Below are 57,319 nucleotides of genomic sequence, written 5' to 3' on the forward strand. Positions count from 1 at the left end.
TGACGGTGCCGGATTCGAGGAGTCCGGCCGTGAAGTCCTGGTCGTCGCGGTGCAGGTCGAACACGACCGGATGTGCCTCGGCGATGCGCGCGAGCGCGGGGAGGAACCAGGTCGCGAGCGAGTCGGCGTTGACGGCGAGCGGCACGGTCGTGGGGCGGGCGGATGCCGCGTCGTCGCCGCCGAAGGCGACCAGCGCGTCGTGCTCGAGCAGCGAGAGCTGCCGCGCGAGGCGTACCACTGCGGCGCCCGCCTCGGTGGGGCGCACGGGCTTCGAGCGCACGACGAGCACGCGGCCGAGGCGCTGCTCGAGCTGCTTGACGCGCTGCGAGACCGCCGACGGCGTGACGCGGAGCTCGGCGGCAGCGGCCTCGAAGGTGCCGCCGTCGATCACGGCGGCGAGCGTGCGCGCGAGGTCGAGCGGAATCTGCATGAAGAGATGCTAATGCTGATGAAGAATCCTGAGCTGGTTTTCATCATGGTGGCGACGTACCGTCGGGCCGTGGATCTCTCCGTGCTCGCCGCCGGCCTCGGCCTCGGCTTCTCCCTCATCGTCGCGATCGGCGCGCAGAACGTGTTCGTCCTGCGCCAAGGCATCCGTCGCGAGCACGTGTTCGTCGTCGCGGCGATCTGCACGGTCTCCGATGCACTGCTCATCGTCGCCGGCGTCGGCGGCATGGGTGCGATGCTGCAGGCGATGCCGTGGCTCGTGGGCGTCGCGCGGTGGGCGGGCGCGATCTTCCTCGTCGGGTACGCGGTGCTCGCGGCGCGACGGGCATGGCGCGGCTCGGAGTCGGGGCTCGTCGTGGATCCCGACGAGCAGACCTCGGGTGGTCGAGTCGCACGAAGCACGCACCAAGACCCGGGCGAGGGTCTCGATACGGGCGCTGGCGCGCCCTACTCGACCACCGGCCTGGCGACGCGAACCGGGGCGCGACTGCTGCCGGTCGTGCTCACGGTGCTCGCGCTCACGTGGCTGAACCCGCACGTGTACCTCGACACGGTCGTGCTGCTCGGCTCGGTCGGGGCGACGCACGGCGACGCCCGTTGGACCTTCGCCCTCGGCGCCGCGATCGCGAGCGCCGTCTGGTTCTTCGGCCTCGCCTACGGTGCCCGGCTCCTCGGCGGGGTGCTCGCAAGCCCGCGCGCGTGGCGCGTGCTCGACGGCATCATCGCCGTCGTCATGCTCGCGATCGCCGTCTCGCTCGTGCTCCCGGCCTGAGGATCCGCGTCGGCGTCGCCGACCGACGCCAGCGCTCGGTCCGGGGCGAGTTCGCAGGACGAGACGCCCGAAGGGCGCCCCCTGGGCGGCCTCGGCCCGCTCATCCTGCGAATGCGAGGGCGCCCCGACCGAACGGGGGATTGCGGAGCACCGCTCGACCCGTGCTAGCGTGTCCGCCATCGTGAGTACTGACACCTGTCGCTGCTGTCGCCGCTAGGCGATCGTCCTCCCCGACGATCCCAGGGCGCGATTCCTACGCGCCGCCGACCGCAGCCCAGCTCACGCCGCATCCGACGCGTCCGCGTCAGCCCCGCAGCATCCGTCTCGACGTCCTTCCCCCACGAGAAGACCCGAACCGGATGCCACGGGCAGACGTCCCAGGATGCCGGGGCCGCATCGTCGGCGCACCACCCTCCGGCACCTCGAAAGGACCACGCACATGTCCGGCATCCCCGTCCTCGACCTCTCCCTCCTCAACGGCACGCCCGAGCAGCAGGCGGCATTCCGCGACGACCTGCGTCGCGCGACGCACGAGGTCGGCTTCTTCTCGCTCGTCGGCCACGGCGTGCCGGGCGAGCTCATCGACCGCGCCTACGAGGTCGCCCGCGCGTTCTTCGCACTGCCCGAGTCGCACAAGCTCGCGATCGAGAACGTGAAGAGCCCGCACTTCCGCGGCTACACGCGCATGGGCGGCGAGCGCACACAGGGTCGCGTCGACATCCGCGAGCAGATCGACATCGGCGCCGAGCGCCCCGCGGTGCCGGTCGGCCCCGACACCCCCGACTACCTGGTCCTGCAGGGGCCGAACCTCTGGCCCGAGGCGCTGCCCGAGCTGCGCGAGGTCGCCGAGGAGTGGATCGCCCGGCTCGACGAGGTCGGCACGCGGCTGCTCCGCGCCTGGGCCGAGGCGCTCGGCGCGCCATCCGACACCTTCGACGCCGCGTTCGCGACGCCCTCGCCGTACATGAAGATCGTGCGCTACCCGGGCGTCGAGGCCGAGCAGCCCGCGCAGGGCGTGGGCGCGCACAAGGACCTCGGCGTGCTCACGCTCCTCTCGGTCGAGGAGGGCAAGGCGGGTCTGCAGGTCGAGGAGGACGGCGAGTGGATCGACGTCACGCCGCCCGCGGGCTCGTTCGTGGTGAACATCGGCGAGCTGCTCGAGATCGCGACCGGCGGCTACCTCAAGGCGACGCTGCACCGCGTGGTCTCGCCCGAGCCGGGCACCGAGCGCATCTCGATCCCCTACTTCCACGGGCCGGCGCTGGATGCCACAATCCCGACGATCGAACTGCCGCCGGCCCTCGCGGCCGAGGCGCGCGGCGTCACACAGGACCCGGCGAACCCGCTGCACGCCGTGTTCGGCGAGAACTGGCTGAAGAGCCGACTGCGCGCGCACCCCAACGTGGTGGAGGCGCAGCACCCGCGGCTGCTCGTCGGCGCCTGAGTCCGCGAGCTGTCGAAAACGGGTTCCGCCGTTCGTCGTACGTGCGTAGCGTGACCGAGAGAAGGGATTCCGTCATGGAGTACGCACTGTTCTACGCCGAGGGCGCCGACGCGCTCCCCTACGCGCCGGCCGACGACAACGTCGGCGAGTGGGTGGACGAGGTCGAGGCGCGCGGCGTCTCCGAGTACGGCGAGCGACTGCGGCCCGAGCAGGATGCCACGACCGTCCGCGTGCGCGGCGGCGAGATCCTCGTGGTCGACGGGCCGTTCACCGAGTCGAAGGAGACGATCGGCGGGTTCGACGTGATCGACGCCCGCGACCTCGACGAGGCGATCGAGATCGCGTCGAAGCACCCGGTGGCCTCATTCGGCCGCGTCGAGATCCGGCCGTTCGTGCGCTGGCCCGACGCCGACCCCGACGCGCGGATCGTGCCGGACGGCTTCGCCGACGAGGCGCCGCGAGGGCGGCGCTACCTCATGCTCGTGGTCGTCGAGCCCGGCGGCGAGCGCGGCGAAGACGGGGCCGAGGGCGAGGACGGAAGCGTCGACCCGTGGGTGCGCGAGATGGACGGCCGTGGCGTGCGGCGCTTCGGCGAAGTGCTGCGACCGCCAGCGGATGCCACGTTCGTGCGCCGTCGCCACGGCGAGGTGCTCGTGACCGACGGCGGCTTCGCCGAGGCGAAGGAGTGGGTCGCGGGCTTCGACCTCATCGAGGTGCAGGGCGGGCTCGCCGAGGCCATCGAGGTCGCCTCGAAGCACCCGATGGCGCGCGGCGGCGCGATCGAGCTTCGACCGCTGTGGCCGTTCGACGTGCACGAGGACCACGTGGCCCGCACCGAGCGCGAGGCGGGCGATCGCGGTCTCCGACTCGAACCGCCGGCTGCCGAGGCCCTCGCGGGGGTCGCACGCTGACGCGGTCGCACCGCGCGGCGGCGGGTGCGGGCGGCGCAGACCCGCTCGCACCCGATGTCGCTGCCGCGTTGCGCCACGCGTACGTCTCCGAGTGGGCGCGGGTCGTCGCGACGCTGATCCGGGTCACGGGCGACTGGGATGTCGCGGAGGAGGCGGCATCCGCGGCCTTCGAGCGTGCGGCGACGACGTGGCCGCGCGACGGGGTGCCGCGGAACCCGGGCGCGTGGCTCACGACCGCGGCCCGCAACCTCGCGATGGACCGGCTGCGGCGACGTGGCGTCGAGGCTGAGAAGGTCGGGGAGTGGATGGCGATGGAACAGGTCTCCGGCCGTGCCGGCGGCCCGCCCGACCCGGCCGACGTCGTCGCCGACGAGTCGCCGCAGTGGGACGACCGGCTGCGGCTGATCTTCACGTGCGCGCATCCGGCGCTGCCGATGGAGTCGCGCGTCGCGTTGACGCTGCGCACCGTCGGCGGACTGGAGACCGGTGAGATCGCCCGCGCGTTCCTCGTGACCGAGGCGACCATGGGGCAGCGCATCTCACGGGCCAAGCGCAAGATCCGGCACGCCGGCATCCCGTACCGCGTGCCATCCGCCGACCTGCTGCCCGAGCGGCTCGACGGCGTGCTCGCCGTGCTCTACCTGATCGCGAACGAAGGCTACCTCGCGTCGCACGGCGATGCCCTGCAGCGCCTCGACCTCGCCGCCGAGGCGATCCGGTTGACGCGGCTGGTGGTGGCGCTGCTGCCCGGCGCCGACGAGGCGACGGCGCTGCTCGCGATGCTGCTCCTCCAGCACGCCCGCTCGGCGGCACGGGTCGACGGCGACGGCGACCTCGTGCCGCTGCCCGACCAGGACCGCTCGCAGTGGGACGCGGCCGAGCTCGCCGAGGGGCTCGCCCTGCTCGGCGACGTCGGTACCGGCGGCCCGGCCGGTTCCGGCGGCCCCGGCGGCGACGCCGGTGCCGGCGACCCGCCCGGCCCGTACCGGCTGCAGGCCGAGATCCAGGCGGCGCACGCCCGCGCCCGCACCGCCGACGACACCGACTGGCCGGCGATCGCCGCCCGCTACGACGCCCTCGCGATGCTCGCCGACTCGCCCTTCGTCGCCCTGAACCGGGCGATCGCCCGCGGCATGGCGTTCGGCCCGCAGGCGGGTCTCGACGACCTCGCGCTGCTCGAGGCATCCGGTCGGCTCGACGGCTACCACCTGCTGCCCGCCGCACAGGCCGACCTGCTGCGCCGTCTGGGTGAAACGGATGCCGCGGCATCCCGCTACCGCGAGGCGATCGCGCTCGCCCGCACCACGCCCGAGCGGCGGTTCCTCGAGCGCCGTCTCGCCGAGCTCGCGTCCTCCTGAGGCTCAGCCGTCCCGATCCGCGGATATATGATCCGGCACCCGGGCGATCGGGCCGGAAGCCCGGCGCGCCCGATCGTATATCCGCAGAAGTGAGCGGTGGCGGGGCGGGGGCGGCATCCACCGATCGGTGGAGGGCGGAATCGACCGCTCCACGGCTTCCGGTCGGGCCGGTCGAGGAGGAGGCTCGAGGCATGGACACCACCCCAGCAGTCCGGATCCGCGGACTCCGCAAGCAGTACGGCGACGTCGCCGCGGTCGACGGGGTCGACCTCGACATCGCGCGCGGCGAGACGTTCGCCCTCCTCGGCCCGAACGGCGCCGGCAAGTCGACCACGATCGAGATCCTCGAGGGCTACCGCCTGCGCACGGGCGGCGACGCGAGCGTGCTCGGCGTCGACCCCGCTCACGGCGGCCTCGAGTGGAAGTCGCGCATCGGCATCGTGCTCCAGTCGGGCACCGAGAGCGGCGCGATGACCGTGCGCGAGCAGCTCGCACACTTCGCCGGGCTCTATCCGCACCCGCGCGACGTCGACGAGGTGATCGCCGCCGTGGGCCTCGACGCGAAGGCGCGAACGCGCATCGCGAAGCTCTCCGGCGGCCAGCGTCGGCGGCTCGACGTCGCGCTGGGCATCATCGGCCGGCCCGAACTGCTGTTCCTCGACGAGCCCACGACGGGCTTCGACCCCGAGGCCCGACGAGAGTTCTGGGACCTCATCCGCGTGCTGAAGGGAGAGGGAACGACCATCCTGCTCACGACGCACTACCTCGACGAGGCCGCACAGCTCGGCGATCGGGCCGGCATCATCATCGGCGGCAGGCTCGTCGACGTGGGACCCGTGCACGAACTCGGCGGCGCCGAGGCGCGCGTGCCGATCGTCCGCTGGCGCGACCGCGACGGCGCCACGCGCGAGATCCGCACCGAACGGCCAGCGGAGATCGTGGCATCCGTCGCCCGCGACCTCGGCACCGAGCCCGCCGAGCTCGAGGTCATCCGTCCGAGCCTCGAGGACATCTACCTGGGACTGGTCCGCGCCTCCGGCGCGGAGGCCCGCGAGACCGAGGAGGCCCGCGCATGAGCGCCACCGACCTGACCACCACCGGCCCGAGCCCGGAGGGCGGCACCGCCGGCATCCGTCGCCCCGGGCGCCTCCCGCTCGGCGTCTCCCGCATCGGGTACGAGGTGAAGAGCTACTTCCGCTCGCCCGACGCCGTGTTCTTCACGTTCCTGTTCCCGTTCATCATGCTCGGCATCTTCACGGCCGCGTTCAGTTCGGCGGGCGACATCCAGCCCGGCCCGGGTACGGAGGGGATCTCGGTCGGTGCCTACTACCTGCCCGGCCTGCTCGCCGCCGGCATGCTGCTCTCGGGCGTGCAGAACCTCGCGATCGACATCGCGATCGAGAAGGGCGACGGCACGCTGAAGCGGCTCGGCGGCACACCGCTCTCGCCCGTGTCGTACTTCATCGGCAAGTTCGGGCAGGTCTTCGTGACCGGCGTGCTGCAGGCCGCGCTGCTGCTCCTCGCCGCGGCCACGATCTTCGGTATCGCGCTGCCCACCGAGCCCGCGAAGTGGGCGACCTTCGCCTGGGTGTTCGTGCTCGGTGTCGCCACGTCGGCGTTCCTCGGCATCGCGCTCTCGTCGGTGCCGCGCTCGGGCAAGTCGGCGGCCGCGGTCGTGATCCCGATCCTGCTCGTGCTGCAGTTCATCTCGGGCGTCTACCTGCAGTTCTACGCGCTGCCCGAGTGGATGCAGAATGTGGCGAGCCTCTTCCCGCTGAAGTGGATGGCGCAGGGGATGCGCGCCGTGTTCCTGCCCGAGGACTTCGCGGTGCTCGAGCAGAACGGCGAGTGGGACCTCGGCTGGGTCGCGGTCGCGCTGCTCGCCTGGCTGGTGATCGGCCTCATCCTCAGCCGCCTGACCTTCCGGTGGATCCGGCGCGACGCGTGAGCGCTGCGCGGCACGAGACCCCTGTGGGAGCCTGAGTCCATGCAGAACGTGCGGTGGTGGGATGCCGCGGCGGTCGCGGTCGCGGTCGTGATCGCCGCGATCTCGCTGCTCGACCCGCCGTTCGGCGCCGACGACGTCGGGGTATGGGTGACTGCGGGGGTCTTCGTCGTCGTCCACTTCGCCTGGGGGCGCCGGTGCGTCCCGGTCACCGGCGTCCGCACGCACCTCGCGATCTCGCTCGCCTACGCCGTGCTCCTCGCGGTCGGCACCACGATCGAGCCGTCGTTCGCGATCCTGCAGGCGTTCCTGTACCCGTTCGTCTGGTCGACGTCGCCGAACACGCGCAGCGCGATCATCGCGAACCTCGCCATCGCGGTCGCGATCGTGGTCGGCTACGCGGTGCGGGAGTGGCCGGCCGGCCTCGTGGTCGGCGCCGTGGTCGCCGCCCTCTCGGTCGGATTCAGCATCGCCCTCGGGCTGTGGATCACGCGGATCGCGCAGTTCGGCGAGGAGCGGGCCCGCCTGCTCGCCGAGCTTCAGGCCGCGCAGGGCCAGCTCGCCGCGATGCACCGCGACGCGGGCGTCGCCGATGAGCGGGCCCGACTGGCCCGCGAGATCCACGACACCATTGCGCAGAGCCTCACCGGACTCGTGATGGTCGCACAGCGCACCGGGCGACGGCTCGTGGGCGTCGAGGGTGCGGACGCGGCATCCGCTCGAGCAGATCTCGAACTCATGGAGCAGATGGCCCGCGAGGCGCTCACCGAGGCGCGCGGGCTCGTCGCGTCGCTCGCGCCCGTCGACCCCGAGGCGGGGCTCGGTGAGGCGCTGCGACGGCTCGCGAGCTCGTTCGAACGCGAGACCGGCGTGCGGGTGACGGTGACGACGGATGCCTCGAGGCTCGACCGCGAACTCGAGGTCGTGCTGCTCCGCAGCGCGCAGGAGGCGCTCGCGAACGTCCGCAAGCACGCGAACGCGAGCGCGGCCGAGATCGTCGTCACGTCCGCCGGGACGCCGCCCGAGGTCGTGCTCGCGGTGCGCGACGACGGCGTCGGACCCGGTGACGCGGCGCCCGGCGAGAACGGCTTCGGGCTCGCCGGCATGCGCGACCGCGTCGCCCTCGTCGGGGGCCGCCTCGAGTTCGGCCCCGGTCACGGCGGCGGGACCGTGCTGCGCGTGGTCGTGCCGGAGGTGCGGGACGCCGTTCGACGGGATGAGCCGACGGGAGCGGAGACGTGAGCGGAGACGTACGCGCAGACGTGCGCGAGCCGATCCGCGTCGTCGTCGCCGACGACCACCCGATCGTCCGGTCGGGCATCGTCGGGCTGCTCGAGTCCGAGCCGGGGATCGAGGTCGTCGGCGAAGCCGTCGACGGCGCGGAGGCGGTCGCACTCGCGGCCGAGCTGCGGCCCGACCTCGTGCTCATGGACCTCCGGATGCCCGTGCTCGACGGCGCCGCCGCGACCGAGCGGATCCTGGCATCCGCCGGCGCCGCCGGCACGCGCGTGCTCGTGCTCACGACGTACGAGACCGACGACCACATCCTCGCCGCGATCGAGGCGGGCGCCAGCGGCTACCTGCTGAAGGCCGCGCCGCAGGAGGAGATCCTGGCCGGCATCCGCTCGGTCGCCGCGGGCGAGACGGTGCTCGCGCCGTCGATCGCGGCGAAGCTCGTCGCGCGCGTGCGCTCGGGGGCCGCGGCCGGCGCCGCCGCGACGGCCACCCCGTCGCTCTCGCCGCGCGAACTGGAGGTGCTCCGGCTCGTCGCCGACGGTCGGTCCAACCCCGAGATCGGCCGGATGCTGCACATCGGCGAGGCGACGGTGAAGACGCACCTCATCCACGTGTTCGAGAAGCTCGAGGTCGGCGACCGCACGCGCGCGGTGACCCGGGCGATGGAGCTCGGGCTGCTCTGAGCGCGTCTCCTCGCCCGGGGCCGCGGTCGCGCTACGGGAGCGTGATCCCTCCCCCGGTCAACGGGACGGCCTCGAAGCTCAGCGACCCGGGTACGGACCGCTTCGCGCTCGTGATCGACTGACCGTACGAGTCGGTCGGCCCGTCGACCGCGAGGACGCGGAACGTGAAGCCGCCGACTCCGTCGACATCTGCCTTGCCGGCGAACTCGATCGTGCGCGACCCGCCGGACCCCGAGACCGCGAACGCGGTGATCGAGGTCGACACCAGCGTGCGGACCACGGTCCCGTCAGGGGCCCGCTCGACGTACCGCCATGATCCGTCCGTGCCCTTGCGGCCGCTCGCGGCGATCGCGAAGGAGAACTCTCCCGTCCCCCCGCCGGGGAGCGCGATCGTGCCCGAGCCGGAGTTCGATCCGGTCGCGGCCGAGCCTCCCGACACGGTGAGCACCGCGGTCGAGCTGCCCTCGAACCATCCGCCGATCGAGACCTCGAGGTCGTACACGCCGACCGGAAGCCCTGCCGGGAGCGCGCAGGCGAGCTCCAGGGTTCCGGGGGCATTCCCGCGGGCCGCGGTCGTCTTCACGACCTGCGGGGCGCAGTTCGCCTCGACGCCGGTCGCGGCCGACCTCAGGCTCGCCGTGAGGTCGGCGGGCTCGACGAGGCCCAGGTCACCCCAACTGCGGTCGCCATCCTCGGTGATCTTCGCCGAGAACGCGATCTGCGGGGCCGATCCCGTGCCGTCGACCGGAACGACCCACGGAGTGGAGGACGCGATCTTCACGATGGCGATCTCCGGGTCGACGACGACCTCGACGGTGACGTCGGTGCACGCCCCGTGCGCGTCGCACGCGTGCAGGTCGACCGGGTAGATCCCCGGCTCTGCGGTGATCACGCCGCTGATGGTCGTCCGGCCGGCGTCACCGTTCGCCGTGAGCCCGGCAGGCAGGCCGTCCACCTCGAGCGTGACGCCGTCACTGCCGTCCTCGGGGTCGGTCGCGGAGACCACGAAGGACAGCGTGTCCGAGTAGGTCCCCGACACCGTCTCGGGTGCCGTCACGACCGGCGGGAAGTCGATCGTGATGACGAAGTCGAACGACGCGCTCGTGTCGTCGTCCGGTGCGACCCCGGGTCCGCTGTCGACCGCGACCGCGGTCACGTGCGCCACGCCGCCGTTCACCGGAGTGAACGTGAGCGTGCCGTCGGGCGCGACCGCCGGCTGACCGTCGACGGCGAACAACGACGGGTCGTCGACCTCGAGCTGGAACTCGATGGTCTGCGCCGCCTCGTCCGCCGGACCCGGTGACAGCTCCGTCGCCCAGTTCGGGATCGAGACCTCGAGCCCGTCCGGGATCGCCTCGACGTCGTCGCCGCCCGTGAAGGTCGGCTCGTCGTTCACCGGGACGACGGTCAGTCCGATCCGCCTGGTCGCGCTGAGCGGCGCAGCGCAGTCCGGCCCGGGCTCGCCGCATCCGTCCGGTTCTCCGCGATCGGTCACGCGATACCCGAACCCGTCCTCGCCGTTGACGTCGGGGGCGGGCGTGTAGGTGACGACCGAACCGTCGAGTTCGACCGAGCCGCTCGTCGGCGTGTCTCCCTCGCCGTCGAGCAGTTCGAAGAGCAGGTCCGCGTCGGCGGTCTGCGCGTCGTCGACGAACTCGGCGAGATCGATCTCGACCGGGGTGTCCTCACGCGTCTCCGCCGAGCCATCCGCCGCCGATGGCGCGTCGTTCACGTACGCCACGCTGGCGAGCGCGGTCTGCTCCGTGATTCCACCGTCGCCGTCGTCGACGACGACCGTGACCGTGCGATCTCCACCCGAGGCGTACACGTGGGTCGCCGCGAAGTACCCGCAGGATGGCACCGCGATGACGTTGGACGGACAGGTGAAGCCCTGCTGCGACGGAGTCGGGCACGTCGAGTCCGTCGCGCACTCGAGCCCGAGGACCGTGTCCTCGGAGCCGTCGCCCCAGTCGATCGTGATGGTGCCGACCTCGAGGCCCGGATCGATCACCTTGCCGCCGATGCGGAACGTGTCGCCCGGCTCACCGGTCAGGACGGAGAAGTTGCCGAGGCAGATGGAGCCCTGCGGCGCGCTGCAGTTCGAGGCGAGCGCGAGGGTCGGATCGGCGTTCGTCACCCGCGCGCTGGTCGATGCAGCACCGTTCGTGCCGTCGCCCTCGGTGATCGTCATCGAGACCGGGAAGTAGTCGCCGGCTCCGTCCGGATCGTCGCGATAGGTGTGCTCGAACTCGAAGTACAGCGGGCCGAGTCCGCAGTCGGTGCCGACGCACAGCCAGTCGGTCCATGTGGGTTCGAGCGTGAACGCGCAGTCCTCCCCCTCGCACGGGTACGAGCCGGTCGTCTGCGTGCCGTCGCCCCAGTCGACGACGAAGGTGCCGCTGTCGAACTCGACGTCGGTGACCGTGCCGCGGAGCTGCGCGGTCTCGCCCTCGACGAGGTCGCGATCGTCGTAGTCGCCCAGGCAGATGATGAGCGGGACGGACGAGTCGCAGTACGGCCGCAGGTAGAGCACCGGCGCGTCGTTGACCTCGGCCACGTCGATCGTCACGACGCCCTGGTCGCCGCCGGCCTCGTAAGTGAACGTGTCGGTCCCGGAGAAATCGGACTCGGGCTCGTAGCTGAACGAGCCGTCAGCGGCGAGGTGCACGGTTCCGTGTTCCGGCTCGACCGTGACGAGCGGGGTCCCGGTCGCGGCGGGCGGGTCGTCGTTCTCGAGTACGCCGGGGGCCGCGACCGCGAGCGTCTGGTCCTCGACGGCGGCGAACTCGTCGTCGACCGCGTCGTCGGACTCGACGGTCACCGTGATGCTCGCCTGCCCCGTCTGACCGAGGGCGTCAGCGATCTCATAATGGAACCGCGCCTCGCCGACGAACTCCGCGTCCGGCGTGTAGGTGACCGTGCCGTCGCCATTCACCGCCCAGTCGCCGTGCAGCGCCTGCTCGACCGCGACCGGATCGCACGGCGTCTGGCACGGAGCCTTCTCGAGCGATGCCGCGACGAGGTCGCCGTCGCCGTCGTAGTCGTTCGCCGCCGCGTCGATCGTGATGACGGTGTCCTCGGGGATGGTCGCACTGTCGTCGTTCGGCACCGGCGCGTCGGGCACCGGAGCGACGACGAGGAAGACCTCGACCGGCGTGGCCGGTCCGTCGATGGGGTTGTTGGCGACGTAGTAGATGAACCGGTCGATGCCGGCGAAGTCGGGATCAGGCACGTACGTGATGCTGTTCGTGATGTAGTTGAACGGCACGCCGGGAATGAATCCCGTCCACGGGATCTGGAGCTCGCCGTGCCGGGTGCGGACGACGTATTGGCCGTCGTAGAGTGCGCCGCCGACGTACGTGATGTAGGTGCCGTTGGGATCGTTGGCCAACAGGTCGCTCGCGGCGATCGTGATCGGCGTGTCCTCGATGACGTCGACGCTGTCCGGCGCGCCCTTCGGAACGTCGGGGGCGGGTGGGTCGACCACGTTGAGGGTCACCCTGGCGTAGTTGTCCGATTCCGGTCCGAGCGAGAGTTGAAGCCCGGTCGGCGAGAATCCCTGCGCTCGATAGGCGAAGCTGTCGGTGCCGCGGAAGCCAGCGGGGGGCGTGTACACGAACGAGCCGTTCGAGCTCACCTGGGTCAGCGTTCCGCCCTTGTCGGTGGGATACGAGGTGAAGCTGCCCACCTCTCGCTGGTAGAAGACGACCGGGAACCTCGTCGAGACGGTCTTCACGACCGAGTTGCGGTCGGCGAGCACATCGTTGTCCAGCACACCGCACGTGAAGCCGCACACGAACTTGCCAACCTCGAGAGGCGTGTCGACGTAGGCGGTGTAGGTGTCGTTCTGGGCACGGATCTGGTCGACCGCAGGGATGTGCACGGTCGCGACGTTCGAGCACGGGCTACCTTCCGTCGCCCACGCGTACACGTACTGGAAGCTGTCCGCACCGAAGTAGCCGTCCTGCGGGACGTATCGGAACGTCCCGTCCGACCTGAGTTCGAAGGTCTTGGCGTGGTCCGGAGCGGACCACAGGATCGCGCGGTAATTCGAGGACGAGAGGGGGGTCCGCTTGTCGAAGAACTCGGTGTAGTCGTTCCCGAGGACGCCGCGGTCGAAGAAGGTGAAATCGATCGAGGTGTAGAGCGGACCCGGGACGAGACCGCCGCGGGCGAGCGCGTCGCGGTCGTAGACGTCGTCGGTCGCCCCGATGTCGGTGTTGAGAAGCCATCCGTCGACCCCTCCGAGGTAGCACTCGACCGATGGATTCGGCAGGTGCGTCGCGGATGCCGGTGGCGGCGGAGCGGCGAGCGCGGCCACGACGAGCGAGGTCGCGGCGAGCACCGTCGAGACGGCGAGCGCGAGCAGACGGCGGTGGAGCGGGAACATCGTCGACCCCTATCTCCGGGTGATCCGCGACGGCCCTCGCGCACCCGCTGTCTGGAATATAGTGACGGTTCCTCCGCTTCCGGTACTCCCCCGTTCGGGGACTTCGTGCGACGATCGGCCGGTGCGCCGCGGCGCGCATCCGTACGATTCGCGCGCACGTACGCTGGGCCGGTGGGATCTTCCGGACGAACGCCGCGCGCACTCCGCGGTGCGCCCGGGAGCGCACCGCCTCCGCCCGGCGCCGACCGCACGCTTCCCGCCTCACCCGACGGCGAGGGCGTGTTCGTCGCCGTCAACCGCTCGTCGGGCACGAGCGTGGTGCGCGCCGACCCGGTGACCGTGCTGCGCGCTCGGTTGCCGCGCGCCGAAGTCCACCTGCTCGAGCCGGGCGAGGATCCGGCCGCGGCCGTCGCCGACGCGCTCCAACGGCCCGAACCGCCGCGCATCGTCGGCATCTGTGGCGGCGACGGCTCGGTGGCCGCGGTCGCGCACGTGGCCCGCGGAGCGGGCGTGCCGCTCCTCGTCGTGCCGGGCGGCACGTTCAACCACTTCGCTCGCACCGCGGGCGTCGCTTCCGTCGACGACGCGGTCGACGCCCTGCAGGCCGGCGAGGGCGTCCGGGCGGATGTCGCCGAGCTCGCCTTCGGCGACGCCGCCCCGATCACCGTCATGAACTCCGCGTCCGTCGGCGTCTACCCCGACGTCATCGCGCTGCGCGAGCGGGTGCGTCCGAAGCTCGGGAAGTGGCTCGCGGGCGTCTTCGCGGCGGAGCGGGTCCTTCGACGATCCGACCCGGTCGCGGTCGTCGTCGGCGGGCGCCGCGCGGAGGTATGGGCGCTCTTCGTCGGCGTCGGCCGCAATGACCGAGGCATCCACGCGCCGCTGCAGCGTCGGGAGCTCGACGACGGCGTGCTCGACGTGCGGATCCTGCACCGCGGCTCGCGCACCGGCGCGATCGCCGCGCTCGCCTTCGGCCAGCGCACGGCGGCCGTGCTGCGCGCCCTGAGACTCGTCCCCGAGCGCGTCGAGGCCTTCACCGCGACCGACATCGTGATCGACGTCCGGCCGAGGAACGGGCAGCCGCCCGGGTTCGTGCACGACGGCGAGGTCGCGTTCGACGCGCCGGTCGCGGCATCCGCCGACCTCTCGGCCCCCGGCTACCGCACGCGCATCCGGGTCGTGCCCGGTGCGCTCGACGTCTACCGACCGGCGGTGCGGCCGGGCGCACCCCGCTGAGCGTCGCTCAGAGTTCGACGCCCACCAGCACGGGCTCGGGGTGGAGCATGATCCCGAACTCGGCCTGCACGCGGCCCTGCACGAAGCGCGCCAGTTGCGCGAGTTCCTCGCCGCTCGCCCCGCCCCGGTTCGTCAGTGCGAGCGTGTGCTTCGACGAGATCGCCGCGCGCGAACCCGGCAGGGCGAAGCCGCGACGGATGCCGCTGTGCTCGATGAGCCACGCGGCGGACAGCTTGACCAACGGCTCGGACGGCTCCGCGTGCGCGCGCGTCTCGGCCGCTTCGACCTCGGCCTGGTGTGCGAGGAACGCGTCGAGCGGCGAGGCCGCCTCGAGCTCGGCGAGCGGCACGACCTCGTCGGGCTCCTCGGGCTCGACGTACCAGCGCGGGGCGTCGCCGGGCAGCGTCCGCGCGACGTGCTCCGAGACGATCGGGTTCGTGAAGAACGACCCGGCGCTCACCGAGTCGGGGTCGTCGGGGTCGAGCACCATGCCCTTGCCCGAGCGGAGCGCGAGGACCGCCTCGCGTACGTCGGCGATCGGCACGCGGTCGCCGAGCTGCACACCGAGCGCGCCCGCGAGTTGCGCGTACGCGACGGGCGTGCCGAGCGCCTGGCCGAGCACCTCGCGCTCGGCCGTCGTGTCGTGGAGCGCGAGCTCGATGGAGAGGACGACGCCGGCCAGCCCCTGCTTGAGCACCGAGGTGCGGTAGCCGAGCTCGAGCTCGTCGGCCGAGATTCGGCGCGGCCGATCGGCGCCCTCGTCGAGGAACTCGATCGCGACGAGCACGTCGGAGAGCTCCTGGCCGTAGGCGCCGATGTTCTGCACCGGCGCAGCGCCGACCGAGCCGGGGATGCCGCTCAGGGCCTCGAGCCCCGAGAAGCCGCGCTCGACCGCGAAGGCCACCAGCTCGTCCCAGACCTCGCCGGCCTGCACGCGCAGGTGCACGCTGCCGGCCGCCGCGCCGGGCAGCACCTCGATGCCCTTCGTGGCGATCCGGATCACGGTGCCGTCGAACCCGTCGTCGCCGACGAGCAGGTTGGAGCCGCCGCCGAGGACCATCCATCGCCCACCCGACGCGTCGGCGTCGCGCACGAGATCGACGAGTTCCTGCTGCATCGTTGCCGTGACGAGCCGGTCGATCGGCCCGCCGACGCGCAGCGTCGTGAGCTCGGCGAAGGAGACGTCGTGCCGCTCGCTCATGTCAGGCGAGCACCACCCGCACCTGGGCCTTGCCGAGCACGGTCGCGCCCTCGAAGCTCACGGTGAGGTCGACGCGCACGGCGCGCGCCTCGGCGTCGAGCTGGCCGACCTTGGCCGACACCGAGACATCCGCCCCCGCCTCGGGGTCGACGACGACCGGTCGCGTGAAGCGCACCTGGTAGTCGGCGACGCGCCCCGGGTCGCCCGCCCAGTCGACCACCGGCTGCACCGCGAGGCCCATGGTGAGCATGCCGTGCGCGAGCACGCCGGGCAGGCCCACCGAGGCGGCGACGTCGTCGCGGTAGTGGATCGGGTTGAAGTCGCCCGACGCGCCCGCGTAGCGGACGAGCGAGTCGCGGGTCAGGTGGAAGGTCCGCTCGGCGACCACGTCGCCGACGGCGAGCGCGTCGAAGTCGGGGGTCGCGGGGGCGGCGAAGGTGTCGGGCATCAGTCGTCTCCTCGCACGACGAGGGTGGAGGTCGCGGTGACGACGTGCGCGCCGTCGGCGTCGGTGATCACGGATTCGGCGGTGACCATCGAGTGCGCGCCGAGGGTCTTCACGCTCGACACCGTGAGCTGCGCGGTGAGCTCGTCGCCCGCCACGATCGGCCGGGTCGACGTGAACCGCTGGTCGCCGTGCACGACCCGCGAGAAGTCGATGCCCGCGTCGGGCTCGGCGAGCAGCTGCGCGAGCGTGTGCTCCTGCACGACGACCGCGAACGTCGGCGGCGCGACGATGTCGGCGTGGCCCGCGGCGCGCGCGGCCTCGACGTCGTGGTTGATCGGGTTCGTCGCGAACACGGCGCGCGCGAACTCGCGCACCTTCTCGCGTCCGACGAGGTACGGCGCGGTCGGCGCGAACTCGCGCCCCTGCAGCTCGGGGTTCACTGGCACCGTGACAGTCTACGCAGCGCGTCCGGCGCTGCCTTCGGCGCCTGCTCCGCTCGCGCCCGTCCGCCGCTCGACGTGCGGGCTCGCCCTGCCCTCGCCCCCTCGCCCTGCGCCCTTCGCCCCTCGGCCCTCGGCGTCGGCCACGCCCCTCGGGCCTCGCCCCTCACCTCGGCCCTCGGCCCTCGCCCCTCACCTCGGCCCTCGACCCTCGACCCTCGACCCTCGAGGAGATGCCATGTGCACCGTTCAGGGGCCGCAACGGTGCAGATGGCATCTCCTCGATGTGGCACCGAGGCGACGGCGAGCCGGTCCGGGCGAACGCGAGCCGGTCCGGGCGACCGGATGCCGCGGGGCGGGCGCCGCGCGCGGCGCTCAGCGCTTGCCGCCGCCGAGCAGCCCGCCGAGCAGGTCGCCGAGCCCGCCGAGGCCGCCGGGCGAGCCGCCCGAGGAAGCCCCGCCGCCGAGGAGTCCGCCGAGCAGGTCGCCGATGCCGCCGCCGCCGCCCGTCGACGTGTCCGGCGACGCCCCCTGCTGGCGCTTGGTGAACTGCGACGCGAGGAAGCTCAGCACGATCGGCGCGAGGATCGGCAGCAGCTTCTGGATGAGCCCCGGCTCGGCCTTCCCTTCGGTCGCGCCGAGCTGCTGCACGACCTGGTCGGTGTTCGCGCCGAAGACGTTGTGCACGATCTTCTCGCCGTCGCCCTCGTCGACCTCGTCGAGATCCACTCCGCCCTCGAACAGCTGGGGCGGATGGTGCTGCACGGCGCGCTCGAGCGAGGCCGCGCCCGCGGCATCCTGCGCATTCGCCCCCATGCCGCCGAGCAGCGCCGGCAGCGCCTGGTCGACGGCCGCCCGCGCGGTGGCCTCGTCGACGCCGAGCCGCGAGGCGAGGTCGGCGATCGGGATGTTGGCGATGATGTCGTCGTACGAGGCCACGGCCCGTCCTTCCCCCTGTCGCCCGCCGTCGGGCGCCCACGCTCACGCTATCCGCCGCCGCCCGCACGCGGAACCCCGGCCCGCGCGAGCGCGCGCGTCCGTCGCACGTCGAGGGGACATCGACCGAGCCGTCGCGTGAGGCGCCTGTGCGGCCTTGCGGCGCCCGCTGGCCACCGCGTCGCGGCGCCGCGCCCGCGGCACCCACGAAATTCGCAGGAGAATCCGCCCGATGGGCGCCCCACAGGGCGTCACGAGCGGATTCTCCTGCGAATTGATTCGCGCACGCCCGAACGACCGAACCGCCCCGCCGGGTGTCGCCGGCGGGGCGGTTCGCGTTCACGTGCAGGGCCGGCACGGTGAGGACACCGGCCCTGCACGGGCTCAGTCGGCGGACGCCCGCGAGAGGATCTCGCCGCGGAAGAACGCCGGACGCTTGATCGCCTGCCAGATCATGATGACGACGCCCGTGAGCAGCACCACCATGCCGAGGATGAACACGAGGCCGACGCCGCCGATGTTCGAGCCGCTGCCGTAGTCGGGGTCCATGCTGTCGACGAGGGTCGTCACGAACAGCACCGACAGGATGACGCCGCCCACGAGCGGGAACAGCAGCGTGAAGAAGAACTCGCGCACCGAACGGAACCAGGTCTTCCGGAAGAACCACACCGCGGCGAACGCGGTGATGCCGTAGTAGAAGCAGATCATCATGCCGAGCGCGGTGATCGTGTCCCACAGCACGTTCTCGCTCACGAAGCGCATGACCGCGTAGAAGACGGATGCCACGACCGCCGAGACGATCGTCGCGTACCCGGGCGTGAAGAAGCGCGGGCTGACCTGCGCGAACTTCGGCGGGAGGGCGCCGTAGTGACCCATCGCGAGGAGCGTGCGCGCGGGCGACACGAAGGTCGACTGCAGCGACGACGCCGACGACGTGAGCACCGCGAGCGACACGAGCACCGCGAGCGGGCCGAGCACCGGGCCGGCGAGCGCGAAGAACACGTTGTCCTGGATGTCCGGGTTGCCGAGGCCGAACTCGCCCGTGCCGACGCCCGCGAACGAGATGAGCGAGACCGAGATGAGCAGGTACAGGGTGACGATGATGAGCACCGACAGGGTCGCCGCGCGACCCGGGGTCTTCTCGGCGCCCTTGGTCTCCTCGTTCATCGTGAGGGTGACGTCCCAACCCCAGAAGATGAAGATCGACAGCGACAGGCCCGCCGCGAGCGCGCTGAAGTCGCTCACCGCGAACGGGTTGAACCAGCTCAGCTCGATCGGCGTCGCGTCGAACGCGTTGCCGTTCGCCACCTCGACGAGCGCGGCGACCGAGAACAGCACGAGCACGGCCACCTGGAAGCCGACGAGCCAGTACTGCAGCTTCTGCGTGGTGCGCATGTCGCGGTACGAGATCATCGTCGCGCCGAGCATGAACAGCAGGCAGACGACGACGTTCACGAACGGGTTCGCCGCGATGTCGGCGATCTCGGGGTTGCCGACGACCTGCGAGATGAGCAGGAAGAGGAAGTCCACCGCGATGCCGGCGAGGTTCGAGAGCACGAGGATCGTCGCCGCGACGAGGCCCCAGCCCGCCATCCAGCCGATCCACGGGCCGAAGGCCCGCGTCGCCCAGGTGAACGACGTGCCCGAGTCGGGCATGCGGCGGTTGAGCTCGCGGTAGCCGAACGCGACGAGCAGCATCGGGATGAACCCGAGCAGGATGATCGCCGGCACCTGCGTGCCGACCTCGGAGACGGTCGGCCCGAGCGCGGCCGTCAGCGTGTACGCGGGCGCGATGCACGAGATGCCGATGACGATCGCGCCGATGAGGCCGACGGATCCGGCCGAGAGGCCCTTCTTGGTGATGCCGTGCTCGGACGAGTCGACCGCGCGGGTCGCCTCGGTGAGCGGGGCCTGGTCAGAGGAGTGGTGCGACATTGCAGCGTCTTTCAGGAGCGGGTGGTGCGCGGCACCACGATCATCGGTGCCGGGAGCTCGCGCAGCATCTTCGCCGCGGTCGAACCCAGGAACAGGTGGCGCGGCGCCGCGAGGCGGCTCGAGCCGACGAGCACGAGCTCGCCCTGGTGCCAGTCGAGCGCGCGGACCGCGTGCTCGATGGTCTCGCCCGTCGCGGTCTCGACGGTCGCCTCGATGCCGTCGGGAAGCGCCTGTCGGGCCTCGTCGAGCACCTCCTCGGCGTGCACCGAGCTCGTGAGCGCGGCGAGGTCGGCGTCGAGGCCGGCGGGAAGGTCGATGGGTACGAGCGAGAGCAGGCGCAGCGGCGCGTGCGTCGCGCGTGCGAGGCGGATGGCCGCCTCGAGGAGGGCGTCGGCGCCCGGTCGGGTGCCGACCGCGGCCGTCACCCGCGTGATGCCCTGCGACGTGGGCACCTCGCGCGACCCCGACGGGGCGAGGAGGACCGGCACGTCGGAGGAGTGCAGCAGCTCGTTCGCGACCGAGCCGATGCGCGACCGGCCGAGGAGGCCGCCGCGCGCGGTGCCGATCACGATGAGCCGCGCGTCGAACTCGTGCGCGGCCTCGATGAGGCCCTCGGCGAACGACTCGGCGTAGCGGAGGTGGAGCTTCGACGCGACATCCGCCCCGAGGTGCCTGGACGCCTCTTCGAGCCACTCGCGCGACTGCGCGCGCAGGTGCCGCTCGTAGCCGGCGTCGGCGGGCACGCTGGAGTTGCCGACCTCGGACGGCAGGATCATGACGACCTCGAGGGGCGCATCGGCTGCGGCCGCGAGACGGCTCGCGACGGCGAGCGCGTCGGCGCCGGCGGCGTTCGCGGTGTACCCGACGAGGATGGCGGTGGCGGTCACGCGAGGGCCTCGCGGACCTCGTGCGCCCCGAGCGCCTCGAGCGCCTGCGCGGCGACGAGCCGGCCCATCCGGATGGCGCCGTCGACGTGCTGGTAGCCCTTGCCGGCCATGTCGGAGCAGGCGAAGCGGATCGGGCCGACGGGCGTGCGCAGGTCGGCGCCGTAGCGCGCGAGGCCGCCCATGTCGAAGCTCGCGGCGTACGCGCCGCGCGTCCACTCCTCCGAGCCCCAGTCGGACTCGTAGTACACGACCGGGTGCTTCGCCTGCTCGCCGTAGTAGTGCGAGAGCGACTCGAGGATGCGCTCCTTGCGCTCCTCCGCGCTGAGCCGGAAGACCTCGTCGGCCGCCTCGTCGGACACGAAGCCGACGAGCGTGCCGCGGGTGTCGCCGTGGTTGGTGTTGTCGTACGCCTCGTGCGAGAGCTCGTAGGGGCTGAACGCGGTGCCCGACAGGCCCTGCTCGCGCCAGAACGGGGTCTCGTAGACGGCGTGCACCTTGATGACGAAGCCCATCGAGACGTGCTGGTGCATCTGGTGCTGGAGGCGCGGCAGCGGCGGCTCGTACGAGATGCGGTCGTAGAGGATCGGTGCGAGCGCGAGCACGACCTGCTTCGCGTGCACCTCGAACCCGTCGCTGATCACCGTGACGCCGGCATCCGGCGCGTCGGGGTTCCAGCGGATGGTGCGCACCGGCTGGTTCAGCTTCACGGCGTCGCCGAGACGCTCGGCGAGGCGCAGCGGCACCTGCTGGAGGCCGCCGACCACGCGCTTGTCGAGGATGAAGTCGGCGTCGACGAGGTTCGAGAACGAGCCCGCGGATGCCGCCATGAGGAGCGCCTGCAGCGCCGAGAACGCGTGGGTGGGCTTGGTGAGCATCGCACCGGCGATGAACATGCCGATGTTGAGCTTCGCCTCCTCGTCGTCGGTCTGCGTGCCGAGCCACTCGGCGAACGAGATCTCGTCGAGCTCCTTCGCACGCGGGTGCGCCCACGGCGCCTCGGGGTCGATCTCGGCGACGAGCTGGTCGAGCTTCTCGATGAGGCCGACGATCTCGCCCTCGGTCTGCGCCGGCACCGGGAAGATCTCGCCCTCGAAGAGGCGGCGCTCGCCGTCCTCCGCGATGTAGACGTTCCTGCCCTCGCGGTAGCGCTCGTAGGTCTCGAGCCCGAGCTCGTCGAGCGTCTCGATGAGCGCGTCCTGGTCGGGCGAGACCCACTGGCCGCCGATCTCGAGCATCGCGCCGTCGATGTCGCCGGTCCAGAGTCGGCCGCCGACGCGGTCGCGGGCCTCGAGGACGACGACGTCGCGCCCGGCCTTCACGAGTTCGGTCGCGGCCGTGAGGCCGGAGGCGCCTGCGCCGACGATGACGACGTCGGTCTCGATGCGTTCCATGGGTTCGTGCTTTCTGTGCTGCGTGCGTTGCGTATGTGCTGCTTTTCTCAGGAGTTTTTCGGCGTGTCACCGAGAAGCGCGGCGTTTCTTCCTGAGAAACGGCCCGATCGGGCCGGTGTTCCTGAGAAAAGCAAACCCAGAGCGGATGCCGCGGGGCGCGGCGCGTGCGTGCGGCGCGAGCCGCGGCATCCGATCGACCCGGTCGAACCGGGCCGGTCCCGGTCAGGCCGGGATCAGGGTGTACTTCGTGTCGAGGAACTCGTGGATGCCCTCGAAGCCGCCCTCGCGGCCGATGCCCGACTGCTTGACGCCGCCGAAGGGCGCCGCCGCGTTCGAGACGAGGCCCGTGTTCAGGCCCATCATGCCGGTGTCGAGGCGGTCGATCATGCGGTGGCCGCGGGCGAGGTCCTGCGTGAACACGTAGGAGATGAGGCCGTACTCCGTCGAGTTGGCGAGGCGCACGGCCTCGTCCTCGTCGGCGAACGTGGTGATGCCGAGCACCGGTCCGAAGATCTCCTCCCGGAGCAGGCGCGCGTCGGCCGACACGTCGCCGAGCACGGTCGGCGCGTAGAACGAGCCGGTGCCGTCGATCGCCGAACCGCCGGCGAGCACCGTCGCGCCCTTCGAGACGGCGTCGGTGACGAGCTCGTGCGTCGACGCGACCGCGTCGTCGTCGATGAGCGGCCCGATGTGCACGTCGTCCTCGGTGCCGCGCCCCACGTTCATGCCCGAGACGCGCTCGGTCACGCGGCGCGCGAACTCGGCCGCGACCGACTCGTGCACGATGAAGCGGTTCGCCGCGGTGCACGCCTGGCCGATGTTGCGGAACTTCGCGACCATCGCGCCCTCGACCGCCTTGTCCAGGTCGGCGTCCTCGAAGACGACGAACGGCGCGTTGCCGCCGAGCTCCATCGAGGTGCGGAGGATGCCCTGCGCAGACTGCTCGATGAGCTTGCGGCCGACCTCGGTCGAGCCGGTGAACGAGAGCTTGCGCAGGCGCGGGTCGGCGATGATCGGGGCCGAGACCTTCGACGAGCTCGTGGTGGTGACCACGTTCACGACGCCCTTCGGCAGCCCGACCTCCTCGAGCAGCTGCACGAACGCGATGGTCGTCAGCGGCGTGAGGGCGGCGGGCTTCACGACCACGGTGCAGCCCGCGGCGAGTGCCGGCGCGATCTTGCGGGTCGCCATCGCGAGCGGGAAGTTCCACGGCGTGATGAAGTACGACGGGCCGACGGGGCGCTGCGCGACCACGATGCGGCCGGTGCCCTCGGGGTTCCAGCCGTAGCGGCCGGTGATGCGCACGGCCTCCTCGCTGAACCAGCGGAGGAACTCGCCGCCGTACTTGACCTCGCCGCGCGCCTCGGCGAGCGGCTTGCCCATCTCGAGCGTCATGAGCAGTGCGAAGTCGTCGGCCCGCTCCATGAGCGTGTCGAAGGCGCGGCGGAGGATCTCGCCGCGCTCGCGCGGCGCCGTCGCGGCCCACGCGTCCTGCGCGGCGACGGCCGCGTCGAGGGCGCGGATGCCGTCGTCGGCCGACGCGTCGGCGATGGTCTTGATCACGTCGCCCGTGGCGGGGTCGCGGACCTCGAAGGTCTTCCCGCCCTCGGCGGCGACCCACTCCCCGCCGATGAAGAGGCCGTCGGCGACCTGGTCGAGGAGTGCGGATTCCTGCGTTGCAGTGGTCATGCTCGGGATGTCCGTTTCGTTCGGTGTGCGGTGGTTCCGCGCGATCACGGGTAGAGGCCGCGGAGGCGGTGCGCCTCGGCGACGCGCTCGACGGCCAGCGCCGTGGCGGCGGTGCGGAGCGAGAGGTCGCGGGCCTCGGCGTAGCCGAGGACGTGACGCCAGGCGTTCAGCATCCGCTCCTCCAGTCTGCTCTCGACTTCGTCGACCCGCCACCAGTACGCCTGGTTGGCCTGGACCCACTCGAAGTACGAGACGATGACACCGCCCGCGTTGGCGAGGATGTCGGGGACGACGAGCACGCCGCGCTCCCGGAGGATGGCGTCGGCGGCGGGGGTCGTGGGGCCGTTGGCGCCCTCGACGACGACCTTCGCGAGCACGTCTGCGGCGTTGCCGCCGTGCAGCACGCCCTCGACGGCGGCCGGCACGAGCAGGTCGACGTCCTGCGTCAGCACCGCGTCGCGGTCGAGCTCGTCGGCGCCGGCGAAGCCGACGACCGAGCCGGTGGCGCGCACGTGGTCGGAGAGCGCCTCGATGTCGAGGCCCGCGTCGTTGCGCACCGCGCCGTACTGGTCGCTGACCGCGGTGACTCGCACGCCGCCCTCGGCGAGGAACCGCGCGGCATCCGCACCGACCTTGCCGAAGCCCTGCACGGCCGCGGTCGCGCGACCGGGCTCGATGCCGGCGTGCCGCAGCGCGGCGAGCGCGATGTGCGTCACGCCACGCGACGTCGCCGATGCGCGGCCGAGCGACCCGCCGAGCGCGATGGGCTTGCCCGTCACGATGCCGGGCACCGTGTACCCGGAGTTCACCGAGTAGGTGTCCATCATCCAGGCCATGGTGCGCTCGTCGGTCCCGATGTCGGGCGCGGGGATGTCGCGTTCCGGGCCGATGATCGGGAGGATCTCGCTCGTGTACCGGCGCGTGACGCGCTCGAGCTCGGCGACGGAGTGGTCGCGCGGGTCGATCGCGATGCCGCCCTTCGCGCCGCCGTACGGCACGTCGAGCAGGGCGCACTTCCAGGTCATCCACATCGCGAGCGCGCGCACCTCGTCGAGGTTCACGTTGGGCGCGTAGCGGAGGCCGCCCTTGGCGGGGCCGCGGCTGAAGTTGTGCTGCACGCGGTAGCCGAGGTACACCTCGGTCTCGCCGGAGTCGCGGCGCAGCGGCACGGCGACGGCCATCTCGCGACGCGGGGTCGCCAGCATGCGGTGGAGGCCCTCGCCGTAGCCGAGCAGCTCGATCGCCTCGGCCAGCTGGGCGCGGGCGTCGACGAGCGGGGTGGGCTCGGCATCGGCGACGGATGCCGCGTGCGCGACGGATGCCGCGTCCGCGACGATCAGGGGCGACGTCGTCGTCGCCGTCACGGGGTTCATGCGCTGCGCAGCCCTTCCGCGACGACCTCGAGGCCCTCGACGAGCAGCTCGTCCGAGATGGTGAGCGGCGGGAGGAAGCGGATGACGTTGCCGTAGGTGCCGCACGTGAGCACCAGCACGCCATTGGCGTGGGCGTACGCGGCGACCTTCGCGGTGAGCGCCGCGTCGGGTGCGCCGGTGGCGGGGTCGACGAGCTCGACGGCGACCATGCCGCCGCGGCCGCGGACGTCGCCGATGCGCGGGTCGGCGGTGCGGAGCGCATTCAGGCGGCCGATGAGCACCGAGCCGATCTGCTTGGCGCGCTCGATGAGGGCGTCCTCCTCGTAGGACTCGAGCGCGGCGAGCGCGGCGGCGCACGCGAGCGGGCTGCCCGCGTAGGTGCCGCCGAGGCCGCCGGCCATGGCGGAGTCCATGATGTCGGCGCGGCCCGTCACGGCCGAGAGCGGCAGGCCGCCGGCGATGCCCTTCGCGGTGACGATGACGTCGGGCACGATGCCCTCGTGCTCGCTGGCGAACCAGGCGCCGGTGCGGGCGAAGCCGGTCTGCACCTCGTCGGCGATGAAGACGACGTCGTTCGCGTTCGCCCACTCGACGAGCGCCGGCAGGAAGCCGGGTGCGGGAACGATGAAGCCGCCCTCGCCCTGGATGGGTTCGATGATGATCGCGGCGAGGTTCTCGGCGCCGATCTGCTTCTCGATCTGCGTGATGGCGCGGGCCGCGGCCTCGGCGCCGGACAGGCCGCCGTCGCGGAAGGGGTAGCTGAGCGGGGCGCGGTACACCTCGGGCGCGAACGGGCCGAAGCCGTTCTTGTAGGGGATGTTCTTCGCCGTGAGCCCCATCGTGAGGTTCGTGCGGCCGTGGTAGGCGTGGTCGAACGCGACGACGGCCATCTTTTTCGTGTGGTGGCGGGCGACCTTGATCGCGTTCTCGACGGCTTCGGCGCCGGAGTTGAAGAGCGCCGTGCGCTTCTCGTGGTCGCCGGGGGTGAGCTCGTTGAGCTTCTCGGCGACGGCGACGTACCCCTCGTACGGCGCGACGGTGAAGCACGTGTGGGTGAACGCGTCGAGCTGGGCCTTCACCGCGTCGACGACGCGCGGGTTCGAGTTGCCGACGCCCGTCACGGCGATGCCGGAGCCGAGGTCGATGATCGAGTTGCCGTCGGCGTCGACGATGACGCCGCCGCCGGCCGCGACGACCGACACGGGGATGGTGTGCCCGACGCCCTTCGCGACGGCCTGCGCCTTGCGGGCGATGAGCTCCTGCGAGCGCGGGCCCGGGATGCTGGTGACGAGGCGGCGCTCCTGCGGGAGGGCGGGGCCGCCGACGGTGGTGGCCGTGGGTTCGACGATGGTCATGGGGTGCTCCGATGCGGTGACGACGGTGGCGATGTCGGGCAATGGTAGGCAGCCCGAAACGGATGCCACCCCCTCCCGGATGTACATCGGGAGGGGGTGGACGTGCCATGCCGTACAAATCGGCCCTGGCGGCGGGTTCAGCGGCGCGACAACTCCCGCAGCTCCTGCACCGCAACGGAACGCGTGTCCGGGGCATCCGTCGGCTCGACGACCGTCGTGGCGCCGAGCGCATCGGACGGCACCTCGACGACGCGCACCCGGCGCGACGCGCGCCCGATGGCGCGGAGCGACACGAGCCACTGCAGTCCGTAGCCGATCGCGAACACCAGGACCGTGAAGATGAGGGCCATGGCCGCGCCCTGGTCGGGCGCGTAGAGCTGTGCCGAGCGCGGGTTGATCATCGCGTACATGTAGACGGAGAGCGGACGGGACTCGGGCGTGGCGAGGAACGCCGGGAGCGTGAACTCGTTCGTGCCGAGGATGAACATCTGGATCCACACCGCGAAGACGGTGGGGGCGAGCAGTGGCGCGACGATGCGCCGGAACCCCTCGAGCCGGCTCGCGCCGCTGATCACCGCCGCCTCCTCGAGCTCCTTCCGGATCTGCAGGGTCGCGCTGAACCCGGCGCGGTAGGCGATCGACACGCGGTACGAGTAGGCGATCACGAGGGCCGCGATCGTGCCGGCGAGCGGGATCACCGGGTTGATCACCATGAACGTCAGGAACATCGCGAAGCCGGCGATGACCGCGGGGATGGCGACGCTCGAGGAGGCGAAGAGGTCCATGCTCCTCGTCCAGCCGTTGGCCCGGCTCCGCGCGATCCCGTAGGCGAGCACGGTCGCCGCGCCGCACGCGATCGTGGCGCTGCCGCCGGCGATGACGAGCGTGCGACCGAGCGACGCCCAGAACTCGCCGTCGGCGAGCACCTCGCCGAACGCGCCGAACTGCGTCTGCGTGCGGAGCGCGTCGAGCGAGAACGCCAGCGGGTACGGCGTGATGGCCGACCAGAACAGGGCGAAGAGCGGGAGGACGGCCGTCAGCATCGTGAAGACGAGGATGGCGAGCAGCACGGGGATGCGCCATCCGCCCAGCTTCATCGTGGTGGGCCGGAAGCCCTTCCCGGAGATCGACGCCCGCCGCTCCGCGTCGCGCGTCGCGCGGAGGTAGATCACGAAGGCGATGGTCGTGATCACCAGGAACACGCAGCCCCACGCGGCGGCCAGGCCGTACTGCGGCAGTTCGCCCGCGCCGGCGCTGATCAGCGTCCAGAGCTTCAGGGCGAAGATCGACTTGCCGGACTCCTGCCCGAACAACAGGGGCACCTCGAGGCTGCCGAGGCCGAGGATGAACGTCAGCACGGTCACGCCGAGCAGGCCCGGCCAGAGCATCGGCAGCGTGACCCGGCGCAGGGTCTGCCCCCAGCTCGCGCCGGACACCCGCGCGGACTCCTCGAGCGACCCGTCCATGCCCGTGAGGATCGGCACGATCATCAGGTACGGGAACGTGACGTTCGTGAGCGACTGGATGACGATCATCGTCGAGAACGAGTACGGGTCGATCGTGACGTCGGCCATGCCGGGCACGAGGTGGATCAGCTGGTTCAGCACGCCCGATTCGGGCGAGAGCATCAGCAGGTAGGCCTGCGCCTTGACGATCGGCGGCACGATGAACGGCACGATGACCAGCAGCGAGATCACCCGTCGGAACGGCGCGTCGGTCCGCACGGTCACCCACGCCAGCCCGAACGCCATGAGCAGCGACAGCACGGTCGAGCCGCCCACGAAGGCCGCGGTCGCACCGAGCACCGCCCAGAAGTCCTCGCGCAGTCCCCACAGCGTCGCGAAGTTGTCGACCGACCAGCGTGCCGACGAGACGCCGAACGGGAGGAACGGACCACGGAAGGCCGTGATGACCTGCACCGCCAGCGGGATGGCGAGCAGCAGGAAGATCACCGTTCCGGCGACGACCGTCGCCACCGTCATCGTGGTCGGCCTGGTCCGCCCGGCCCTCGTGGCCCGTTCCTCCGTGGACATGGTTATCCGTTCAGTGCCGCGTCGGCGGCGTTCGTGAGGGCGATCCACTCGTCGCGGGTCGCCTCGGTCTCGGTCTCGGCGCCGTTCTCGATGCTCTGCAGCAGCGCGTCGGCGTTGGTCTTCATGAGGCCGGTCGCCTGCTCGAACAGCGACGACGGCAGGCCCGGGTAGGGCACCTGGGTCGTGGCGAACCGCTCGTCGGTCATGCGCAGCTCGAGCCACGTCGGGTCGTACGCGTTCCAGAGGGCCCAGAGCATGGCACCCGGCTTGTTGGCGGCGTCGACGTTCACGCCGGAGAACTGGGCGAAGACGCCGGAGTGATCGAACGGCTGGGCCGCGAGGCTCGGGTTCGGGTTGAAGAGCGTCTGGTTCAGGGCGATCGGCACGTCGCCGCTCGAGAGGGGCGAGTTCTGGTCCTCGAGCACCTGGAGCGTGCCCGACGACTTCAGCTCGCCGATGAGCTCGACCATGGCGTCCTCGCCCTCGGCCATGCCGTACCCGGAGAACACGATGGGGTTGTAGTTCGCGATCGAGACCTTGCCCTCGAACTCGGGGGCGAGCAGGTCCTCGAGTGAGGCCGGCGCGTCGATCCGGTCGGTGTTGACCTGCATGAGCGAGCCGTTCATGCTGTCGGGCAGCATCTCGGGGGCGCCGAGCTGGAGGAACTCCTCCGGGACGCCGAACTGCGTCCAGTCGACCTCGTCCCAGTACCCCTCGTCGGTCATCGCGGCGGCGGAGAGCAGCGAGCCGGAGAGCACGTCGGTGTTGCGGCCTCCGGTGGCCTCGGCGGAGATGACGGCGGAGGGCAGGTTGTAGGTCAGGCCGCGCGTCTCGATCTCGAGGTCGGGATAGCGGGCGTTGAACTCGGCGATCACCTCGGGCGCGAGCTCGTACCAGTCCCAGACCACGAGGCGACCGCCGTCGGTCTCCTTCGCCTGCTCGTAGAGCGCGTCCATCTGCCGGTCGATCTCCGGCCAGAAGTCCTCGTAGAAGTTCTCGCAGCGGATGAAGGCACCGACCTCGACGGCGTCGCAGGTCGCGCCGGTGGCGGCGTCGCCGGCCGGTTCGAGCGCCTCGGGCGCCTCCGCCCGACTCGAGCTGCATGAGCTGAGCAGCAGCATGCCCGCTGCGGCGAGGGCGACGGTGCCGCCCCGGAAGGTACGTACGTTCATGGTCCCTGGTGCCTCTCTGTCGATGGAACGGGTGGTGGTGCGGTGGTGCGTCCTCGGATCACGCCGCGAGCACGCGGCACGCCTGCGGCGCGAGCTCGAGGAAGACCGAGCTCCCCTCGGCGGGCGCGTCCATGGGTGCGCCGCGCGCGACGATGCGGCCGACGGTGGTCTGCTCGTGCACGATCTCGGCCTCGTACTCGACGATCTCGCCGAGGAACTCGACGCGGGCGACGCGCGCGGCGAGCAGGTTGGGTCGGTCGACGGATGCCTCGTGCCACCGCACGCTCTCGGGACGGATCGTCACGGTGACCTCGGCACCGGTTCCGCTCCCGGCGGGGCACGGCGTGACGAGGCGGGTGCCGAACGCCTCGACCAGGGCGTCGCCGTTCGCGTCGCGATCGCGCACGACCGCGGGGATGAGGTTGACGCGACCGACGAAGTCGGCGACGAACCGGTCGGCGGGCGCGAAGTACAGCTCCTTGGGGGCGGCCTCCTGGACGATCCGACCGCCGTTCATGACGGCGACGCGGTCCGACATCGACAGTGCCTCCGACTGGTCGTGCGTGACGTAGAGCGCCGTGATGCCGAGGCGCTGCTGGAGGCCGCGCAGCTCGTTGCGCATCGTGTCGCGCAGCTTCGCGTCGAGGTTGCTCAGGGGCTCGTCGAGCAACAGCAGTCGCGGTCGGTGCGCGAGCGCCCGCGCGAGCGCGAGACGCTGCTGCTGGCCGCCCGAGAGCGCGGTCGCCGGCCGATGCGCGTACGCGTCGAGCTGCACGAGCTCGAGCGCCTCCATCGCGCGCTGTCTTGCCTGCTTCTTGGGCAGCTTCCCGGCTGAGACCTGCAGCGGGAAGACCGCGTTGGCGAAGACGCTCATGTGGGGCCAGATCGCGTAGTTCTGGAACACCATGCCGACGTCCCGCTTGTCGGGCGAGACGTGCTCGCTCCCGGTCGACAGCACCCGCCCGTCGAGCGAGATCACGCCGCCGTCGCTCGTCTCGAGGCCGGCGACGCACCGGAGGGTGGTCGTCTTGCCGCAGCCGGACGGCCCGAGGAGCGAGGTGAAGGTGCCGGGCTCGATGGTGAAGCTCACGCCCTTCACCACGGGGACCTCGGCCCCGTCGAGTCGGTAGTGCTTCTCGAGGCCGTCGACGACGAGCCGCCCGCCTCCGCGTGGTTCGGTCATGTCGGCGGTCGTGGTCACGGCCGGCCTCCTTCGGCGATCTTTGTATTCTGGATCCAAGGGTCGTTCGGCGAGCGCCCCGGCGGAACGTGCGGCGGCCATCAGCGTTCGGCCCCCGAGGTCGAGACTTCGGCCCGGACGGATGCTTCGCCGCGGGCGGATCGCTCGGCGTGGGCGGATGCCTCGGGCTCGGCCGATGCTCCGTCGAGCGCGGTGCTCGAGGCATCCGGCCCCTCACCCCACCCGACCGTGACCGTCGGCTTCGCGAAGCACAGCACCACGACCGCGCAGAGCGCGAAGGCGGCGACCGCGAGCAGGAGCGACTGGCCCATGGCGACCGAGAAGCCGTCCACGAGCGCGGCCGGAAGCCCGCCGCCCGCGCCGGGCGTCGCCTCCTCGGCGTCGAACCCGGGCAACTGCGCCGACAGGAGGACGCTCATCAGCGCGGCGATCGCCGCGGAGCCGAGCACCGACCCGACCTGCCGGGTCAGCGTGTAGACCCCCGACCCGGCACCGGCGTGCTCGCGTGCGAGGTTCCGGGTCGCGGTCGACGCGAGCGGCGCGAAGACGCCCGAGATGCCGATTCCGAGCAGCGCCGACGGCAGGAGCAACAGCCAGAGCGGGGCATCCGGTCGCAGGACGACGGCGTACCAGCCCAGCGCGACGGCCGACGTCGACAACCCGGCGAAGGCCACCCACTTCGGGTCGACGCGGTCGCTGGCGCGCCCGACGAACGGCGCGAGCACCCCCGACACGACCGCCATCGGCGCGAGCATGAGCGCCGCCTGGGTCGGCGTGAGCCCGCGCGCGACCTGGAGGAAGAACGCGAGCGGGAGCGGCATCGCGGTCATCGCGATCCCGACCAGCGAGATCGCGACGTTCGACAGCGCGAAGTTCCGGTCGCGGAACAGGCCGAGCGGCAGCAGCGGCTCAGCCCGATTGAGCGCCTGCCACGCGATGAAGCCCGCCATCACGATCACGCCGGCAACGATGACGCCCCACACCGTGACCGGGCCGACGATCGTGCCCCAGCCGTAGGTCGGCCCCTCCTGGACGCCGAACACGATGAGGAACATGCCCACCGCACTCAGGACGACTCCGAGCCAGTCGAACCGGTGCACGCGCGTCTCGAGGCTCGGCACGAGCCGCCAGGCGGCGACGACGGCGATGACGCCGACCGGCACGTTGACGAAGAACACCCACTGCCACCCGAGCGAGTCGACGAGCAACCCGCCGAGGATCGGACCGAGCAGGGTCGCGACGCCGGCGACCGAGCCCCACAACCCCATCGCCGCCCCGCGCTGGTTCGGCGGGAAGACGCGCGTGATCACGGCCATCGTCTGCGGGGTCATCAGTGCGGCGCCGAGGCCCTGCGCCGCGCGGGCCGCGATGAGCATCGCGATCTCGCCCGACAGCCCGCACCAGAGCGACGCGAGCGTGAAGACCACGAGTCCCACGAGGTAGACCCGCTTCGGACCGAAGCGGTCGCCGAGCCGGCCCGTGATCAGCAACGGCACGGCGTAGGCGAGCAGGTAGGCGCTCGTCACCCAGATCACCGTCGTGAGGTCGGTGTCGAGGTCGGCGAGGATCGCGGGGTACGCGATCGACACGATCGTCGTGTCCACGAGGATCATGAAGAACCCGATGACGAGCGCCCAGAGGGCGGGCCAGGGTCTGGTGCTCCGGTTCATGGTCGGCATTCGCAGGCGGATGACTCGGCGGCTCAGGTCGCGTCGGGCCGGTCGGCGCCCGGCAGGCCCACGACCGGTTCGCCGAGCAACGGCGTCGAGACCGCGTAGATGCCGTGGTTCGCGAACAGCCAGATGAGGTTGCGGTCCCACTCGACGAAGATGCCGTGGACGGGCGCGGCGAGGTCGTCGTCGTCCTTCAGGCCCATGGGCGGCACGAAGTAGGCGCCCACCTTCGGGTCCTCGGGGTCGCGGACGTCGAATATCTGCAGCCCCGCGGCGTAGAACGCGTAGGGGATCACGCCGCCGTGCGGGGTGCCGGTGTTCGTGAAGTAGCCCGACCGCTTCGGGCCGAACGAGCCGCGGCGCTGCGCCCAGTCGGTGAACTTCGCCTCCGCGGGCGGCAGCGGGCGGGGCAGGGTGCGCACGACGCGGGGGCTCGTCGGATCGCTCACGTCGACCTGGTAGATCTCCTTCGCCGGCTCGTAGCAGTCGGTGTTCATCGGGTAGCCCGACACGTAGACGTAGCCGGTCTCCTCGACCTGGGTCGTGTCGACGTTGTCGCCCTCGGTGCCCGCGACGCTGGTCGGGAGCCGGCACCATCCGATGTGGTGGATGTTCGACGGGTCGGAGACATCCAGGACGAAGAACCCCTGACCGCCCTGGGCGGCGTACGCGTACTTCCCGCCCGACTCGACCGAGCGGGGCATGAACACGCCCATGCGCGAACCGAACCAGGAGGTCCGGTTGTTCCAGCGGTCGTTGCCCGCGAGGTACTCGGAGTCGGCCTCCTCGCCGGCGCGGGTGCCGGGCACCCACCAGGTCGAGAGCAGTTCGGGCTTGGCCGGGTCGGAGACGTCGTAGGCGGCGTGGCCGGCGGCCCACAGCGTGGTCTTGTAGGGCTGGTTGGTGAAGGTGTTGTCGGGGGCGGTGGCCACGAAGAGGTACCGGTCGCCGTAGTAGACGGGCAGGTCGAGCACTCCGTTGCCCTCCTGGATCTCGTCGGGCCCGTGGTTCGGGTCGGTCGAGGTCTCGTTGATGAGGGTCCAGTCGCGGGGGCTCGGGCCGTTCATCTCGAACGTGCGGAAGCCGCGGAGTCCCTCCCACTCGAGGAGCTGGCCCTCGACGGTGTCGTCGGTCCACTTGTTCGCGACGCGGCCCTTCAGGAAGTAGCGGGGCGTCTCGCTCGCCTGGATCGCGATGTGCCTGCCGAGCTTCTCGTTCCACTGCACCGTGGTCGCGCCGAACTGGGGGCGCGGGTCGGTCCAGCCCCACTGCTCCTCGTCGACGACCTTCAGGTCGCGGGGGTCGGTGATGTCGTAGAGCTTCCAGTGGTTGCCGCCGCCGTAGTGCAGCATGTACCGGGTGCCGTCCCAGTCGTAGATGCACTGCCACGAGTGGCTCGTGTTCACGACGATGGGGTAGAACGCCTCGGCGGTCGCGTTCAGCACGTAGGTCTCGGGGTCGCGGTAGTCGAGCTGACCCGGCCAGTCGACGAAGACGTCGCGCGGCACGGACGGCGTGTGCGCCGGCGGCAGGAAGGTCCCGTCGGGCTGCATCCCCCACGTCCCGGGCTCGGGGTCGGCCGGCTCGCCGGCGACCCGCTCGAAGTCCTCGGGGCGGTACTTCTTCGCTTCGGCTACGTAGGGGGATCCGGCCATGACGCCTCCAGGGTCGGGAGAGAATCGGGTTCGACGCCTCGATGCGTCGACCCCTTCAGCGTCATCGGCCGGATCGATGCTGTCCAATATCTATACGGGTCGTTGCCATGACCGTATAGGCATATCAGCCGGATGGCGCGGCATCCGCCGTCGCGTACTCGCGCTCGAGCGCCGCGAGCCGCGCCCCCTCCTCCCGCAGGTGCACCAGGAGCGCGGCGGCCGCGGGCGAGGGCGCCCGATCCTTCGGCAGGGTGACCCCGACCGATCGTCGGATCGAGCTGAGCGGCGTCGGCAGGATCTTCACGTCGCGGTCGTCGACCGCGATGAACATCGGCAGCGCGGCGATGACGTCCGTCGACACGAGGAGGCTGCGCAGCGTCAGCATCGACGTGCACTCGACCCGATCGGCCGGCAGCGGGAGCCCCTCGTGGAAGAACACGGCCTCGAGCTCGGCGCGGAGCGCCGTCTGCGCGACCGGGAAGATCCACGGGAAGGCGAGCAGTTCGGCCAGCGACGTGCCCCTGGTCCCGGAATGCACCGGATGCCCCGCGCGCGCCACCAGCCGGATGGGCTCGTGGTGCAGGCGCTCCTGTTCGAGTCGCACGGGCACCGTCGGCGAGAGCCGGCCGACGGTGAGGTCGAGGTCGCCCGAGAGCAGGAGCTGCTGCAGCATGTCGGGCGTGCCCTCGCGGACGACCACGGTCAGGCGAGGGTGCTCCGACTTGAGCGCGGCGATGGCCCTCGGCAGGAGCAGGTTCGAGCCCGCGAGGTGGGTCCCGACCGTGACCGTGCCGAGCTGGCCGGTCTGGAGCAGGCGGACCTCCTCGTCGGCCGCGCGGAGCTCGGCGAGCACCGACCGCGCGCGCTCGATGAACGGCTCGCCGTACTGCGTCGGGGCGACCCCGCGCGGCATCCGCTCGAACAGCTGCACCCCGAGGAGGTCCTCGACCTCGCGGAGGCCGCGCGTCACGACCGGCTGGGTGATGTGCAGCGACTCGGCGGCGCGCACGAGCGTGCCCTCGTCGGCGATGGCGGTGATGAGCACGAGATGCCGGAGCTTGAGCCGGCCGTCCAGGAGTCGATCGGAGACCATGGCGGGACTATAGCCGGTTGGGCATGGCAGTGCATCACAAGAGCATTTGTCGGCATCGTTCGCGCTTCCTAGCCTGAACGCATGCCCTCCCCGACGACGCCGGCACCGATCACGGCCCCTCTCCCGACGCGGAGCCCGACCCCGCGCGAGCTCCGCAACGTGATCGGCGGCGAGTCCGTCGACGGGGTGGGCACCTTCGAGAAGATCGACCCCGTCGACGGCACGCTCGTCGCCGTGGTCCACGAGGCCGGACCGCGGGAGGTCGACCGCGCGGTCGCCGCCGCGCGTGCGGCGCTCGCGGGTCCGTGGGGTCGCATGCCGGTCGCCGAGCGCGCCCGGCTGCTCCGTCGGGCCGCCGACGTCGTCGAACGCCGCAGCGAGGAGCTCGTGGCCGCCGAGGTCGGCGACACCGGCAAGCCCGAGACGCTCGCGCGAGACCTCGACGTCGCACGCGCCGCGGCGAACTTCCGTTCGTTCGCCGACACGGCGTCGGCGGCCGGCCTCGACTCCTTCCTCACCGAACTGCCCGACGGTCGCCGAGCCCTCAACTACGCGGTCCGCGCCCCGCTCGGCGTGGTCGCCGTGATCGTCCCGTGGAACCTCCCGCTGCTGCTGCTCACCTGGAAGCTCGCGCCCGCGCTCGCCGCCGGCAACACCGTCGTCGTGAAGCCCTCGGAGGAGACCCCGTCGTCGGCCACGCTGCTCGCCGAGATCCTCGCCGAGGCCGGCATCCCGGACGGGGTCGTCAACGTGGTGCACGGCTTCGGGCCGGGCTCGGCCGGCGAGCACCTCACCACCCACCCCGGCATCGACGGCGTCACCTTCACGGGCGAGTCGAGCACGGGCTCGGCCATCATGCGCGCGGTCGCCCCGCGCGTGCGGCCCGTCTCGTTCGAGCTCGGCGGCAAGAACGCCGCGATCGTGTTCGCCGACGCCGACCTCGACGCGGCGATCGCCGGCCTCGCCCGATCGACCTACCTGAACACCGGCCAGGTCTGCCTCTGCACCGAGCGCATCTACGTCGAGCGAGCCGTGTTCGACGACGTCGCGACCGGCCTCGCCGCGCACGCCCGACGCCTGCGGCTCGGCCGCCCCGAGGATCCCGCGACCACGACCGGGCCGCTCATCTCCGCGGCGCACCGCGACAAGGTGCTCTCGTACTACGACCTCGCGATCCGCGAGGGGGGCGAGCTCCTCGCGGGCGGCGGCGTCCCCACGCTCGGCGACGGACTCGATGCGGGGTCGTGGATCGAGCCGACGCTCTGGACGGGCCTCGACAACTCGCACCGCACGGTGCGCGAGGAGATCTTCGGGCCGGCCGCGGTCATCATGCCCTTCGACACCGAGGACCACGCCATCGCGCTCGCCAACGACACCGATTACGGGCTCGCCGCGGTCACCTGGACGACCGACCTGGCGCGCGGCCACCGGGTCGCCCAGCGCCTGCGGGTCGGCATGTCGTGGGTCAACACATGGTACCTGCGCGACCTGCGCAGCCCCTTCGGCGGCGTCGGGCTCTCCGGCATCGGCCGCGAGGGCGGGCTGCACTCGCTCGCCTTCTACACCGAGCCGACGAACGTGTGCGTGCAACTGTGAGCACGACCACGGCCACGCAGCGGGGCTCGACCGCCGCCACCCTCGCGGATCCCGTCCACGCCGCCGAGTCGCTCCTCCGCGCCGCCGCGTGCGCGCGGATCCCCTGCGCACCGGTCCGGGACCTCATCGGCGACGACGACCAGGTGACCGCGTACGCGGTCCAGTCCCTGGGCATCGCCCGCCGGGTCGCCGAGGGCGCGCGCATCGTCGGCCGCAAGATCGGCCTGACCTCCCCCGCGGTCCAGGCGCAATTCGGCGTCACGACGCCCGACTACGGCGTGCTCCTCGACGACATGATCGCCGACGATCGCGAGCCGCTCGACCTCGGCCGGTTCCTGCAGCCGCGAGTCGAGGCCGAGGTGGCGTTCGTCCTCGGTCGCGACCTCGACTCCCCGACGACGCACGTCGCCGACGTGATCCGGGCGACCGAGTTCGTGCTCCCGGCGATCGAGGTCGTCGACTCGCGGATCGCGGGGTGGGACATCCGCATCACCGACACGATCGCCGACAACGCCTCGAGCGGCGCCGTCGTCCTCGGCACGACGCCGCGACGCCTCGACGGACTCGACCTTGCGGGTGCGGGCATGCGTCTCGATCACGCGGGCGCACCCGTCTCGACGGGCGCCGGCTCGGCATGCCTCGGCAGCCCCGTCATCGCCGTGGCCTGGCTCGCACGAGCGGTCGCCCGCCACGGCCGCCCGCTCCGCGCGGGCGAGGTCGTCCTGTCGGGTGCGCTCGGACCGATGGTCGACGCGACCACGGGGGTCTTCCACGCGCGACTCGACGGCCTCGGCGAGGTCCGCACCGAGTTCACCGGACACGCGGCGACGACCGTCGCCGGCACGACAGGAGGGGCAGCATGACGACGGCGGTCGCGATCATCGGCTCGGGCAACATCGGCACCGACCTCATGATCAAGGTGAAGCGCCTCTCGGAGACCCTCCGCGTGGTCGCTATGGCGGGCATCGACCCGGACTCGGACGGGCTCGCCCGCGCGCGCCGCCTCGGCGTCGCGACGACCCACGAGGGTGTCGACGGGCTCGTGCGGCTGCCGGAGTTCGCCGACGTCGAGCTCGTGTTCGACGCGACCTCCGCGGCCGCACACGCGCGCAACGACGCCGTGGTCCGCGATCGCGGACGGCTCGTGGTGGACCTCACGCCCGCCGCGATCGGCCCCTACGTGGTCCCGGTCGTCAACCTCGGCGAGCACCGCCACGCGACGAACGTGAACATGGTCACGTGCGGCGGCCAGGCCACGGTCCCGATGGTCGCCGCCGTCTCCCGGATCGTCCCCGTCGCCTACGCCGAGATCGTCGCGTCGATCGCGTCGAGGTCGGCGGGCCCGGGCACCCGGGCGAACATCGACGAGTTCACGCAGACCACCGCGCGCGCCATCGAGGCGATCGGCGGCGCCGAGCGCGGCAAGGCGATCATCGTGCTGAACCCCGCCGATCCGCCGCTCATCATGCGCGACACCGTCTACTGCCTCGCGGCCGGCGAGGTCGACGAGCCGGCGGTGCGCCGCTCGGTCGAGGCGATGGTCACGGACGTGCAGGACTACGTCGGCGGGTACCGGCTGAAGCAGGACGTGCAGTTCGACCCCGTCGACGAGCCGTACGTGCCGGCCCTCGGGCGAGGGTTCCGCGGAACCCGGATCACGATCATGCTCGAGGTGGCGGGCGCGGGCCACTACCTCCCCGAGTACGCGGGGAACCTCGACATCATGACCTCGGCGGCACTGCGCACCGCCGAGCGCCTCATCGCCGAACGGACGGGGGTGCCGGCATGACCGGGACGACTCCGCGGGTGTACCTCCAGGACGTCACCCTGCGCGACGGCATGCACGCCATCGCGCACCGCTACACGGTCGACGAGGTGCGCGCGATCGCGTCGGCGCTGGAGGCGGCCGGCGTCGACGCGATCGAGGTCGCGCACGGCGACGGGCTCGGCGGCTCGAGCGTCGCCTACGGGCAGGGTGCCCGCACCGACGAGCAGTGGATCGAGGCCGCGGCCTCGGTGCTGCGGCGAGCGCGGCTGACCACGCTGATCCTCCCCGGGATCGGCACGATCGACGACCTCGCGCGGGCGCGCGACCTCGGCGTGCGCAGCGTCCGCGTCGCCACGCACTGCACCGAGGCGGATGTCGCGGCGCAGCACATCGGCTGGGCGAAGGACCAGGGCATGGATGTCTCGGGGTTCCTGATGATGAGCCACCTGAACGACCCGCGCGGTCTCGCCGAGCAGGCACGGCTCATGGAGTCGTTCGGGGCGGACTGCGTCTACGTCACCGACTCGGGCGGTCGACTCACGATGCGCGACGTCGCCGACCGCATCGACGCCTACCGCGAGGTGCTCGACCCCGCGACCGAGATCGGCATCCACGCGCACGAGAACCTCTCCCTCAGCGTGGCGAACAGCATCACCGCGGTCGAGCACGGCGCGACCCGCGTCGACGCCTCGCTCGCGGGCCAGGGCGCCGGTGCCGGCAACTGCCCGATCGAGGCGTTCGTCGCGGTCGCCGACCTGCTCGGCTGGGCGCACGGCGGCGACCTCTTCGCGCTGCAGGATGCGGCCGAGGAACTCGTCCGACCGCTGCAGCGCCGCCCCGTCCGCGTGGACCGCGAGACGCTCACGCTCGGGTATGCGGGGGTCTACTCGAGCTTCCTGCTGCACGCCGAGCGCGCGGCCGAACGCCACGGCCTCGACGCTCGCGACATCCTGGTCGAGCTCGGGCGGCGTCGCATGATCGGCGGCCAGGAGGACATGATCGTCGACGTCGCGCTCGACCTGGTCGCGGCGCGCGACGAGGTCGAGCGAGCCGAGGAGGGCGTCGCATGAGCACGAACGCCGCCCACGCGGCATCCGTCGTCACGTCGACCGACCCGGCTGGGATCGACGGCCTCGCCCGAGCCCTCGACCGGGCGGAGCGGCGCAGCACCCCGATCGCGCAGTTCTCGGCCGAGCGTCCGCTCGACCTCGACGCGGCCTACGCCGTCCAGCGCGCCCTCATCGCCCGTCGGGTCGCCCGCGGCGAGCGCGTGGTGGGTGCGAAGCTCGGGTTCACGAGTCGCGAGAAGGCGCGGCAGATGGGTGTCGATGACGTCATCATCGGCGCGCTCACCGACGCGATGCGCGTCGACGACGGATGCCGCGTTCCGGGCGATCGCGGCATCCATCCGCGCGTCGAACCCGAGGTCGCCTTCCTGCTCGGGCCGTCGATCGCCGATCCCGGGGCCGACCCGTCCGCGGCGATCGTGGCGGTGGCCCCGGCACTGGAGATCATCGACTCGCGGTACCGGGAGTTCCGGTTCGACCTCGGCGACGTGGTCGCCGACGATGCGTCGGCCTCGTCGTTCGCCGTCGGGCCGTGGCGTGCCGCCGCCGATGCCGGTCCGATGGAGAACCGCGCGGTCGTCCTGGAACTCGACGGACGTTCTGCGGCGACCGGATCGACCGCGGCGATCCTCGGCGATCCGGTGCGCGCCGTCGCCGCCGCGCGGCGGCTCGCCCGCGAACACGGCCTCGAGCTGCGGGGCGGCATGGTGCTCCTCGCGGGCGCGGCCACCGCGGCGGTGCCGATGCCCGCGAACGGCACGGTCGCCGCCGAGGTGCATGGACTCGGGCGCGTCGTCGTCCATGCCGGCGAGGAGGGGTCGCGATGAGCGTCGACGCGATCACCGTCCGAGGCGGAGCGACGCCGCGCGGCCGCTTCCCGCACGCCAGGCGCGCCGGCGAGCTCGTCTTCGTGTCGGGCACCAGCAGCCGCCGCCCCGACAACACGATCGCCGGTGCCGAGGCCGACGAGTTCGGCGCGACCCGGCTCGACATCGCGATCCAGACCCGCGCGGTCCTCGAGAACCTCCGCGCCATCCTCGCCGAGGCGGGCTGCACGCTCGACGACCTCGTGCAGGCGACCGCCTACCTCGTCGACATGAACGACTTCGCCGGGTACAACGCCGTCTGGGCCGAGTACTTCGACGAGACGGGTCCGGCCCGCACGACGGTCGCGGTGCACGCGCTCCCGCACCCGCACCTGCGGATCGAGATCCAGGCCGTCGCCCTGGCCCCGGCGCCCACCAGCTCCACCGCCAGAACCAGAACCATCACCGAGGAGGAACCGTGACCACCATCCCACCCGTCATCGACTTCGCCGCCTGGATCCGCGAGCACGAGCACCTGCTGAAGCCGCCGGTGAACAACAAGCAGGCCTGGGAGCCGATCGGCGACTTCATCGTGCAGGTCGTCGGCGGCCCGAACCAGCGCACCGACTACCACTTCGACCCGTACGAGGAGTGGTTCTACCAGTACCGCGGCAACATGCACGTCAACGTCATGACCGACGACGGCCCGCAGCGGATCGACATCCGCGAGGGCGAGATGTGGCTGCTGCCCGGCAACGTCTACCACTCCCCCCAGCGGCCCGAGGCCGGGTCGATCGGCATCGTGATCGAACGGATCCGCGAGGAGGGCACCCTCGAGAGGTTCGCCTGGTTCTGCCCGGACTGCGACACGAAGGTGCACGAGGTCGAACTGCAGGTGCGCGACATCGTCGAGGACCTCCCGCCGGTGTTCCGCGACTTCTACGAGAGCGAGGAGGGCCGCACCTGCCCGAACTGCGGCGCCGTCCACCCCGGCAAGGGCTGACCGGGTGGGCTCGATCGACGTCCACACGCACTTCGTGCCACGGAGCTGGCCCGACCTGAACGACCGGGTCGGGCCGGGCACCTGGCCGTCGCTCCGCGTGGACTCCGAGCGGGAGGCGATGATCCTCGTCGGCTCCTCCGAGTTCCGCCGGATCGAGGCGAGCTGCTGGGACGCCCGCACTCGGCTCGAGGACATGGATCGCGACGGGGTCGACATCCAGGTCGTCTCGCCGACCCCCGTGTTCTTCTCCTACGACCAGCCCGGCGACCGGGCGGCCCGGGTCGCGCGCATCTTCAACGACCTCGCGCTCGAGGTCTGCGCGCCGGCGCCCGACCGGTTGATCCCGTTCGCCCAGGTTCCCCTGCAGGATCCGGATGCCGCGTGCGCCGAGATCGATCGCGCGATCGCGTCGGGACACCGCGGCATCGAGATCGGCAACCACGTGGGCGACCGCGACCTCGACGACGAGGGCATCGTCACCGTCCTCCAGCACTGCGCCGCGACCGGGGTCCCGGTGTTCGTGCACCCGTGGGACATGCCCGGTTCGCCGAGGCTCGAACGGTGGATGGCGCGGTGGCTCACGGGCATGCCGGCCGAGACGCACCTCTCGATCATCGCGATGATCCTGGGCGGCGTGTTCGACCGGGTCCCGCCCTCGCTGCGGATCGCCTTCGCCCACGGCGGCGGCTCGTTCGCGTTCTGGCTCGGCCGGTTCGAGAACGCGTGGCACCGGCGGCCAGACCTCGTCGGCGTCAGCGACCTGCCGCCATCCGCGTACCTGGATCGCTTCAGCGTCGATTCCGTCGTCTTCGACCCGGCCGCGCTGCACCTGCTCGTCGAGACGCTCGGCGCGTCGCAGGTGATGCTCGGCAGCGATTACCCGTACCCCCTCGGCGAGCGGCCGGTCGGTGACGTGGTCGAGCGGTCCGACCAGCTCGACGAGGTCCAGCGAGCCGCGATCCTGTACGAGAACGCCCGGCGCTTCCTGGCGCTCTGACCGACCCTGACCCGAGAGGCGAACCCCTCATGTTCCAGCTGAGCGAAGCGACATCCGACCCGGCATCCGACCGGCGGACCCTCGACCGCGCGACGTGCGAGAGCCTCGACGCCGCCGATCCCCTGGCCTCCTTCCGGGATCGCTTCGACCTGCCCGACGGCGTCGTCTACCTCGACGGCAACTCGCTCGGCGCGCTCCCGCGGGCGACTCGGGCGCACGTGGATCGCGTCATCGCCGAGGAGTGGGGGGTCGGACTCATCCGGAGCTGGAACGACGCCGGATGGTTCGCGAAACCGCAGTCCGTCGGCGACCGCATCGCGCCGCTGATCGGCGCGGCGCCCGGCGAAGTGGTGCTCGGGGACTCGACCTCGGCGAGCCTCTTCCAGGTGGTCGCCGCGGCCGCCCGGCTCCGCCCTGATCGGCGCGTCATCGTGGCCGAACGAGGCAGCTTCCCCACCGACCTGTACGTGATCGAGAGCGTCCAAGCCGCCGTGGGCGGCGCCGAGCCGCTCGATCGGCGGCTCGTGCACGACGACGGCCCGACCTTGGACGACGTGCTCGACGACGATGTCGCGGTGGTCGTCCTGACGCACGTCGACTACCGCACCGGAAGGATGCACGACCTCGTCGAGGTGACGGCCCGCGTGCATGCGGCGGGCGCGATCATGGTGTGGGACCTCTGCCACAGCGTCGGGGCGGTGCCCGTCGACCTGGGTGCGGCCGGTGCCGACTTCGCGGTCGGGTGCACCTACAAGTACCTGAACGGCGGCCCGGGTTCGCCGTCGTTCATCTGGGCGGCCGCGCGCCACCACGAGGCCGCCCGGCCGGCGCTCACGGGCTGGCACGGCCACGCCAGGCCGTTCGACTTCGAGGTCGGGTACGACCCGGTGCCGGGGATCGGCCGGTTCCGCGTCGGGACGCCGCAGCTGCTGTCGCTGTCGGCGCTCGAGGCGAGCCTCGACATCTGGGACGACGTCGACATCGCGCTGGTGCGGGAGAAGAGCCTCCGGCTCACGGAGCTGTTCATCTCGCTCGTCGACCGGCGACTCGCGCAGTGGCCCGTCGAGGTGGTCACCCCTCGTCGCTCCTCACTCCGCGGGAGCCAGGTCGCGCTCCGCCACGAGGACGGCTACGCCGTCATGCAGGCGCTCATCGAGCGCGGCTTGATCGGCGACTTCCGGGCGCCGGATCTCATGCGCTTCGGCTTCACGCCGCTGTACGTGTCGCACGCGGACGTGTGGGATGCCGTCGACGTCCTCCATGACGTCCTGTCGAGCGAGGTGTGGCGGCACCCGCGGTTCGCGCGCCGCGGCGACGTCACCTGAGACGGCTCCGATCCACCGGGTTGTACACTCGGCGCTGAATGTTCGACTCGTCGTACATTCCGAACCGAGGCGAGGAGCACCCGATGAAGCCGACCGTGCGCACCCTGCTCGGCCGCGACGACCTCGCGCTCACGCTGCTGACCGATGAGGCCTCGCTTCCCGATGCCGCGCTCGACGCCCCGGTGCCGTGGGTGCACAACTCCGACCTGGCCGATCCGGCCCCGTTCATCGAGCCCGGCCAGGTGCTGCTCACGACGGGCACGCAGTTCGGCGCCGACTCCGGCAGCGACGACCCGGCGGGCTTCGACGCATACGTCGCCCGCCTCGCGGGCGCCGGGATCTCGGCGCTCGGCTTCGGCACCGAGGTGGTCGTCGCGGGCACGCCCGCGCTCCTCGTCGAGGCGTGCGCGAAGCACGGCGTGCCGCTGTTCGAGGTCCCGTATCGCACGCCGTTCATCCGCGTGGCGCGCACGATCGCCGAGCTCAACGCGGCCGACGCGAACGCGCGGCAGGCGTGGGCGCTCCAGGCGCAGCGCGCGATCTCGCTCGCCGCGCTCCGCCCCGACGGACTCGGCGCGACGCTCACGGAGCTGAGCAACCGGCTGGGCACGTGGGTGGGGCTGGTGGATGCCGCGGGCGCCCTCGACCGCGAGGCTCCGGTCGGCGGGCTCGGCCAGCCCGCACTCGGCGAGGTCGTCGGCGAGGCGCGTTCGATGCTCCGCCGCGGCCAGCGAGCGAGCCGCACGCTCGAAGCCGGCGCCTCGGTCGGCACTCCGCAACGGATGACGCTGCAGACGCTCGGCGCCGGCGGCGCGCTCCGCGGCGTGCTCGCCATCGGCGACTCCCCCGAGCTCGACCAGGCGGGTCGCGAGGTCGTGACCGCGGTCATCGCCCTCGCCGGGCTGGCGCTCGAGCAGAACCGCGACCTCGACCGGGCGCGGGGGCACCTGCGTTCGGGCCTGCTGCGCTCGATGCTCGCCGGCGACGTGGAACTCGCATCCGAGGTCTCCGCCGAGATGTGGGGCCCGCTGCCCGCCGACCCGGTGCGCGTCGCGGTCGCCGACCTGCCCCCCGAGCATCCCGACCGCCTCACGGAGTTCCTCGAATTGCGCGTTGACGACCGCGACGGTCGCCTCTTCTTCGGTCGCGACGGCGAGTCGGTGGTCGTCGTCTGCGAGGACGCGGATCGCGACGTCGCCGACGAGCTCGCCGGCGAGTTCGACGTGCCCGTCGGCGTCTCCGACGCGGCATCCGTCACCGAACTCGCACGGCTGCACGAGCAGGCGCTGCGGTCCGTCGAACGCGCTCGCGAGACCGCCCCCGGCGTCGTCTGGTTCGACGACATCAGCCGCCAAGGGGTGCTCGCGTTCCTCGCCCGCACCGACGCTCGCGCGGTCGCCCGCGCGACGCTCGAACCGCTCATCGAGTACGACCGCGAGCAGGGCACGACGCTACTGGAGACCACCCGCACGTGGCTCGAGCACGGCGGGCAGTTCGACGCGACGGCGCAGGAACTCGGCGTGCACCGGCACACGGTGCGCAGCCGGATCGCGCTCGCGGAGAAGCTCCTCGGCCGCGACCTCTCGGGCTTCCACGCCCGCGCCGACCTGTGGGCGGCGCTCCTCGCGACCGAGTGATCGCGGCCCAGCGGCCGCTCGACCCGGATGGACCGAGATGCGTCGACTCCCATGGGGTACGAAACGGCCGGGCCGTCGCACATGGGGCACCTGTCCGGGCAGATTCATCGGGCGGGTCATATGCGAAACCGAGGCGATGGGAACTGCGCGCCGGATGTCACCGAGTCGGCCCTCCGCCGATCGACCGGCCTTCGGGCGCCGCCGCACGTGGCCCCGATGTGGTCGTCGTCAGGATTGGCGGGCGCAGCGTCGTCCGCACCCGCCAATCCTGACGACAACCGCGTGGCGGGCTCGCTGCTAAAGGATCGTCGACGAGCCGGAGCAGAACCGAGCGGGAACTGGTGACGTCTAGAGTGACGGGGTGGACCCGGATTCGATCTTCACGCTCATTTCCGGGCTCGGCGGTGCGGGTGTTGGGGCCGTTATCCGCTGGCGCGCACTGTGGATCGCCCGACGGCTCTACCGGGTCCCCGGCTGGCGAGGCCAGTCAGTGGACGAGGTTGCGAGCACGATTCGGGTGAGCAGCTTGGTCCTGATCACTATGGGTCTCATCTATGCCGCGCTCGGGGCGCTCGGCATCGAGGCACCCTCGCTTCGCTGAGGGATCGGCAGTGGTCGCTGTGGGACCGGCTAACGGACGTCGAGCGCGGGAGCGTTGCGCGGGTCGCCGGGTGGCGCGACGTATACGACTCCGATGAGATGTGTGAGGTCTTCGGTGAGGAACACCAAGGCGAACTCGCCTGTCCCTTCCACGGTGCATCCCGAAACGCGCGCCGCGCCCAACCGGGCCAGCGTCCGAGTGAGGCGATCGAGCCCGAGGACCTTGGCTCCCCGCACTGCCGCCATTGAGTACTTGAAGCGCAGCGTCTCTGCCGTTGGGCCCGCGGACTGCACTGCGACGGATAGACCCGAGCCTGGATCGAACTCCGATGCGATCCGTCTCGCGCGCGAGCTCGGTTCGCCCTCAGGGGATGCCTCGAGCACACGAATCAGTTCGCCCACTTCGATCTGCCCGAGCACACGCTCAACCTATCGGGTGGTTCGTGCGGAGCATCGTGCGTGAGTCATCACCGGACCGGCTTACGAGCGGCAGGCGCGCTGGGCCGCCCCCTTCATTCGGTCCGGACGATCTGAGAGTCGTCGGTTTCGATTTGATGGGTGCAGTGCCGAGCGTACTCGGCCGGGGCAGGTAGCCGAGCGAGGAGTGCCGGCGGTGATGGTTGTACTCGTCCTTCCAGTCGCCGATCACGACCTGCGCGTGCAGCAGCGAGTAGAAGCTGTTGATGTTGAGGCACTCGTCGCGGATCCGGCTGTTGAACGACTCGACGTACCCGTTGCGCCACGGCGAACCGGGCGGGATGTAGCTCAGGCCGGTGCGGGTGCCGGCCCAGTCGGCCATCGCGTCGCTGATGAACTCCGGCCCGTTGTCCGATCTGAGCACCGTGGGGGCGCCGCGGACGGCGACGAGATCCTCGAGGTGGGCGGTGAGCCGGTCCGCGGTGATCGACCGTTCGGTGAGCCCGCCGATGCATTCCCGGGTGTGCTCGTCGACGATGGAGCAGATCTTGATCGGGCGGCCCTGCTCGTCAGCGTCGAACTGGAAGTCGACGGCCCACACCACGTTCGGCGCGTCTGCCGTCGGCGGGTCGACGGTCGAGGATCCGACGCGTTTGCGGCGGCGTCGCTGCGGGACGCGCAGGCCCTCGTCACGCCAGAGGCGTTGGATCTTCTTGTGGTTCACTACCCAGCCCTCGGCGCGGGCGTCGTGGTACGCCCGCCGGTACCCGTAGCGGGGATGGTTCTTCGCCCAGGCGCGCAGCCAGGTCCCGCAGCGCCCGATCCGGGTCCGCGACGGTGTCCGCCTTGAGTGGGCGCCGGTACGCGGAGCGTGAGAGCCCGGCCAGACGACACGCCATCCGTTCGCTCACCTGCAGTGTCCTGATCAGGTGAGCGACGGCGGCGCGGCGCCTGCCCGGGCCTAGAAGTTTCCCTCAGCCAGCTCCTTCAGCGCAGCCTTCTCCAGCTCCGCCTCAGCGAGCAGCCGCTTGAGAGTGGCGTTCTGCTTCTCGAGCTCCTTCAGGCGCCTCGCATCGTCAGCCTTCAGTCCGCCGTACTGGTTCCGCCACCGGTAGTACGTCTGCTCGGACACCCCGAGCTCCCGGCACACCGCCGCGACATCCGCGCCGTCGGCGAGCATCCTGTCGGCCTGACCGAGCTTGCGGACGACCTGCTCCGGGGTGTGACGCTTCCTGCTGTTCGACATGATCTGACCAGTCTCCCTGCCCGCAGCTACGGGCGACAGGACGACTCTCAGAACCACCGGACCTACGAAACGGGGTCAGCCCAGCGCCTCCAGTCCGCCCGACCCGTTGCAGTCGTAGATGTTGCCTTTCGGCTGGCGCAATAATGCACGTGTGAAGACCGCCGGCTTCCCCTACCCCGCCAAGCCACGGCCTTGGTCGCAACTGAGGGATGAATACAAGGCGATGGGCGAACCCGTGGCGCCGATCCTCGCGATTATCGAGAGTGTCGCATCGTCGACTGCCGCAGAATCCCTGGCCGGGTTTACGTCGATGGCAGACCTCATCGTGATTGAGAGCCCTCCTCCTGCGCTTCCCTACGATGCGGTTGCGGTACGGATGCGAGACGTTGGGCGCGTCGAGATCGAGCACCTGAGTGTGACGGGCCGCAACGACCGAATCACCCGCGAACCGGAAGCGGCCGTACCCCTATTTTGGCGGTTCATGACCGAGAAGTTCGGTGTCTCCCCGGGGGCCGGTCGTCGCGCCGACCCTGAAGCACGCTGAGCGCTCCGTTATAGGGGACCGGCTACCGGGCGGCGGGCGTCGAGATTCGACAGCGCGCACTACCTTCGGATCGTGGACACATGGAACGGCCTGCGGATCGAAGTCGCCGCGCTTCGCGAAACGGTCACTCGACTCCTAGATGATCTCGAAGCGACGCATGGCGAGGCGGTGACCCTGCCGGAGGACTTCTTCTACTCGGTGCCGTTCCCCGAGCTTTACGACGTGCTGGGCGACGCACCGCAACTCACGGTCGGCCAGCTCACCGAGTCCTGGGAGAACCTCCAGCGGGACGATGCATCCGTCCAGTGGGAACTGGTGTGGCTTGGCGACGTCCTCAAGGCCATCGGGCATCTCGCATAAAGCGATCGGTTGCGAGTCACCCTCGTCGTCGTCGCTCAGATCCCCATGACGAGGCGGATGCCGTCAGCGATCTTCGAGAGGACGTAGCTCGGAACGTGGCCGACGGGAAACGGTTCGAGAAACTCCCGGCTGACCGGTCCGACCTGCGACACGATCGCTACCGAGTCCTTGCCAAGCCCGGATGCGTCGACGGGCACGAGCACGTTGCCCGGGAATGCTTCGAGGGCGACGTTCGACGTCAGCGGTACCACCAAGACGGTGGCGATCTGCGTGGCGAGCAGCCAGTCTTCCTGCATGACGACAGCGGGTCGTCGCTTCGCCGGTTCCGATCCGCGTGGCGAGCCGAAGTCGACCCACACCACGTCACCATGGGCAATCACCACTCGGTCGCCTCGAGCATGTTGCGCTCAGACTCAGACAGGAAGGGGCTGTCTGCCGAGGGCTGCCCGACGCGTTCGATCACTGCGTCGGCCAGGGCGGTCAGCTCTGCTTCACCCTCGAGCTCCTCGACGAAACGACGGCCCGCGCGCCGGAAGAACTCCGAGCGATTCATGCCGTGCCGGGCTGCGACACGCTCGAAGCGCTCGAAGTCGCCGTCGGGAATCGAGATCGCGGTCTTCATGTTCCGAGTATAACCAGTCATACCGCCAGTGTCACTGACGGATCGGCCCGCGGGCCCTTCGCCGGGAATGTGAGCCGGGACCTAAGTTGATGAGATGCGCGGCTTCTATGTAGATGAACGGGACTCGACGTGGGAGCGCGACGATGCTCGCTATCGGATCTATGTCTTCAAGGGCGCTGGCAACACGGCAACGACCTTCGACCTTCTCGAGGCGACGATCGAGGAGGCGTTGGAGTCAGCGTTGGAGCTGTCCAACGGAGACGAGCACTTGTGGTCTCTTGCCCTTGTCGAGAACGACTCACGTGGGTTGCGCGGCTTGATCTGGTTGTCCGGAATGGATTACAACGACCCGCCGAGCTCGGCTCGCGAGTGGCAGCGGCGGCGCCAGATGCAGGATCGGTACCTGCTCGACAAGAATCGGCGAGGAATGCCGACGGTTCTCCCGAACGGCTTGCGCGTCATCCGGTTGTCTCCCGAGTGGGTGAGTGGGTGGCCGCTGTGGGAGGACTTCTCCGACGTTTATCGTCTTACCGGCGACGACCTGGCGCTCACTCCGGAGCTCAGCCAAGCCCTGTACGACTGGAACGAGAGCTGGCTGACACGGCACACGGACGACCCCATTCCTCGAGGCTGGCGAGAGCAGGGCGAGCACCTCTTCCTTCGGCTGCAAGCCGAGCTGGACGGGGCCGCCGAGGTGCGGCCCGAATTCCTGTCCTGATCTCACACGTCCGCTGAGGGATCGGGTATGCGTCGTCAGCAGGTGCGCGATCGGTCCGGGTTGATCGGAGAAGTTGCAGACGTTAGGGCGGTTTATTAGAGCTAGATAAACCTGCCTAATTTGGCTAAGGTCGCGTGCATGGACAGCGTCCGGAACCCCTACACACCGAACGCGGGAGCACCGCCAGAGATCCTGGTCGGCCGAGACGATCAGACCCGATCGTTCACGACGCTGCTCGAGCGGCTCTCCCGCGGCCGCACCGAGCAGTCGATGGTGATCACCGGCCTGCGAGGCGTCGGCAAGACCGTGCTGCTGGGCGAGTTCGGGGACATCGCCCGTCGCGCCCGCTGGGAAGTGGTCGAGATCGAAGCCAGCAAGCACGACGATTCCAAGTTCCGGGAACGCATGTTCGCGCAGCTTCGCACCGCCCTGCTGCAACTCTCGCCCCGGGCGCGGTGGACCGAGCGTGGGAAGAGAGCCGCAGAGGTGCTGAGCGCGTTCGCCGTGTCGATCGACGCCCAGGGCGTATGGACGCTGTCGTGGGACGTGCCACCCGCCGAGGGCGCCGGCGACTCTGGCGACCTGGGACTGGACCTCACCGACGTCCTCGTCGCGATCGGCGAAGCCGCCCAAGAACAGGAGCGAGGAATCGTGCTCCTGATCGACGAGGTGCAGTTCCTCCGGCCGACTCAACTGGAAGCGCTGATCCAAGCGATCCACAAGACCGTGCAACGGAAATTGCCGGTGACATTCGTCGGCGCAGGTCTACCGCAGATCGCCGAGCTGGCCGGCGACGCGAAGTCGTACGCCGAACGGCTGTTCAAATTCCCCAAGATCGACTCGCTCGCCGACCCGTTCAACCGGCAAGCGTTGACCGCGCCCGCCGAGACGGAGGGCGTCTCGTTCACCGAAGATGCCGTCGATCTGGCGATGGAGATCACCAAGGGCTACCCGTACTTCGTCCAGGAGCTTGGCTACCAGGTATGGGAGGTGGCGGAGCAGGACCCGATCACCCGGGCCGACATCCAGATCGCGAAGGAGGCCTACGAGGCCAAACTCGATAGCTCCTTCTTCCGCGTCCGTCTCGACCGCGCAACCCCACTCCAGACCGCGTACATGCGGGCGATGGCCGAGCTCGGTCCGGAGCCACAGAAGGCTGCGGATGTCGCACGCGTGCTCCACCGCGAGTCCAACCAGGTCGCCCCCACACGTGCCGAGCTCATCGAGATGGGCCTGCTGTACACGCCCGAGCATGGATACGCCGCATTCACCGTGCCGGACTTCGACAAGTTCATGCTCCGCGCAGTTCCCGAGCTCGTCGTGCCGGAGATTCAACGTCGACGGAAGAAGAAGTAGCGACCACGCCCTCAACGGCCCGCCCGTGTCGTTGAGGGATCGTCTTCGGCCGGGCTTCGGCCTCGAGCTGCCCGCGACGCGTACGGTCGAGGTGTGATGGGTTACGAGCGACCCGCGCTCCCGATGGGCGTCTATCTCGATGAGCACGGCGCTCCGATCGAGTACGCGAACCGATCTGTCAGGAGCCCGCTGAGGGCTCGCTCTTCTTGGAGGGGGAGAAAGGTGACCTGGTTCTCCTGTTCTCCCAGATCGCGTTGAACGATTCCCCACCGGCATGGAATGGTCGCTGATTACGGCGAGGGCCACGGCCGGCCCCGAGCGATGGAGGCGCCGGCAACCCTCCGGTGTCCGTCGAGGTGGAAAAGTGAACCGCGAATACCTTTCCACCCGACCTGCGGAGAAACATCGACGCCCGATCGCGCCATCCAGGTGGCCCTCTCGCCCTACCGGGCCCGGGTGCGTCGGCGTACCCTGACGGGAGGACGAGGAGGTTCGCGATGCAGGCGACGGTCGGCGACCGGTTGGTCATCCACGGCAAGCAGGTGGGCAGTGCCGAGAAGCACGGCGAGGTCCTCGAGGTGCGGGGCACCGACGGAGCGCCGCCCTACTGGGTGCGCTTCGATGACGGGCACGAGGCGCTGCTCTATCCGGGAGCGGACTGCGAGCTCGAACACGCGCACTGAGCCCGCCGCTCTCCCGAGACCTCAGGTCGGGGCGACGGATGGCTCGCGATAGCGTGGAGGGCATGTTCCACTCGTACGCGGCGATCGGCGACAGCTTCACCGAAGGCGTCGGCGACGAACTGCCCGACGGCGTCTCCCGGGGCTGGGCCGACTTCGTCGCGCTCGGGCTCGCGAAGGCCGCCGCACCCGAGCCCGTCCGCTACGCCAACCTCGCGATCCGGGGCCGCAAGCTCGGACCGATCATCGACGAGCAGCTCGAGGCCGCGATCGCGCTCGGTCCCGAGATCATCAGCTTCAACGGCGGCGGCAACGACATGCTGCGCCCGCGCATGCCGGAGGAGGTCGTCGCCGACCGGTTCCGGTTCGCGATCCACCGCATCCGCGAAGCGGGCATCCACGTGCTCATGCTGAGCGGCGCGAACCCGACCGACCACCTGCCGCTCGGCCGCGTGTTCGACGCGCGCGGCGCGCGCCTCACGGCCGCACTGCAGGACCTGGCGCAGCTCGACGGCGTGACGTTCGTCGACAACTTCAGCGACCGGTCGCTCCGCGACATCCGCTACTGGTCGGCCGACCAGCTGCACCTCAACTCGCTCGGGCACGCGAAGGTGGCCTCGAACGTCCTCACTGCGCTCGGCGTGCCCGTGCCCGAGGAGTGGGGCGTGGCCGAGGTCGCCGCAGCGCCGGCGGGGAAGAAGAGCCGCAACACCGCGACGTACTACCGCGAGTACGTGCTGCCGTGGATCGGCCGGCGACTCACCGGCCGCTCGTCGGGCGACGGCCGCACGGCGAAGCGCCCCACGCTCGAGCCCGTCGCCCTCGACGCCTGACGCTCGCGCGCCCGCCCGCCCCGCGGCGCCCCGCCAGGCGGCGGAGCGGCGCCGATCAGTCGGCGAGCACGCCCTGCACGAACGCGCGTGTGCGGCGCGCGAGGCCGTCGATCCGCGCCCACGCGTGCGAGCCGCTCCGCACCTCGGCGGGCGCGAGCGGCGCGTGCAACCGCACGTTCTCCTGGCACGACAGGTCGCTGCACACGTAGGTGCCGACCGTGCTCCCGTTCCGTCCCGCTTCGCCCGCACGGCGGGCGGAGAACATCGTCACCTGGTTCGCGGGCTGCTGCGTGTGGCAGAGGTTGCACATCCCGGCACGGAACCGTGACGCGGGCGGGTCGGCTGCGCGCAGCACGATCCCGACGGGCTCGTCGTCGATGAGCGTGACGAGGTAGCCGCGGCGCCCGGCCTTCCGGTCGCGCCACGCGAGCGCATCGACGTGCTCCCAGTCGACCAGCAGGTACTCCAGCGGCAGCTCGAGCTCCTCGAGTTCCCGATCGGTCGCGTTCACGAACGACGAGCGGAGTTCGTCTTCGCTGAGCGGACGCATCCGACCCCCCTTCGACCCGAACCAGTGTAGGCGCGTCGCGCAGGAGTCGATCCCCGCGTCAGGCGAAGCTCGGTCGCAGCCGGTCGTCGGTGCGCGGACACCACCCCGCAGGCGTGCGGTCGTACGCGAAGACCGGGCCGTCGGCGACGAGTCGGGCGAGCGCGTCGAGGAAGCGGTCGACGTCGTCGGCCGACGACCCCGCGCCGAGGCTCACCCGGAGCCCGTTCGCGCGCGTGGCGAGCCGGTCGAAGAACGGGTGGGCGCAGAAGCGCCCGGCCCGCACCGAGATCCCGTGCTCCGCCGCGAGCGCGGCGGCGACGAGCCCCACCGATCCGCGCTCGAGCTCGATCGTCGCGATCCCGAGCCGGTCGTCGAGGTCGGCGAAGCCGCGCAGCACCCGCACGCCGGGCTGCGCGGTGAGGCCGTCGTGCAGGCGTGCGGCGAGCGCGGCCTCGTGCGCCCGCCGGGCATCGTCGCCGAGGCGCTCGAGCTCGACGAGCGCACGTGCCAGGGCGGCCGCCCCGACGACGTTCGGGGTGCCCGCCTCGTGTCGCTCGGGCCCGGTCTTCCACGAGGCGCCGTCGACGGTCACCGCCTCGACCGCGCCACCGCCGGCGAGATGCGCGGGCGCCGCGTCGAGCCAGTCGGCACGGCCCACGAGCGCGCCGGCCCCGAACGGCGCGTACGCCTTGTGCCCCGAGAAGGCGAGGAAGTCGATACCGGATGCCTCGAGGTCGACGCGGCGGTGCGGCAGCAGCTGCGCGGCATCCACAGCCAGTCGCGCGCCATGCGAGTGGGCGAGATCCGAGAGCACGTCGAGCGGGAGCACCTCGCCCGTGAGGTTCGATGCGCCGGTCACCGATAGCAGCGCCGCGGGGCGGCGCGCCAGCTCCGTCGCGAGCGCGTCGAGTGTGGCCGCGAAGCTCCGATGCGCAACGACGACGCGTCGACCGCCGCGTTCCCACGGCAGCAGGTTCGCGTGGTGCTCGACGTCGAGCACCACCGTCTCGCCGGGCACCGCCCCGGCGAGCAGGTTCAGCGCGTCAGTGGTGTTGCGCGTGAACACGACCTGGTCGTCCAGCCGCGCGCCGACGTGTCGCGCGACCCCGACGCGCGCGTCCTCGAGCAGCGCGGTCGACGCCTGCGACGCGTACCCGGTGCCGCGGTGCACGCTCGCGTAGTACGGCAGCACGGCGGCCACGTGCGCCGCGACCGACGAGAGGGCCGGGGCGGATGCCGCGACGTCGAGGTTCACGTGCCGGACCCGACCCCCGCCGAGCACCGGCACCTCGAGCCCGGCGTCGACCAGTTCGGCGAGCGCACCGGGTGCGCCCGGTCGGGCGACGGCGCCCGGCGCGGCGGGTGCGGCGACGGGCACGGTGCTCGCGATGCTGGTCATGACGCCTCCTGGCTGGCGGGTGCGTCGAGGCTACGGAAGCCCGCCGCGGCGCCTCAACGCCGGCCCGTCACCGTGCGTCACGACGCGACACGCGGCGCAACACGTGACCCGTCGCCGAGCCCGGAGTCAAGCGCCCCGGCCGCGCCCGCGCGCGGTCGTACGATTGACCCAGCCGGCGCGCTCGCGCCATCCGCCCACCCCGAACCGGAGCACCCCACGACGTGACGACGAACGAGCCCGACCAGCCCCGCGACGACCGCACCCCGATCGAGGGGGACGCCTTCCACCGGCGCGTGCCCGACGGTCGCGGACTGCAGCTCAGCGGGGTTCCCGAGCTGGTCCTCGTCGAGCCCGACGCCGAGCATGCACGGTTCGACCGCGACGACCTCGTCGTACGCCGCGGCCAGTTCGCGTTGCGGAACGGGCACGCGACGCCGCACGAGTCGATGGTCGAAGACCTGCTCGCCGTGGCATCGGCCCTCGACGCCGCCCGAATCGACTACCTGCTCGTGCGCCGCGACGGCGGCCGGCCGGTCATCGCCGTCGACCGTCGCGACCGCAAGCGCGTCGTCCGCTCGCTCGCGAGTGCCTTCGCGAACGAGCCGTTCTACTCGGCGACGCTCGTGCCGGAGACGTCAGCCGACGCCCCCGACGTGCTCGTCGCCGACGGCCGGCTGTCGGGCAAGCGCAAGCCCCTCGCCGTGCGCCTCTACCGGCCCCGCATCGAGCCGGTCGGCCGCCTGCGCTACGGCGCGGAGTCCGCGGTCCAGCTCGAGTTCTGGCGCTTCGGCGACGACCTCATCGAGGCGCCGATCGAGAACGCGCTCATGCGCCGCACCCTCCCACGCAGCGAGGCCGTCGAGGAGACGGTGCACCTGCACGGCCGCGACTGGCGCACGCTCGAGCACATGTGGCAGCCGCTCGCGAGCGACGTCGACTTCGAGATCGACATGGTCTTCTCCTGGGTCGACGGTTCCGACGTCGAGTTCCTCCGCGAGCGCGCACGGCGCATGCAGACGTACGTGGTCGGCGAGGGCGACGACTCCGAGGCCCGCTACCGGCAGATCGACGAGCTCAAGTACGCGCTCCGCTCCGTGTACCTCTTCGCGCCGTGGGTGCGGCGCATCTTCATCTGCACCGACTCGCGGCCGCCGGCGTGGCTCGCGAAGCATCCGAAGGTCACGATCGTGCGTGCCGAGGACATGTTCGCCGACACCTCGGTGCTGCCGACGTACAACTCCCACGCGGTCGAGAGCCAGCTCCACCGCATCCCGGGCATCGCCGAGCACTTCCTGTACTCCAACGACGACATGTTCTTCGGGCGGCCGGTCTCGCCCGACCTCTTCTTCTCGCCGGGCGGCGTGACGAAGTTCGTCGAGGCGGGCACGCGCATCGGCCTCGGCGAGTCCGACCCGAGCCGCTCGGGCTTCGAGAACGCCGCGCGCGTGAACCGCGCCCTGCTGCGCGAGCGGTTCGGCAAGGTGACCACGCGCCACCTCGAGCACTGCGCCGCGCCGCTCCGGAAGAGCGTGATGGCCGAACTCGAGGCGACGTTCCCCGACGAGTTCCGCCGTACCGCGGCGAGCCGGTTCCGCTCGGCGACCGACATCTCGGTCACGAACTCGCTGTACCACTACTTCGCACTGCTCACGGGGCGCGCCGTCGTGCAGACCGACGCGAAGGTCAAGTACATCGAGACCACCCTGCAGCGCGCCCTGCCCGCCATGAAGCGACTGCTGAAGCGCCGCGACATGGACATGTTCTGCCTGAACGACGGCAGCTTCCCCGAGATCTCGGTCGAGGAGCGCACCGAGGCGGTCATCGACTTCCTCGAGCGCTACTTCCCGTTCGCGGCGCCGTGGGAGAAGCCCGAGACGGATGCCGCGGCGCGGACGCGCGCGACGGAGAGCCGGCCGAGCCTCACGGCCTGACGAGCAGCGACGCGGCGTCGGGTGCGGTCGACCCGGCCGCAGGCGTCGACACGGCGGCATCCGGGATCACGATGCCGTCGGCCGCGAGGCGGCGCGCAGACTCGTCGGCGTCGATGAAGTCGAGCGGCGCGTGATCGCCGAGCGGCACGACCGAGTGCAGCACGGTCGACGGGTAGACGTGCACGAGGTTGAAGGACCGGGCCCCGTCCCATCCGCGCGTGCCGCCCGTCGGAACGGTGAGGTCCTGCGTGTAGCAGCTCGCCGACGCGACCGACACCGGGATGCCGGCGAACGTCGCGGTCGAGGAGTAGTGCAGGTGCCCGGCGATGATCGAGCGGATGTCGCTGCCCGCGACGACCTCGGCGAGCGCGGCCTGGTCGCGGAGCTCGACCGAGACGGCCAGGTCGAGCACGCTCGGCACGGGCGGGTGGTGCATCGCGAGGATCGTGCCGTGCGGCGCGGGGATGGCGAGTTCCTCGGCGAGCCAGTCGAGCTGCTCGCCCGTCACCTCGCCGTGGTGGTGGCCCGGAACGGTCGAGTCGAGCGTGATCACCCTGAGGCCGTTCACGTCGTCGACACGGTCGACCGGGCGCTGCCCGCCGATGCCGTCGGCGAGCAGCCCTCGGCGGAACGCGTCGCGCTCGTCGTGGTTGCCCATGACCCAGATGACGCGCGTGCCGAGCCGCGCGGCGACCGGGTCGACGATGCGGCGGATGAGCTCGTACGCCTCGGGCTCGCCGCGATCGGCGAGGTCGCCCGTGAAGACGATCGCGTCGGGTCGTCCGCCGGATGTCTCGAACTGCTCGAAGACCTCCTGCAGGTGCCGGTCGGCGGCGACGCGATCGTAGAGCCGGCCGCCTCCGGCGAGCAGGTGCGTGTCGCTGACGTGGAGGAGGAAGTGCGACGGCCGGGGGTGCTCGGCCTGCCGGGTGCTCACGTGGGCTCCGATCGTTGCGGGGT

The 57,319-nt window shown here is 71.3% G+C and carries 51 protein-coding genes and 1 pseudogene (1 of these 52 cut by a window edge); 27 read left to right on the forward strand and 25 right to left on the reverse strand.

All coding sequences use genetic code 11. The features are described from left to right. On the reverse strand, positions 1-430 hold the start of the coding sequence (locus ACIQH8_RS04960) for a LysR family transcriptional regulator ArgP (protein ID WP_400995478.1). Its footprint begins 491 nt before the window's first position; 430 of the gene's 921 nt are visible here — the first part of the coding sequence; its start codon is at positions 428-430; the stop codon falls past the left edge of the window. Between the two features lie 69 nt (positions 431-499). Between ACIQH8_RS04960 and ACIQH8_RS04965 the strand changes: the two genes are divergently transcribed. The 8 genes from ACIQH8_RS04965 (at position 500) to ACIQH8_RS05000 (ending at position 8,796) form a co-directional block, all read left to right on the forward strand. After that, positions 500-1,219 (forward strand): LysE/ArgO family amino acid transporter, encoded by a 720-nt coding sequence (locus tag ACIQH8_RS04965; protein WP_400995480.1) that lies wholly within the window; start codon positions 500-502, stop codon positions 1,217-1,219. Between the two features lie 439 nt (positions 1,220-1,658). After that, positions 1,659-2,663, forward strand: a complete 1,005-nt coding sequence (locus tag ACIQH8_RS04970; RefSeq protein WP_400995482.1) for an isopenicillin N synthase family dioxygenase — start codon at positions 1,659-1,661, stop codon at positions 2,661-2,663. Between the two features lie 74 nt (positions 2,664-2,737). Further along, positions 2,738-3,574: a YciI family protein gene (locus ACIQH8_RS04975; RefSeq protein ID WP_400995484.1), complete on the forward strand. Its 837-nt coding sequence runs from the start codon at positions 2,738-2,740 to the stop codon at positions 3,572-3,574. Between the two features lie 68 nt (positions 3,575-3,642). After that, on the forward strand, positions 3,643-4,932 hold the full coding sequence (locus ACIQH8_RS04980; protein WP_400995486.1) for an RNA polymerase sigma factor: 1,290 nt from the start codon (positions 3,643-3,645) through the stop codon (positions 4,930-4,932). A gap of 191 nt (positions 4,933-5,123) precedes the next feature. Next, the gene (locus tag ACIQH8_RS04985; RefSeq protein WP_400995489.1) at positions 5,124-6,008 is read left to right on the forward strand and encodes an ABC transporter ATP-binding protein; all 885 of its coding nucleotides are present in this window, start codon (positions 5,124-5,126) and stop codon (positions 6,006-6,008) included. Next, entirely contained in the window at positions 6,005-6,880 is an 876-nt protein-coding gene (locus ACIQH8_RS04990) for an ABC transporter permease (RefSeq protein ID WP_400995492.1), read from the forward strand. The genes ACIQH8_RS04985 and ACIQH8_RS04990 overlap by 4 nt, the downstream gene beginning before the upstream one ends. A gap of 39 nt (positions 6,881-6,919) precedes the next feature. Beyond that, a complete protein-coding gene (locus ACIQH8_RS04995; RefSeq protein ID WP_400995494.1) occupies positions 6,920-8,119 on the forward strand; it encodes a sensor histidine kinase in 1,200 nt (399 codons plus the stop codon). Then, positions 8,116-8,796, forward strand: a complete 681-nt coding sequence (locus ACIQH8_RS05000; RefSeq protein WP_400995496.1) for a response regulator — start codon at positions 8,116-8,118, stop codon at positions 8,794-8,796. Before ACIQH8_RS04995 ends, ACIQH8_RS05000 begins: the two co-directional genes overlap by 4 nt. 31 nt (positions 8,797-8,827) lie before the next feature. On the opposite strand, the gene ACIQH8_RS05005 is transcribed toward ACIQH8_RS05000, so the two are convergent. Further along, positions 8,828-13,186, reverse strand: coding sequence for an Ig-like domain-containing protein (locus ACIQH8_RS05005; protein ID WP_400995499.1), 4,359 nt, complete (start codon positions 13,184-13,186; stop codon positions 8,828-8,830). Between the two features lie 171 nt (positions 13,187-13,357). On the opposite strand from ACIQH8_RS05005, the gene ACIQH8_RS05010 reads away from it, so the two are divergent. Further along, positions 13,358-14,422, forward strand: a complete 1,065-nt coding sequence (locus tag ACIQH8_RS05010; protein WP_400995501.1) for a diacylglycerol/lipid kinase family protein — start codon at positions 13,358-13,360, stop codon at positions 14,420-14,422. Between the two features lie 7 nt (positions 14,423-14,429). Here the strand turns inward: ACIQH8_RS05010 and ACIQH8_RS05015 are convergent, their stop codons facing one another. From ACIQH8_RS05015 to ACIQH8_RS05090, 16 genes are all read right to left on the reverse strand, one after another. Continuing rightward, positions 14,430-15,623: a UDP-N-acetylmuramate dehydrogenase gene (locus tag ACIQH8_RS05015; protein ID WP_400995504.1), complete on the reverse strand. Its 1,194-nt coding sequence runs from the start codon at positions 15,621-15,623 to the stop codon at positions 14,430-14,432. Between the two features lies 1 nt (position 15,624). Beyond that, complete coding sequence (locus ACIQH8_RS05020; protein WP_400995507.1) at positions 15,625-16,071, reverse strand: MaoC family dehydratase; 447 nt, start codon at positions 16,069-16,071, stop codon at positions 15,625-15,627. Further along, complete coding sequence (locus ACIQH8_RS05025; RefSeq protein ID WP_400995510.1) at positions 16,071-16,517, reverse strand: MaoC family dehydratase N-terminal domain-containing protein; 447 nt, start codon at positions 16,515-16,517, stop codon at positions 16,071-16,073. The genes ACIQH8_RS05020 and ACIQH8_RS05025 overlap by 1 nt, the downstream gene beginning before the upstream one ends. A 369-nt stretch (positions 16,518-16,886) precedes the next feature. Next, a complete protein-coding gene (locus ACIQH8_RS05030) occupies positions 16,887-17,450 on the reverse strand; it encodes a DUF937 domain-containing protein (RefSeq protein WP_400995512.1) in 564 nt (187 codons plus the stop codon). 381 nt (positions 17,451-17,831) lie between these two features. Beyond that, on the reverse strand, positions 17,832-19,382 hold the full coding sequence (locus tag ACIQH8_RS05035) for an APC family permease (protein WP_400995514.1): 1,551 nt from the start codon (positions 19,380-19,382) through the stop codon (positions 17,832-17,834). A gap of 11 nt (positions 19,383-19,393) precedes the next feature. Next, a complete protein-coding gene (locus ACIQH8_RS05040) occupies positions 19,394-20,269 on the reverse strand; it encodes a universal stress protein (protein WP_400995516.1) in 876 nt (291 codons plus the stop codon). Then, positions 20,266-21,660, reverse strand: a complete 1,395-nt coding sequence (locus tag ACIQH8_RS05045) for a flavin monoamine oxidase family protein (protein WP_400995519.1) — start codon at positions 21,658-21,660, stop codon at positions 20,266-20,268. The genes ACIQH8_RS05040 and ACIQH8_RS05045 overlap by 4 nt, the downstream gene beginning before the upstream one ends. A gap of 222 nt (positions 21,661-21,882) precedes the next feature. Continuing rightward, a complete protein-coding gene (locus ACIQH8_RS05050) occupies positions 21,883-23,349 on the reverse strand; it encodes an NAD-dependent succinate-semialdehyde dehydrogenase (RefSeq protein WP_400995522.1) in 1,467 nt (488 codons plus the stop codon). Between the two features lie 44 nt (positions 23,350-23,393). Further along, positions 23,394-24,722: a Glu/Leu/Phe/Val dehydrogenase gene (locus ACIQH8_RS05055; protein ID WP_400995524.1), complete on the reverse strand. Its 1,329-nt coding sequence runs from the start codon at positions 24,720-24,722 to the stop codon at positions 23,394-23,396. Beyond that, the gene (gene gabT, locus ACIQH8_RS05060) at positions 24,719-26,077 is read right to left on the reverse strand and encodes a 4-aminobutyrate--2-oxoglutarate transaminase (protein ID WP_400995526.1); all 1,359 of its coding nucleotides are present in this window, start codon (positions 26,075-26,077) and stop codon (positions 24,719-24,721) included. Before gabT ends, ACIQH8_RS05055 begins: the two co-directional genes overlap by 4 nt. Positions 26,078-26,214: 137 nt before the next feature. Next, a complete protein-coding gene (locus ACIQH8_RS05065; protein ID WP_400995532.1) occupies positions 26,215-28,110 on the reverse strand; it encodes an ABC transporter permease in 1,896 nt (631 codons plus the stop codon). A gap of 2 nt (positions 28,111-28,112) precedes the next feature. Then, positions 28,113-29,282, reverse strand: a complete 1,170-nt coding sequence (locus tag ACIQH8_RS05070) for an ABC transporter substrate-binding protein (protein WP_400995534.1) — start codon at positions 29,280-29,282, stop codon at positions 28,113-28,115. A gap of 58 nt (positions 29,283-29,340) precedes the next feature. Then, positions 29,341-30,483 carry an ABC transporter ATP-binding protein gene (locus ACIQH8_RS05075; RefSeq protein ID WP_400995537.1) on the reverse strand — a complete coding sequence of 381 codons (1,143 nt, stop codon included), beginning with the start codon at positions 30,481-30,483 and terminating at the stop codon, positions 29,341-29,343. Between the two features lie 80 nt (positions 30,484-30,563). Next, positions 30,564-32,153: a DHA2 family efflux MFS transporter permease subunit gene (locus ACIQH8_RS05080; protein WP_400995539.1), complete on the reverse strand. Its 1,590-nt coding sequence runs from the start codon at positions 32,151-32,153 to the stop codon at positions 30,564-30,566. Between the two features lie 32 nt (positions 32,154-32,185). Beyond that, positions 32,186-33,811: an LVIVD repeat-containing protein gene (locus ACIQH8_RS05085; protein WP_400995542.1), complete on the reverse strand. Its 1,626-nt coding sequence runs from the start codon at positions 33,809-33,811 to the stop codon at positions 32,186-32,188. A 124-nt stretch (positions 33,812-33,935) separates the two neighbouring features. Then, positions 33,936-34,904 carry a LysR substrate-binding domain-containing protein gene (locus tag ACIQH8_RS05090; protein ID WP_400995544.1) on the reverse strand — a complete coding sequence of 323 codons (969 nt, stop codon included), beginning with the start codon at positions 34,902-34,904 and terminating at the stop codon, positions 33,936-33,938. An 81-nt stretch (positions 34,905-34,985) separates the two neighbouring features. On the opposite strand from ACIQH8_RS05090, the gene ACIQH8_RS05095 reads away from it, so the two are divergent. The 11 genes from ACIQH8_RS05095 to ACIQH8_RS05145 all read left to right on the forward strand — a co-directional run bounded on the left by ACIQH8_RS05095 (position 34,986) and on the right by ACIQH8_RS05145 (position 45,704). After that, positions 34,986-36,500, forward strand: coding sequence for a 2-hydroxymuconic semialdehyde dehydrogenase (locus ACIQH8_RS05095; RefSeq protein WP_400995547.1), 1,515 nt, complete (start codon positions 34,986-34,988; stop codon positions 36,498-36,500). Continuing rightward, positions 36,497-37,363 carry a 2-keto-4-pentenoate hydratase gene (locus tag ACIQH8_RS05100; protein ID WP_400995550.1) on the forward strand — a complete coding sequence of 289 codons (867 nt, stop codon included), beginning with the start codon at positions 36,497-36,499 and terminating at the stop codon, positions 37,361-37,363. The genes ACIQH8_RS05095 and ACIQH8_RS05100 overlap by 4 nt, the downstream gene beginning before the upstream one ends. After that, complete coding sequence (locus ACIQH8_RS05105; protein ID WP_400995553.1) at positions 37,360-38,289, forward strand: acetaldehyde dehydrogenase (acetylating); 930 nt, start codon at positions 37,360-37,362, stop codon at positions 38,287-38,289. Before ACIQH8_RS05100 ends, ACIQH8_RS05105 begins: the two co-directional genes overlap by 4 nt. Beyond that, positions 38,286-39,338: a 4-hydroxy-2-oxovalerate aldolase gene (dmpG, locus tag ACIQH8_RS05110; protein WP_400995555.1), complete on the forward strand. Its 1,053-nt coding sequence runs from the start codon at positions 38,286-38,288 to the stop codon at positions 39,336-39,338. Before ACIQH8_RS05105 ends, dmpG begins: the two co-directional genes overlap by 4 nt. After that, a complete protein-coding gene (locus ACIQH8_RS05115; RefSeq protein ID WP_400995558.1) occupies positions 39,335-40,162 on the forward strand; it encodes a 2-keto-4-pentenoate hydratase in 828 nt (275 codons plus the stop codon). Before dmpG ends, ACIQH8_RS05115 begins: the two co-directional genes overlap by 4 nt. After that, the gene (locus ACIQH8_RS05120; RefSeq protein ID WP_400995560.1) at positions 40,159-40,623 is read left to right on the forward strand and encodes a RidA family protein; all 465 of its coding nucleotides are present in this window, start codon (positions 40,159-40,161) and stop codon (positions 40,621-40,623) included. Before ACIQH8_RS05115 ends, ACIQH8_RS05120 begins: the two co-directional genes overlap by 4 nt. After that, complete coding sequence (locus ACIQH8_RS05125) at positions 40,620-41,144, forward strand: 3-hydroxyanthranilate 3,4-dioxygenase (RefSeq protein ID WP_400995563.1); 525 nt, start codon at positions 40,620-40,622, stop codon at positions 41,142-41,144. Before ACIQH8_RS05120 ends, ACIQH8_RS05125 begins: the two co-directional genes overlap by 4 nt. Positions 41,145-41,148: 4 nt before the next feature. Then, positions 41,149-42,141 carry an amidohydrolase family protein gene (locus ACIQH8_RS05130; protein ID WP_400995565.1) on the forward strand — a complete coding sequence of 331 codons (993 nt, stop codon included), beginning with the start codon at positions 41,149-41,151 and terminating at the stop codon, positions 42,139-42,141. 29 nt (positions 42,142-42,170) lie between these two features. After that, complete coding sequence (gene kynU / locus ACIQH8_RS05135; protein ID WP_400995567.1) at positions 42,171-43,466, forward strand: kynureninase; 1,296 nt, start codon at positions 42,171-42,173, stop codon at positions 43,464-43,466. A gap of 83 nt (positions 43,467-43,549) precedes the next feature. Then, positions 43,550-45,103 (forward strand): PucR family transcriptional regulator, encoded by a 1,554-nt coding sequence (locus ACIQH8_RS05140; RefSeq protein WP_400995569.1) that lies wholly within the window; start codon positions 43,550-43,552, stop codon positions 45,101-45,103. A 361-nt stretch (positions 45,104-45,464) separates the two neighbouring features. Then, positions 45,465-45,704: a hypothetical protein gene (locus ACIQH8_RS05145; RefSeq protein WP_400995571.1), complete on the forward strand. Its 240-nt coding sequence runs from the start codon at positions 45,465-45,467 to the stop codon at positions 45,702-45,704. Positions 45,705-45,733: 29 nt separating this feature from the next. Here the strand turns inward: ACIQH8_RS05145 and ACIQH8_RS05150 are convergent, their stop codons facing one another. Further along, positions 45,734-46,123 (reverse strand): hypothetical protein, encoded by a 390-nt coding sequence (locus ACIQH8_RS05150; protein ID WP_400995573.1) that lies wholly within the window; start codon positions 46,121-46,123, stop codon positions 45,734-45,736. Positions 46,124-46,215: 92 nt separating this feature from the next. Beyond that, a pseudogene (locus ACIQH8_RS05155) lies at positions 46,216-47,366 on the reverse strand (IS3 family transposase). A 151-nt stretch (positions 47,367-47,517) separates the two neighbouring features. Between ACIQH8_RS05155 and ACIQH8_RS05160 the strand changes: the two are divergent. Beyond that, on the forward strand, positions 47,518-47,910 hold the full coding sequence (locus tag ACIQH8_RS05160; protein WP_400995575.1) for a hypothetical protein: 393 nt from the start codon (positions 47,518-47,520) through the stop codon (positions 47,908-47,910). Positions 47,911-47,982: 72 nt separating this feature from the next. Next, complete coding sequence (locus ACIQH8_RS05165; protein ID WP_400995578.1) at positions 47,983-48,270, forward strand: hypothetical protein; 288 nt, start codon at positions 47,983-47,985, stop codon at positions 48,268-48,270. Between the two features lie 35 nt (positions 48,271-48,305). Here ACIQH8_RS05165 and ACIQH8_RS05170 read toward each other — a convergent pair whose 3' ends face one another. Beyond that, entirely contained in the window at positions 48,306-48,632 is a 327-nt protein-coding gene (locus ACIQH8_RS05170) for a type II toxin-antitoxin system PemK/MazF family toxin (RefSeq protein WP_400995580.1), read from the reverse strand. A 14-nt stretch (positions 48,633-48,646) separates the two neighbouring features. After that, on the reverse strand, positions 48,647-48,892 hold the full coding sequence (locus ACIQH8_RS05175) for a CopG family ribbon-helix-helix protein (RefSeq protein WP_400995582.1): 246 nt from the start codon (positions 48,890-48,892) through the stop codon (positions 48,647-48,649). 94 nt (positions 48,893-48,986) lie between these two features. Between ACIQH8_RS05175 and ACIQH8_RS05180 the strand changes: the two genes are divergently transcribed. From ACIQH8_RS05180 to ACIQH8_RS05195, 4 genes are all read left to right on the forward strand, one after another. Then, positions 48,987-49,610: a hypothetical protein gene (locus ACIQH8_RS05180; protein WP_400995584.1), complete on the forward strand. Its 624-nt coding sequence runs from the start codon at positions 48,987-48,989 to the stop codon at positions 49,608-49,610. A 138-nt stretch (positions 49,611-49,748) separates the two neighbouring features. Further along, positions 49,749-50,966 (forward strand): ATP-binding protein, encoded by a 1,218-nt coding sequence (locus ACIQH8_RS05185; protein WP_400995586.1) that lies wholly within the window; start codon positions 49,749-49,751, stop codon positions 50,964-50,966. 497 nt (positions 50,967-51,463) lie between these two features. Beyond that, positions 51,464-51,649, forward strand: a complete 186-nt coding sequence (locus ACIQH8_RS05190) for a DUF1918 domain-containing protein (RefSeq protein ID WP_400995589.1) — start codon at positions 51,464-51,466, stop codon at positions 51,647-51,649. Between the two features lie 62 nt (positions 51,650-51,711). Further along, positions 51,712-52,479: an SGNH/GDSL hydrolase family protein gene (locus ACIQH8_RS05195; RefSeq protein WP_400995591.1), complete on the forward strand. Its 768-nt coding sequence runs from the start codon at positions 51,712-51,714 to the stop codon at positions 52,477-52,479. A 55-nt stretch (positions 52,480-52,534) separates the two neighbouring features. Here the strand turns inward: ACIQH8_RS05195 and ACIQH8_RS05200 are convergent, their stop codons facing one another. Further along, complete coding sequence (locus tag ACIQH8_RS05200; RefSeq protein WP_155050360.1) at positions 52,535-53,029, reverse strand: FBP domain-containing protein; 495 nt, start codon at positions 53,027-53,029, stop codon at positions 52,535-52,537. A gap of 58 nt (positions 53,030-53,087) precedes the next feature. Then, entirely contained in the window at positions 53,088-54,428 is a 1,341-nt protein-coding gene (locus ACIQH8_RS05205; protein WP_400995595.1) for an aminotransferase class V-fold PLP-dependent enzyme, read from the reverse strand. Positions 54,429-54,763: 335 nt separating this feature from the next. Here ACIQH8_RS05205 and ACIQH8_RS05210 point away from each other — a divergent pair, with 335 nt between their 5' ends. Continuing rightward, positions 54,764-56,359: a stealth family protein gene (locus tag ACIQH8_RS05210; RefSeq protein WP_400995732.1), complete on the forward strand. Its 1,596-nt coding sequence runs from the start codon at positions 54,764-54,766 to the stop codon at positions 56,357-56,359. Here ACIQH8_RS05210 and ACIQH8_RS05215 read toward each other — a convergent pair. Further along, positions 56,349-57,296: a phosphodiesterase gene (locus ACIQH8_RS05215; RefSeq protein WP_400995597.1), complete on the reverse strand. Its 948-nt coding sequence runs from the start codon at positions 57,294-57,296 to the stop codon at positions 56,349-56,351. The genes ACIQH8_RS05210 and ACIQH8_RS05215 overlap by 11 nt on opposite strands. Positions 57,297-57,319: the final 23 nt, after the last annotated feature.

The sequence above is a fragment of the Agromyces sp. GXQ0307 genome (assembly GCF_044769845.1).
Classification (GTDB): Bacteria; Actinomycetota; Actinomycetes; order Actinomycetales; family Microbacteriaceae; genus Agromyces.

Coding starts and splice junctions, on each gene's coding strand:
- ACIQH8_RS04970 (WP_400995482.1), top strand. CDS start 1,659: ATGTCCGGCATCCCCGTCCTCGACCTCTCCCTCCTCAACGGCACGCCC.
- ACIQH8_RS04975 (WP_400995484.1), top strand. CDS start 2,738: ATGGAGTACGCACTGTTCTACGCCGAGGGCGCCGACGCGCTCCCCTAC.
- ACIQH8_RS04985 (WP_400995489.1), top strand. CDS start 5,124: ATGGACACCACCCCAGCAGTCCGGATCCGCGGACTCCGCAAGCAGTAC.
- ACIQH8_RS04990 (WP_400995492.1), top strand. CDS start 6,005: ATGAGCGCCACCGACCTGACCACCACCGGCCCGAGCCCGGAGGGCGGC.
- ACIQH8_RS04995 (WP_400995494.1), top strand. CDS start 6,920: ATGCAGAACGTGCGGTGGTGGGATGCCGCGGCGGTCGCGGTCGCGGTC.
- ACIQH8_RS05005 (WP_400995499.1), bottom strand. CDS start 13,186: ATGTTCCCGCTCCACCGCCGTCTGCTCGCGCTCGCCGTCTCGACGGTG.
- ACIQH8_RS05015 (WP_400995504.1), bottom strand. CDS start 15,623: ATGAGCGAGCGGCACGACGTCTCCTTCGCCGAGCTCACGACGCTGCGC.
- ACIQH8_RS05020 (WP_400995507.1), bottom strand. CDS start 16,071: ATGCCCGACACCTTCGCCGCCCCCGCGACCCCCGACTTCGACGCGCTC.
- ACIQH8_RS05035 (WP_400995514.1), bottom strand. CDS start 19,382: ATGTCGCACCACTCCTCTGACCAGGCCCCGCTCACCGAGGCGACCCGC.
- ACIQH8_RS05045 (WP_400995519.1), bottom strand. CDS start 21,660: ATGGAACGCATCGAGACCGACGTCGTCATCGTCGGCGCAGGCGCCTCC.
- ACIQH8_RS05050 (WP_400995522.1), bottom strand. CDS start 23,349: ATGACCACTGCAACGCAGGAATCCGCACTCCTCGACCAGGTCGCCGAC.
- ACIQH8_RS05055 (WP_400995524.1), bottom strand. CDS start 24,722: ATGAACCCCGTGACGGCGACGACGACGTCGCCCCTGATCGTCGCGGAC.
- gabT (WP_400995526.1), bottom strand. CDS start 26,077: ATGACCATCGTCGAACCCACGGCCACCACCGTCGGCGGCCCCGCCCTC.
- ACIQH8_RS05065 (WP_400995532.1), bottom strand. CDS start 28,110: ATGTCCACGGAGGAACGGGCCACGAGGGCCGGGCGGACCAGGCCGACC.
- ACIQH8_RS05070 (WP_400995534.1), bottom strand. CDS start 29,282: ATGAACGTACGTACCTTCCGGGGCGGCACCGTCGCCCTCGCCGCAGCG.
- ACIQH8_RS05080 (WP_400995539.1), bottom strand. CDS start 32,153: ATGAACCGGAGCACCAGACCCTGGCCCGCCCTCTGGGCGCTCGTCATC.
- ACIQH8_RS05085 (WP_400995542.1), bottom strand. CDS start 33,811: ATGGCCGGATCCCCCTACGTAGCCGAAGCGAAGAAGTACCGCCCCGAG.
- ACIQH8_RS05090 (WP_400995544.1), bottom strand. CDS start 34,904: ATGGTCTCCGATCGACTCCTGGACGGCCGGCTCAAGCTCCGGCATCTC.
- ACIQH8_RS05095 (WP_400995547.1), top strand. CDS start 34,986: ATGCCCTCCCCGACGACGCCGGCACCGATCACGGCCCCTCTCCCGACG.
- ACIQH8_RS05105 (WP_400995553.1), top strand. CDS start 37,360: ATGACGACGGCGGTCGCGATCATCGGCTCGGGCAACATCGGCACCGAC.
- dmpG (WP_400995555.1), top strand. CDS start 38,286: ATGACCGGGACGACTCCGCGGGTGTACCTCCAGGACGTCACCCTGCGC.
- ACIQH8_RS05115 (WP_400995558.1), top strand. CDS start 39,335: ATGAGCACGAACGCCGCCCACGCGGCATCCGTCGTCACGTCGACCGAC.
- ACIQH8_RS05120 (WP_400995560.1), top strand. CDS start 40,159: ATGAGCGTCGACGCGATCACCGTCCGAGGCGGAGCGACGCCGCGCGGC.
- kynU (WP_400995567.1), top strand. CDS start 42,171: ATGTTCCAGCTGAGCGAAGCGACATCCGACCCGGCATCCGACCGGCGG.
- ACIQH8_RS05140 (WP_400995569.1), top strand. CDS start 43,550: ATGAAGCCGACCGTGCGCACCCTGCTCGGCCGCGACGACCTCGCGCTC.
- ACIQH8_RS05175 (WP_400995582.1), bottom strand. CDS start 48,892: ATGAAGACCGCGATCTCGATTCCCGACGGCGACTTCGAGCGCTTCGAG.
- ACIQH8_RS05180 (WP_400995584.1), top strand. CDS start 48,987: ATGCGCGGCTTCTATGTAGATGAACGGGACTCGACGTGGGAGCGCGAC.
- ACIQH8_RS05185 (WP_400995586.1), top strand. CDS start 49,749: ATGGACAGCGTCCGGAACCCCTACACACCGAACGCGGGAGCACCGCCA.
- ACIQH8_RS05190 (WP_400995589.1), top strand. CDS start 51,464: ATGCAGGCGACGGTCGGCGACCGGTTGGTCATCCACGGCAAGCAGGTG.
- ACIQH8_RS05195 (WP_400995591.1), top strand. CDS start 51,712: ATGTTCCACTCGTACGCGGCGATCGGCGACAGCTTCACCGAAGGCGTC.
- ACIQH8_RS05200 (WP_155050360.1), bottom strand. CDS start 53,029: ATGCGTCCGCTCAGCGAAGACGAACTCCGCTCGTCGTTCGTGAACGCG.
- ACIQH8_RS05205 (WP_400995595.1), bottom strand. CDS start 54,428: ATGACCAGCATCGCGAGCACCGTGCCCGTCGCCGCACCCGCCGCGCCG.